At 68.9% G+C, this 57,671-nt stretch carries 49 protein-coding genes (1 of these 49 running past the window's edge); 26 read left to right on the plus strand and 23 right to left on the minus strand.

All coding sequences use genetic code 11. The features are described from left to right. The 11 genes from QMO14_RS15495 to QMO14_RS15545 form a co-directional block, all read right to left on the minus strand. Positions 1-273, minus strand: a 273-nt coding sequence (locus QMO14_RS15495; RefSeq protein WP_301508123.1) for a TadE/TadG family type IV pilus assembly protein, incomplete at its 3' end; no start/stop codon positions are given. Next, positions 270-731 (minus strand): TadE/TadG family type IV pilus assembly protein, encoded by a 462-nt coding sequence (locus QMO14_RS15500; protein ID WP_301508124.1) that lies wholly within the window; start codon positions 729-731, stop codon positions 270-272. The genes QMO14_RS15500 and QMO14_RS15495, both read right to left, overlap by 4 nt. Before the next feature lie 39 nt (positions 732-770). Beyond that, positions 771-2,042, minus strand: a complete 1,272-nt coding sequence (locus QMO14_RS15505) for a pilus assembly protein TadG-related protein (RefSeq protein ID WP_301508126.1) — start codon at positions 2,040-2,042, stop codon at positions 771-773. Between the two features lie 42 nt (positions 2,043-2,084). Further along, positions 2,085-2,261, minus strand: coding sequence for a Flp family type IVb pilin (locus tag QMO14_RS15510; protein WP_301508128.1), 177 nt, complete (start codon positions 2,259-2,261; stop codon positions 2,085-2,087). Between the two features lie 107 nt (positions 2,262-2,368). Beyond that, entirely contained in the window at positions 2,369-2,545 is a 177-nt protein-coding gene (locus tag QMO14_RS15515; protein ID WP_301508130.1) for a Flp family type IVb pilin, read from the minus strand. A gap of 91 nt (positions 2,546-2,636) precedes the next feature. Next, positions 2,637-2,843 carry a Flp family type IVb pilin gene (locus QMO14_RS15520; RefSeq protein ID WP_301508132.1) on the minus strand — a complete coding sequence of 69 codons (207 nt, stop codon included), beginning with the start codon at positions 2,841-2,843 and terminating at the stop codon, positions 2,637-2,639. A 147-nt stretch (positions 2,844-2,990) separates the two neighbouring features. Then, complete coding sequence (locus tag QMO14_RS15525; protein WP_301508134.1) at positions 2,991-3,290, minus strand: hypothetical protein; 300 nt, start codon at positions 3,288-3,290, stop codon at positions 2,991-2,993. Positions 3,291-3,301: 11 nt separating this feature from the next. After that, complete coding sequence (locus tag QMO14_RS15530; protein ID WP_301508135.1) at positions 3,302-4,852, minus strand: type II and III secretion system protein family protein; 1,551 nt, start codon at positions 4,850-4,852, stop codon at positions 3,302-3,304. A gap of 45 nt (positions 4,853-4,897) precedes the next feature. Beyond that, positions 4,898-5,740 carry a Flp pilus assembly protein CpaB gene (cpaB, locus tag QMO14_RS15535; protein WP_301508136.1) on the minus strand — a complete coding sequence of 281 codons (843 nt, stop codon included), beginning with the start codon at positions 5,738-5,740 and terminating at the stop codon, positions 4,898-4,900. A gap of 48 nt (positions 5,741-5,788) precedes the next feature. Further along, complete coding sequence (locus tag QMO14_RS15540) at positions 5,789-6,373, minus strand: prepilin peptidase (protein WP_301508137.1); 585 nt, start codon at positions 6,371-6,373, stop codon at positions 5,789-5,791. Between the two features lie 16 nt (positions 6,374-6,389). Next, on the minus strand, positions 6,390-6,536 hold the full coding sequence (locus QMO14_RS15545) for a hypothetical protein (protein ID WP_301508139.1): 147 nt from the start codon (positions 6,534-6,536) through the stop codon (positions 6,390-6,392). 620 nt (positions 6,537-7,156) lie between these two features. Here QMO14_RS15545 and QMO14_RS15550 point away from each other — a divergent pair. The 3 genes from QMO14_RS15550 (at position 7,157) to QMO14_RS15560 (ending at position 9,177) form a co-directional block, all read left to right on the plus strand. Further along, entirely contained in the window at positions 7,157-7,849 is a 693-nt protein-coding gene (locus tag QMO14_RS15550; protein WP_301508141.1) for a hypothetical protein, read from the plus strand. An 85-nt stretch (positions 7,850-7,934) separates the two neighbouring features. Next, a complete protein-coding gene (locus QMO14_RS15555) occupies positions 7,935-8,831 on the plus strand; it encodes a hypothetical protein (RefSeq protein ID WP_301508143.1) in 897 nt (298 codons plus the stop codon). 16 nt (positions 8,832-8,847) lie between these two features. Further along, positions 8,848-9,177, plus strand: coding sequence for a hypothetical protein (locus tag QMO14_RS15560; RefSeq protein ID WP_301508144.1), 330 nt, complete (start codon positions 8,848-8,850; stop codon positions 9,175-9,177). A 13-nt stretch (positions 9,178-9,190) separates the two neighbouring features. Here QMO14_RS15560 and QMO14_RS15565 read toward each other — a convergent pair whose 3' ends face one another. The 5 genes from QMO14_RS15565 to QMO14_RS15585 all read right to left on the minus strand — a co-directional run bounded on the left by QMO14_RS15565 (position 9,191) and on the right by QMO14_RS15585 (position 14,752). Further along, on the minus strand, positions 9,191-9,493 hold the full coding sequence (locus QMO14_RS15565; RefSeq protein WP_301508147.1) for a hypothetical protein: 303 nt from the start codon (positions 9,491-9,493) through the stop codon (positions 9,191-9,193). Positions 9,494-9,861: 368 nt separating this feature from the next. Continuing rightward, a complete protein-coding gene (locus tag QMO14_RS15570) occupies positions 9,862-12,489 on the minus strand; it encodes an AAA family ATPase (RefSeq protein WP_301508149.1) in 2,628 nt (875 codons plus the stop codon). Next, positions 12,486-13,604, minus strand: coding sequence for a DNA repair exonuclease (locus QMO14_RS15575; RefSeq protein WP_301508151.1), 1,119 nt, complete (start codon positions 13,602-13,604; stop codon positions 12,486-12,488). The genes QMO14_RS15570 and QMO14_RS15575 overlap by 4 nt, the downstream gene beginning before the upstream one ends. A gap of 115 nt (positions 13,605-13,719) precedes the next feature. Beyond that, on the minus strand, positions 13,720-13,902 hold the full coding sequence (locus QMO14_RS15580) for a hypothetical protein (RefSeq protein ID WP_301508153.1): 183 nt from the start codon (positions 13,900-13,902) through the stop codon (positions 13,720-13,722). Between the two features lie 118 nt (positions 13,903-14,020). Beyond that, complete coding sequence (locus QMO14_RS15585; RefSeq protein ID WP_301508155.1) at positions 14,021-14,752, minus strand: peptidoglycan DD-metalloendopeptidase family protein; 732 nt, start codon at positions 14,750-14,752, stop codon at positions 14,021-14,023. Between the two features lie 861 nt (positions 14,753-15,613). Between QMO14_RS15585 and QMO14_RS15590 the strand changes: the two genes are divergently transcribed. From QMO14_RS15590 to QMO14_RS15675, 18 genes are all read left to right on the plus strand, one after another. Then, positions 15,614-22,909 (plus strand): polyketide synthase, encoded by a 7,296-nt coding sequence (locus QMO14_RS15590; RefSeq protein ID WP_301508158.1) that lies wholly within the window; start codon positions 15,614-15,616, stop codon positions 22,907-22,909. Next, positions 22,906-27,921, plus strand: a complete 5,016-nt coding sequence (locus tag QMO14_RS15595; protein ID WP_301508160.1) for a non-ribosomal peptide synthetase — start codon at positions 22,906-22,908, stop codon at positions 27,919-27,921. Before QMO14_RS15590 ends, QMO14_RS15595 begins: the two co-directional genes overlap by 4 nt. A gap of 5 nt (positions 27,922-27,926) precedes the next feature. Further along, complete coding sequence (locus tag QMO14_RS15600) at positions 27,927-28,652, plus strand: 4'-phosphopantetheinyl transferase superfamily protein (protein ID WP_301508162.1); 726 nt, start codon at positions 27,927-27,929, stop codon at positions 28,650-28,652. Beyond that, positions 28,649-29,473 carry an alpha/beta hydrolase gene (locus QMO14_RS15605; protein WP_301508163.1) on the plus strand — a complete coding sequence of 275 codons (825 nt, stop codon included), beginning with the start codon at positions 28,649-28,651 and terminating at the stop codon, positions 29,471-29,473. Before QMO14_RS15600 ends, QMO14_RS15605 begins: the two co-directional genes overlap by 4 nt. Beyond that, on the plus strand, positions 29,466-30,419 hold the full coding sequence (locus QMO14_RS15610) for a hypothetical protein (RefSeq protein WP_301508166.1): 954 nt from the start codon (positions 29,466-29,468) through the stop codon (positions 30,417-30,419). Before QMO14_RS15605 ends, QMO14_RS15610 begins: the two co-directional genes overlap by 8 nt. 68 nt (positions 30,420-30,487) lie before the next feature. Next, positions 30,488-31,699 (plus strand): polysaccharide biosynthesis/export family protein, encoded by a 1,212-nt coding sequence (locus QMO14_RS15615; protein ID WP_301508168.1) that lies wholly within the window; start codon positions 30,488-30,490, stop codon positions 31,697-31,699. A gap of 48 nt (positions 31,700-31,747) precedes the next feature. Then, complete coding sequence (locus tag QMO14_RS15620; protein WP_301508170.1) at positions 31,748-34,090, plus strand: polysaccharide biosynthesis tyrosine autokinase; 2,343 nt, start codon at positions 31,748-31,750, stop codon at positions 34,088-34,090. After that, on the plus strand, positions 34,087-34,803 hold the full coding sequence (locus QMO14_RS15625) for a sugar transferase (RefSeq protein WP_301508172.1): 717 nt from the start codon (positions 34,087-34,089) through the stop codon (positions 34,801-34,803). The genes QMO14_RS15620 and QMO14_RS15625 overlap by 4 nt, the downstream gene beginning before the upstream one ends. A gap of 69 nt (positions 34,804-34,872) precedes the next feature. After that, positions 34,873-35,874 carry a GDP-L-fucose synthase gene (locus tag QMO14_RS15630; RefSeq protein WP_301508174.1) on the plus strand — a complete coding sequence of 334 codons (1,002 nt, stop codon included), beginning with the start codon at positions 34,873-34,875 and terminating at the stop codon, positions 35,872-35,874. Between the two features lie 29 nt (positions 35,875-35,903). Continuing rightward, positions 35,904-37,229 carry a hypothetical protein gene (locus QMO14_RS15635; protein WP_301508176.1) on the plus strand — a complete coding sequence of 442 codons (1,326 nt, stop codon included), beginning with the start codon at positions 35,904-35,906 and terminating at the stop codon, positions 37,227-37,229. An 18-nt stretch (positions 37,230-37,247) separates the two neighbouring features. Next, complete coding sequence (locus QMO14_RS15640) at positions 37,248-38,324, plus strand: glycosyltransferase (protein ID WP_301508178.1); 1,077 nt, start codon at positions 37,248-37,250, stop codon at positions 38,322-38,324. Beyond that, a complete protein-coding gene (locus tag QMO14_RS15645; RefSeq protein ID WP_301508180.1) occupies positions 38,321-39,271 on the plus strand; it encodes a hypothetical protein in 951 nt (316 codons plus the stop codon). Before QMO14_RS15640 ends, QMO14_RS15645 begins: the two co-directional genes overlap by 4 nt. A gap of 48 nt (positions 39,272-39,319) precedes the next feature. Beyond that, on the plus strand, positions 39,320-40,252 hold the full coding sequence (locus QMO14_RS15650) for a hypothetical protein (RefSeq protein ID WP_301508182.1): 933 nt from the start codon (positions 39,320-39,322) through the stop codon (positions 40,250-40,252). 20 nt (positions 40,253-40,272) lie between these two features. Continuing rightward, on the plus strand, positions 40,273-41,532 hold the full coding sequence (locus tag QMO14_RS15655) for a polysaccharide biosynthesis protein (RefSeq protein ID WP_301508184.1): 1,260 nt from the start codon (positions 40,273-40,275) through the stop codon (positions 41,530-41,532). Next, the gene (locus tag QMO14_RS15660; protein WP_301508185.1) at positions 41,529-42,776 is read left to right on the plus strand and encodes a glycosyltransferase WbuB; all 1,248 of its coding nucleotides are present in this window, start codon (positions 41,529-41,531) and stop codon (positions 42,774-42,776) included. Before QMO14_RS15655 ends, QMO14_RS15660 begins: the two co-directional genes overlap by 4 nt. Before the next feature lie 32 nt (positions 42,777-42,808). Continuing rightward, on the plus strand, positions 42,809-43,921 hold the full coding sequence (gene galE, locus QMO14_RS15665) for a UDP-glucose 4-epimerase GalE (RefSeq protein WP_301508186.1): 1,113 nt from the start codon (positions 42,809-42,811) through the stop codon (positions 43,919-43,921). Beyond that, positions 43,914-44,705, plus strand: a complete 792-nt coding sequence (locus QMO14_RS15670; protein WP_301508188.1) for a response regulator transcription factor — start codon at positions 43,914-43,916, stop codon at positions 44,703-44,705. Before galE ends, QMO14_RS15670 begins: the two co-directional genes overlap by 8 nt. A gap of 51 nt (positions 44,706-44,756) precedes the next feature. Next, a complete protein-coding gene (locus QMO14_RS15675) occupies positions 44,757-46,235 on the plus strand; it encodes a mannose-1-phosphate guanylyltransferase/mannose-6-phosphate isomerase (protein WP_301508190.1) in 1,479 nt (492 codons plus the stop codon). On the opposite strand, the gene QMO14_RS15680 is transcribed toward QMO14_RS15675, so the two are convergent. Continuing rightward, positions 46,213-46,815 carry a DJ-1/PfpI family protein gene (locus tag QMO14_RS15680; protein ID WP_301508192.1) on the minus strand — a complete coding sequence of 201 codons (603 nt, stop codon included), beginning with the start codon at positions 46,813-46,815 and terminating at the stop codon, positions 46,213-46,215. The two genes, QMO14_RS15675 and QMO14_RS15680, sit on opposite strands and share 23 nt — an antisense overlap. A gap of 92 nt (positions 46,816-46,907) precedes the next feature. On the opposite strand from QMO14_RS15680, the gene QMO14_RS15685 reads away from it, so the two are divergent. Then, positions 46,908-48,242, plus strand: coding sequence for a PLP-dependent aminotransferase family protein (locus QMO14_RS15685; protein WP_301508194.1), 1,335 nt, complete (start codon positions 46,908-46,910; stop codon positions 48,240-48,242). A gap of 139 nt (positions 48,243-48,381) precedes the next feature. Here the strand turns inward: QMO14_RS15685 and QMO14_RS15690 are convergent, their stop codons facing one another. From QMO14_RS15690 to QMO14_RS15710, 5 genes are all read right to left on the minus strand, one after another. Further along, positions 48,382-49,086: an SDR family oxidoreductase gene (locus QMO14_RS15690; RefSeq protein WP_301508196.1), complete on the minus strand. Its 705-nt coding sequence runs from the start codon at positions 49,084-49,086 to the stop codon at positions 48,382-48,384. 43 nt (positions 49,087-49,129) lie between these two features. Beyond that, on the minus strand, positions 49,130-50,131 hold the full coding sequence (locus QMO14_RS15695) for an NADP-dependent oxidoreductase (protein ID WP_301508198.1): 1,002 nt from the start codon (positions 50,129-50,131) through the stop codon (positions 49,130-49,132). Positions 50,132-50,228: 97 nt separating this feature from the next. Then, on the minus strand, positions 50,229-50,834 hold the full coding sequence (locus tag QMO14_RS15700; protein WP_301508200.1) for a TetR/AcrR family transcriptional regulator: 606 nt from the start codon (positions 50,832-50,834) through the stop codon (positions 50,229-50,231). Between the two features lie 75 nt (positions 50,835-50,909). Beyond that, entirely contained in the window at positions 50,910-52,058 is a 1,149-nt protein-coding gene (locus tag QMO14_RS15705; RefSeq protein WP_301508201.1) for a DSD1 family PLP-dependent enzyme, read from the minus strand. After that, on the minus strand, positions 52,055-52,702 hold the full coding sequence (locus QMO14_RS15710; RefSeq protein ID WP_301508202.1) for an HAD family hydrolase: 648 nt from the start codon (positions 52,700-52,702) through the stop codon (positions 52,055-52,057). The genes QMO14_RS15705 and QMO14_RS15710 overlap by 4 nt, the downstream gene beginning before the upstream one ends. A 72-nt stretch (positions 52,703-52,774) precedes the next feature. Here QMO14_RS15710 and QMO14_RS15715 point away from each other — a divergent pair, with 72 nt between their 5' ends. Further along, on the plus strand, positions 52,775-53,698 hold the full coding sequence (locus QMO14_RS15715) for a LysR family transcriptional regulator (protein ID WP_301508203.1): 924 nt from the start codon (positions 52,775-52,777) through the stop codon (positions 53,696-53,698). A gap of 151 nt (positions 53,699-53,849) precedes the next feature. Then, complete coding sequence (locus QMO14_RS15720; RefSeq protein ID WP_301508205.1) at positions 53,850-54,056, plus strand: dodecin; 207 nt, start codon at positions 53,850-53,852, stop codon at positions 54,054-54,056. Between the two features lie 28 nt (positions 54,057-54,084). Here the strand turns inward: QMO14_RS15720 and QMO14_RS15725 are convergent, their stop codons facing one another. Continuing rightward, the gene (locus QMO14_RS15725) at positions 54,085-54,579 is read right to left on the minus strand and encodes a low molecular weight phosphatase family protein (protein ID WP_301508206.1); all 495 of its coding nucleotides are present in this window, start codon (positions 54,577-54,579) and stop codon (positions 54,085-54,087) included. A 101-nt stretch (positions 54,580-54,680) separates the two neighbouring features. On the opposite strand from QMO14_RS15725, the gene QMO14_RS15730 reads away from it, so the two are divergent. Next, positions 54,681-57,389, plus strand: a complete 2,709-nt coding sequence (locus tag QMO14_RS15730) for a bifunctional acetate--CoA ligase family protein/GNAT family N-acetyltransferase (protein ID WP_301508208.1) — start codon at positions 54,681-54,683, stop codon at positions 57,387-57,389. A gap of 53 nt (positions 57,390-57,442) precedes the next feature. Beyond that, a protein-coding gene (locus tag QMO14_RS15735) for a DUF4105 domain-containing protein (RefSeq protein WP_301508209.1) crosses the window boundary here: on the plus strand, positions 57,443-57,671 show its 5' end (the start). 806 nt of this gene lie beyond the right edge of the window; 229 of the gene's 1,035 nt are visible here — the first part of the coding sequence; it begins with the start codon at positions 57,443-57,445; its stop codon lies off the right edge, out of view.

The following is a 57,671-nucleotide window of genomic DNA, read 5'->3' on the forward strand; positions in this document are numbered from 1 at the left end:
CGTGCAGCCCGAGGGCAGCCACGCCACCGACACGGTGCTGATTTGCGGCAGCAGCGTCTTCATGCGCGCGAGCACCTGCGCCTGCTGCGTGGTGTCGTCGCACACGACGGCGTAGCGGGCCCCGGCGCGCGTCGCCTCCTGCGCCGCGTTCCAGGTGAAGAGCATGCGCGCGAAGTCCACGATGCCCAGCGTGAACATGAGGAAGACGATCAGCCCCAGGGCGAACTCGACCGTTGTCGCGCCGCCGTTGCGGCGGGCTTGGCTTCTTCTCATGATGGCGCCCTCATGCTGGCGGTGATGTCGCTGAACGCGATGTTGCCGTTCGCGTCCGCGAAGACGACACCGATCACCGATGGGAACAGCGAATGGAAGGTGTAGCCGCTGACCCGCACCGTCACCGTGGTGATGATCGGGGCCGAGCCGGCCGCTTGCCAGGTGCAGCAGGTGCCCGCCGGCACGTTCGCCAGGCTTAGCCCCCGCGCCAGTGGCGAGCCGGTGCCGGCCGTGTTGCCGTACACCACCAGGTTGCGCGCCTGCGTGACGTTCGTGCCCGGCGTCTGCACCGACAGGTAGCGCACAGCGTCTCGCGTCGACTTGACGACCGCGTTGTACTCGTACATCGCGCGGCCGAACTCGGTGGTGATGAAGGTCAGCAACAGCAGCATCGGGATGATCAGCGCCAGCTCGACCAGCGCAACGCCTTGCTGAGTGCGACGGGATGGCTGCTTCATGGCATGCGCTCCTTTCTTCCGTTCTCTTTTCTTCTCTACTCATCTCACCAGCACCGGCACCAGCGGCCCCGCCGTTCCGCCCGCCAGCCCGCTGGTGGTGCAGGGGCTACCGGCGGCACCGGCGTTGCCGAGGAATTCCAGCTGCGTGTCGGTCATCGGAATGCTCAACGGCTGCAGCATCAGCATGCAGAGGTAGTCGATCACATGATTGCCGCCATCGATGACCGGCACCGTCACGAAGCGCCGGTCGAGGCCGTACTGCATGTGGCCTCCGGCGACATTGCCCGGCGCGGCCAGCTTCTGGAAGCTGTTGAGCGACAGCCCGGTGATCGACTCGCAGCTGTTCGCCCCCTTCACCTTGGTTCCCGTGTCGGCGCACGATGCGAAGGCGGCGCGCTTGGTCACGAAGTTCTGCGCGCTGGCGGGTGCCCCTGCGCCTGGTGCGCCGTTGTAGGCATTGAACTGCGCAGGCCAGTTGAGCGAGGTGTATGCGTAGCCGGTGTAGTCCGGCCGCGCCGTGCTCGGATCGCTGTTGTTCTTGTAGATGCCGAAGCGCTGATTCCACACATCGGCCACCGAGGTCTGCACGCCCGGCGTACCTACCGTGTCGCCCACCTTTGCGCCGCAGCGGCCGTTGAGCTCGGCCTCGGTTTCGGAGGCGCTGTTGCTGCCGTCCAGGTTGGCCCAGCCGATCTGCCCCCCCGTGGCGGCGTTCTGCGCCATGATGAGCGTCACCCACTCGCCGACGGCAAAGCCGTAGTTGGGCGCCGTGCCGCCGGTCTTGGGCTTCGCGGCCACGGGGATGGGACATGCGCTCTGCGCGCTGGCCCGGGTGGCCACCGCGCTCGCGGTGACGCTGCGGGTGGCGGGGTTGCCGGCGGCGTCGCCCGAGAAGGCGCCCAAGGCCTTCATGAGCCAGATGTTGACGTTGGGCTGGGTATGCATGCATTGCGCGTAGCGCGCAGCGGCGGGCGTGGTGGTCGCCGCGTAGGCCGAGTCGCGGAATGTGATGTCGGCAGCGACGATCTGGCCTTTGCCGCTCCAGGTGGGCGATTGCATGTTCACTCGGTTGGAATTGCCCGCGGACTGGCCGGCGCTTACCGCCCGCGTGATCGCGGTGCCCTGTCCGTCGAGTTCCCGCGCTGCGGCGAGGGCGCAGCTGTCAACGGCAGTCTGCAACTCGGTCTTGACGATGAACAGGTGACCGAAGTCGAGCGCGAGGCCCATGAAGCCAAGAAGGAACAGCAGGAACAGCGCGGCGGTAACGACCATCGCGCCGCGCTGACGACGATGGGAGCGGTCGGTTTTCATGGTCATTCTTCCTGCTCGACGGTGAAGAAGACGGCGCCCGCTTCAGACGCAGGCCGCTGCGCTCAGGCAGGTCGCGATGCGTGCGACGAGAGATCCGAAGCTCGTTGCGATCGACAATGGCTGCAGTGCGAGCACCAGCGCTATGGAAACGATGGCGATGATCAAGGCGTACTCGACGACTTGGGCGCCGCTGTCGTCTGCCAGGAATGACTTGAGCATGGTGATGACCCCGTTTCGTTGGTGAAGACAATCATGTGAAGCCGGCTCGAATTGCGGATGAAAGCTGATCCAGTCGGAACGGTCGGCTTTCCTCCGCAGAAGTCTCTTCAGATGCAGTTCGTCGTGGTCAGGCAGGTGTTGACGCGGGCGATGAAGTTCGTGAAGGTCGCTCCCGTGGTGAGCGCCCTCAACGCGATGATCAGTGCGATGGAGATGACCGCGATGATCAGTGCGTACTCGACGACCTGGGCGCCGCTCTCGTCTCGCAGGAATGACTTGAACATGGAGTTGCTCCTTTTTCCGTGTTGGAAAGAATGCGATGCAGCGGAGGACAGGCAACGAGCCGGGCACGGCCCAGCTCGCACCTCTCCTTCGTCAGGTGCAGTTCGCCGTGGTCAGGCAGGTGTTGACGCGGGCGATGAAGTCCGTGAAGGTCGCCCCCGTGGTGAGCGCCCTCAGCGCGACAACCAGCGCGATCGAGACGACCGCGATGATCAGCGCGTACTCGACGACCTGCGCGCCCTCTTCTTCGCGCAGGAAGCCGCGGGTCGATTGGCCGATGGCCTGGAGAAAGCTTTTCATGGTTCTTTCCTTTCAAGGTTGAACATTGGGAAAACAACGGGTTTGAAGAAATCGACTTGATGGGGAAGAAGGTTCATTGCAGGTCTGGGCGCTCTCCTTTCCATAAAAACTCGAGTGAAGCGGTTCGATGAATGCGCGGCTCGCGCATCACTTCGACGTACCAGCGCTCTGGCCGCCGATCTGCCCGCCGATGTTGATGACGTTCACCGCCGGCGGCGGCGTCTTGTACGACTCGTGGTACTGGTTCATCGCCTCGCGCGCCGCGCGGCCGTCCATGCCGGTGGCGGTGTCGCCGCTCTTGCCGGCGTCGGGGTTGATGGTCATCTTCCTTTTCGCGTCGCGCACCGCGTCGCCGAAGCGCGCGTCGTAGTTGGGCGTGACGTGCGAGCAGCTGGCGCCCAGCAGGCACACGAGCGCGACGGTGGTCGTTCTGGCGATGATGAACATGGCGGAGCTCCTCACTTGGTTTCGCTGTCGGGGGCGGCCGGGGCCGGGGTGGAGCTCTCGAGCGCTCCGTTGAAATAGACCTCGGCGCGGCTTGGAACGACGTGGTTGTCCGTCGGCACCTGGGGCGCTTCGGCCAGCGGACGCACCAGGCGCGGCGTGATGACGAACATCAGCTCGGTCTGCTCGTTCTGGAACTCGGTGCTTCGGAACAGCGCGCCCATCACCGGCACCTCGCCCAGCCCCGGAAAGCGCTTGATCGACTCCGTCACGTTGGCCTTGATGAGGCCGGCGATGACGAAGCTCTGCCCGTCGTTGAGCTGCACGGTGGTGTCGGCACGCCGCACCGTGAGCGAAGGCAGCACTGCCGTGACGCCGCCGACGGTGGTGAACGGAGAGCCGGTCTGCGACAGGTCCGAAACCTCGGACACCATCTTCAGGTTGACCCGGTTGCCGTTGAGCACCGTGGGCGTGAACTTGACCCCGATGCCGAACTCCTTCTCTTCCAGCGTGATGTTGGTGCCGCCGCCGCCGGCCGCGTTCTGCGCCACCGGAATGAAGATCTTGCCGCCCGACAGGAAGCTGGCTTGCTGCCCGCTGATGGCCATGATGTTCGGTTCCGCGAGGATGCGCACCAGGCCGTCGTCCTTCTGGCCGTCGATGGCCAACGTGCCGCGGCCGATGCGCAGCGCCTGCACCAGGCCGCCGCCGCCGCTGAGGAAATTCGAGATCAGCGAGGACGTGTTCAACCCGCCGCTGCTCGTGCGCGAGACGTTGATGCCCCCGCCCAGCCTGTCGAGCAGCGTCTTGCTCACCTCGGCGATCTTCACTTCGAGCATCACCTGCTGCGGCGTCGCCACGCGCAGCAGGTTCACCACCTTCTTGCCGTCGGCGCCGTAGGCCGAGGCCAGGCTCATCACGTCGTCGAGCTTGAGCGCGTCGCTGATCTCGCCGGTGAGCACGATCGACTTCTCGGCGCTGCGCACCTGGATGCGCCGCTCCTCGGGCATCAGCTCGGCCAGCTTGGCCTGCAGCGCCATCGGGTCGATGGTGACGACCACGTCCTTGATGTAGCAGGCGCCATCGGCGCTTTGCAGCACCACGTTCATCGAGCCCGCCTGGCGGCCGCGGAAGAACAGGTCGGTCGGGCTCAGCAGCGTGACGTCGACGTCGGCGATGCCGTCGCCGTTGTTGGCGTTGGCCGCCGGCGCCGCGACCGGCTGCATGCCCGCGGGCACGGCCGCCGCGGCAGCAGCGGGCACTGGCGCGCGGCCCGGCGGCTGGCCGCTGACCACGATGCGCACCACGCGCGCCTTCAGCGGAATGACGACCGACTTGCCCAGCACGGCCTGCGTCGGCTGGTCGTCGGGAATGATGGCGGTGCAGCGGCGGGTGCCGTTGGCAGTGCTGCCGGCGACCGCCGGCGGCACTGCGACGATGGCGGTCGCCGGCATGGCGGCCACGGTTGAAGCAGTTGCGGCGGCGGCCTCCGCGGCCGCGGCGGGAGCCGACACGGTCGCAAGGGTCGCCAGCAGGCTGGCGAGGGTGGTGGAGATATGGCGCACTTGGTGTTCCTCCTGTCGGTTCGTGTAGGAAGCAGTCAGAGGCAATCAGAAGCAGGTCAGCGAGCGGGCCGCGTTCTGGATCACTTCCACGCAATCTGAAGCGGGTGCCGCGGGCACCGCGCGCTGGACACGCGGACGGGCCGGAGCCGGCGCGGGTGCCGTCGCGGCGACCTGCACGAGCTCCTTCGCGCCGAAGAGCTGGCCCTTGGTGATGCCGTCGGTGGCCACCGTGGTCTTGTCCATCTGGTTGCGAAGCACCAGGGACAGCGTGCCCACGCTGCGGGCCAGGTCGAGCTTCTCGGAGTCCTCGAGCGAAAGCTCCAGCGTCACGGCGCTCACCACCTTCGGCTTGGTGTCGTCGCGGTTGGCTTCCTGCGCCACCGCCAGCACCAGCACCTTCTCGAGCACGGTCTTGCTGATCTGCAGGGCCTCTTCGCCGCGGCCCTTGTCCTGCTGGGCGTTGACCATCACGTCGACGTAGTTGCCAGGCAGCGCGAAGCCCGCCACGCCCACCACGTCGTTGACGCGCACCGTCATCGCCCGCTTGCCGCTGGCGATCACGGCGGAAAGGCCGCCCTGCGTGCCCACCGGGGCCAGCTTGCCCTCGATGACCGCCTCGCCGCGCAGCACGCCGACCTTCACCACGCGCTCGTCGAGCGCCTTGATGTCGCTGAACGCGCCGTTGGGCACCGAGCCGCTGGGCCAGTCGACCGTGGTGAGCATCTGCGGGTTGACGCGGCTGCCCAGCTCGATGTCGACGGCCGCGACCACGACCTTGTTCGACGCGATGCCGCCCTGTTTCGAGATCCACCCCGCCGCGTAGACAGCGGCCGCCAGCCCCGTCAGCAGGGCCAGAAGGATCAGCCCGATCGCCTTGATGTTCTTCATGTGAACCTCCGTCGCAGATGAGATGGAAAGAGAACCGACCTTGAAGGGCTAGACGTAGCCCAGCTGGTGCGCGAGAACTTCGAGCACGGTGCCCGCCGCGATGCAGATGCCGTAGGGCAGCTTTCCGATGGACAGGCTCGCGTCGATGCGTCCCGAGGGGCGCACGCCGGCCATGCCCGAGAGCATCACGCCCTGGGCGGCGTCCTTCACGTTGGCCAGCATGTGCCCCACGCGGCGCCGGTGGATCGCGAAGCCCATGGCCGCCACGCCGCCGGCAATGAAGGTGAAGAGCACCGCCATCAGCGTCTGCTCGGGCCCGATGAAGGCGCCGGCCATGGCCATCAGCTTCACGTCGCCGGCGCCCATGATCCCGATCACGTAGAACGGCACCATCGCCGCGAAACCGATGCCCAGCCCGCCGAATGCGCTGGCGGCCCCCACGGCCGGCGTGCGTGCGGCCAGGGTGCCGTACACCAGCGCGAAGAGCGCGCCGCCGAAGGTCAGCCAGTTGGGAATGCGGTAGGAACGCCAGTCGCTGACGGCAGCCACGACCAGCAGCGCGAACAGCGCGAGCATGCGAAGGTCGGTAGCCAGCATTGCCAGCAGTTCGAGGACGGCGTCGAATTCCTGCATTTCGGTCTCCCCGGGTTCAGGCGCCGCGCCGGATGGCCAGCAGAAGGAGCATCAGCACGACCATCACCAGCGCCCCGATGAGCGCGAACTCCATGAACGACATGCCCGCGTCTTCGCGCAGCAGGTTCATGAAGGTCGTCGGCAGCAGTGCGAGCAGTTCCATGCGTGTTCCCCGGTTGTGCGGTTCCGACTGCCTGCCGCCCCGCTTGGGCTTGGGCGTCGGACCATGGGGATGACTGTAGGAATCGGCCCGCATTCGCACATGAGCGCTGCGCCCTTTTGTTGGGGAGACAAATCCCCCGGGCGCGCAACCATGCGGGCAGGACAAAGCGCCCGGGCGCGGCGTGACAACGGACAGATGGCGGAACGGCCAGGTCAACGGGCCCGCGGCAGTGCCTTCGCGGGGTCGCTCAGCCCCGAAGGTAGCGTGCGGCGACGGTGTTTTTCGGACGGCGGGCCCCGGGCATGCCCGCTGTGCGCCCGCAGATTCCATTACCTCGCTTGCATCTGGTTGCCATGGTCCATGAAGGCCCCGCCAGAGCCTTCGTGGCGATGGCGGCCATCGTGTGGCGAGCGCGTTTTTCCGCACCGCGGAAAACGCCGTCGGCCACATCTTTCGCAATAGCCTCGCACTACCCAGCACAGGGCATTTTTCGTTGCTTCCCCGACGCGGAAACTGCACTCCGGTCGTCACGCAAGCCACTCCACAGAGCGTCACGGACCGCAGCTGATGGCCGGGTGGTCCGGCGATCGGGTTTGTTCCACATCACTCGAGGAAGCATCATGAAGAAGACTCTCATCGCCATTGCAGTCGTCCTGGTCGGCAGCGTCGCTTCGGCAACGGTCGGCAGCACCGCGGTCGCCGCAACGTCCACCACGACCGGCTCTTCCAGCGCCGCCGGATCGACGGCCGCCAGCTCCGGCACGGGCAGCGCGCTGAGCTACAACTCGGCCATGTCGGGCTCGTCGGCCAACGCCAACGCTTCGGGCAGTGCGTTCGCGGTTCCGGGCTTCGCCATCGGCGGTGCGACGGCGGGCGGCTCGGCCACCACCACCGGCCGCGTGACCAGCATGGCCGTGACGACCGGCAACGGCCTGGCCACGGGCGGCGCCAATGCTTCCGCCAATGCGACCTCGGCTGGCAACGCCAACTACGCCGCGGGCGGCGCCACGCACGTGAGCGGCAGCGCGGGCGGCTCCGCGGCTTCGATCACCAACAACACGGCCGCGACGGCAGCCGGCCCCGGCGGCGGCATCGCCGTGGTGACCCGCACCTCGACCACCACCTCGGGCTACAACGCATCGTCGGGCGCGGTCAACGGCCCGATCAACGGCACCAGCACCTCGGCCACGGCCGGCTCCACGGGCGGTTCCTTCGGCGTCACCAACTTCGCATGGGGCAATGCCGGCGGCTTCACCAACGGTGGCGGCACCGGCGGCACGGCCGGCGCGACCTCGACCGCGTCGGCTCCCTGAGCTTCGCGCAAACCGGTTGCTGAACCTGCCAATGGGGAGAGCGGCTGATGCCCTCTCCCCGGTGGTCCTCAAAGGAGTCGAAAAAATGAAGAAGCTGATTTTTCTCGCACTGCTGGGCTGTTCCGCGGCGGCCTTCGCCCAACAGACCAACACCAACACGGGCGCGAACAACGGGTCGTCCAGCTCGGCGACCACGTCGGCGCAGGGCAACAGCCAATCGGTGACGTTTTCGAGTCCGGCGAGCGTGACCTCGACGATGACCAGCAACCAGAACGTCAACAACACCGGCGCAACGACGAACACCGTCGACTACCAGGGCAGCTACACGATCAAGAACGTGCCGTCGGTCAACGGCCCCAACCTGACGACGAGCAACGACACCTGCATGGGCAGCAGCAGCGCCAGCGCGAACGGCCCGGGCGTCGGCCTGAGCTTCGGCACCACCTGGACCGACGAGCACTGCAAGCGCCTGAAGATGAGCCGCGAACTCTGGAACAAGGGGATGAAGGCGGCCTCGCTCGCCATGGACTGCATGGACCCGTCCGCCATGGCCGCGCTGGAGATGACCGGCACGAAATGCCCGCAGTCGATGACGGCGCAAGAGCGCGTCGCCGCCTACGGACCGCAGGCTTCGGCCAGCGGCGCGGCCGCTTCGCCGGTGCGCCCGGTGGCGGCGGCAGCGCCCGCACCTGTGCCGGCACCTGCCCCTGTGGCTCCGCAGCCCGTGGCCGTCGTTGCGCCGGCCACCCCGGCTCCGCTGCAACCAACTCGCGCACCCATCGCGGAAGCCGCCCCTGTCCCGCAGCAGCAGGCCGTGGCCACCGCCGAAGACACCGGCGTGGTCACGATGCCCGTCGTCAGCGGCACGGTGACGCCGATCGACCCGGCCGAAGCGGAATCCATCCGCGCGGCGTCGCGCATGCTCGAGCAGCGCTCCGACGACTTCGCGGCCGCGCCGCACCCGGCGCCCGCCGCGCAATGACCGCCCGGAGCGCCAGATGACCAAGTCCGTACTCATCCTCTGGCTGGCCGCCTGCTGCGCGGCCAGCACGGCGGCGGCCGCGGCCGTGCAGCAGCAGCCGCTGCGCGTCGAGCGCATGAACATGGGCAGCGGCCTGCAGAACGCGCGCGGCACCGAGAACGCGCTGCCGGTCGGCGCCCTTGGCGTGTGGCACGTGCCGCAGTACCTGCCGGGCTACCCCACGGCCGCGACCATCTGGCCGCGCGTGATCGTCATCCAGTGCACGGAAGACCTGTGCGCCGGCTACACGATCACGCCCGAGCTGGGGCGCGGCGAGTATCTTTTCTTCGTGCCGGCGAACAAGTAGCCGGCGAGCATGTTCACTGCGTGCCGGCTTTTCCAAGGCCGGCGCGCAGCGATTGCGCTGTGGCGTCCGCCGCGTCGATCCGCCGTTGCAGCTCCTCGTTGACCACACCCACCAGCGCCGCAAGTTCGGCCCGGCTCGGATAGACCTCCTGCGTGTCACCCACCCCTTGCTGGACGATGAGCTTTTCGAGGCACGCATACGCGCGCTGCATCGATTGAAGGCCGCCGATGTCGTCGCACAGCTGCAGTGCGAGCAGCTCGGCGCTCTGTGAGGCGGAAGATTTGGAAGTGGAAGAGACGCGTGCGGATACAGCCATGAGTGGGCTCCAAGGGTTTCGTGTTTCTGAAACCGACGCACCGAGGCCAATCGGGGCGGCAGCTCGACGGGTTGGCCTACCGGGAAACCACTTGCGTGAAACCGGCCGGGCTCGCGCCCGCCCATCGAGCCGCCAAAACCGGAAGCTCAAATGAAGAAGCCGCAGACCCTGCGGGAAAACTGCGGCTTGCGTCGCAGCGGTTTCAGTGGGAGGCCAATCCCGATCACGTCTTTTTTGACGCGACCGGCGCAGTATAGCCACGCCAAAACGGGGCGGCGGCTCGACGAGTTGGACTACCGGGAAACCACTTGCATGAAACCGGCCGGGCTTGCGCCCGCACGTCGAGCCGCCAAAACTGGAAGACAGCTTCAGGGAATGCTTCGAGCCACCACACCCAGGTCGCGCCATGCCTCGGGGTGGCAGCTGAAGATCAGGATCTGGTGCCGCTGCGCCGCGTCGTACAGCACCCGCTTCATCTGCCGCAGGCGCTCCTCGTCGGTGTTCACCAGCGCGTCGTCGAGGATCAGCAGCGTCGGCTTGTTCGCTTCCTTCAGCAGGTCCGCGTAGGCCAGCCGGGCGACCACGCCCATCTGCTCGCGCGCGCCCACRCTGAGCTCGTCGAACTCGCCGCTCTGGGCGCCGCGCAGGCCCTGGCGCGTGATGCGGCCGGGCGAGAGATCGTCGCCGACCTCGATCTGCGCGCCGGGGAAAAGAATCTGCAGATAGTGGTCGAGATGCTTCTGCAGCGGCGCGCGCAGGCGCCGCGCCAGGGCGGAGCGCTTCTCGCGCAGCAGCTTCAGCAGATGGTCGAGCGCCCTCGCCCGCCGTTCGAGTTCGGCACAACGGCGCGTGGCGTGTTCGAGTTCGCGCTGCTTCTCCGAGGCGGCTTCTTCCTGGCCGAGCGCGCCCTTGGTTTCCAGCTCGACTTCGAGCCGGGTGATTTCGGTTGCCCGCTGGCTGTGCGCGGCCTCGGATTGCCTTGCGCTGCGCTCCAGCCGCTCCACGTCCTGCGCGAGCACCGGCAGGTTGACGGTCTGAAGGCGCTGGGCCAGTTCCGCGAGCTTGTCCTGCATCGCCGACTGCTGCGCCAGCGCATCGGTCAACGCGCCGCCGGCTTCGGTCTTCCTGCCGGCGCGTGCGGGGTCGTTGAGAGTGGCCTTGACGGCGGCGAGTTCGTCTTCGGCGGCTTTCACCTGTTCGCGTGCGTTGCCGGCCGCCACCCTGGCGTCGTTGAGGGCAGCGGAGGCAGCCTCCAGCGCTGCGCGAGCGGCGGCCTCTTCCGACTCGGCCGAAGGCACGGCAGCGCCTGCAGCCTGCACGGATGGCATCGCCTGCAGCACCTGCCGGGCTTCCGCGAGACGGGCTTCGCGCGTCGCCACGTCGGCGGCGAGCGTGCCGAGGCCCTTGGGAGCCAGCGCGGCCAGCACGGCTTCCGCGGCGCCGGCTTCGCCCTTGCGCAGCACTTGTTGCCGCGCTCGCTCCTCGACCGCCGCCACGCTTTCCGCGCGCAGGCCCTGCAGCAGCGCCGCGAGTTCGTCACGCGCGCGGTCGCGCTCGATGGCGAGGCTTTCGAGGTCCGCGCCGCCCGGCAGCACGCTGATTCGGCCCACACCTTCGATCTCGATGTCGGTGCGGGCGATGACGGTCTGGCGCTGCGAGCCCGACAGCTCCGCGCCCGCGACGCGGACCTTGGCGCCGGGCTGCAGTTCGAACTCCAGGGCCGTGGCCACCGCGTCGAGCTTCGCCTGCGCCGTGCGAAGCGCGTCCGCCCAGTGGCGCAGCCGCTTGAGTTCGCCATCCGGCACCGCGAGCGCCTGGGCCTCGGCCTGCAGGCGGGTGACTTTTTCCTGCTCGGCCTTCGCTTTCTCGTGACTCTGCGAGAGCGCGGCGAGCTGCTCGGCCAGGCTTTCGACCGTTTTCTCCTGCGCGATGCGCGAGGCAGCCTGCCGCGCCAGACGGAGGTTTTCACGCGCCTCGGCATCGGCCTTCGTCGCGGCCGCATGGCGAGGCTCCCAGGCCTGCAGTTCGCCGAGGGCCTTGGCCAGGCCGTCCTGTTTTGCCAGCAGGTTCTTCTCCCGCAGGGCGAGCGAGCCTTCTTCGCGCTCCATCGCCTGCAGCTGGGTGCGCCACGAGTTCACCTGCGCGGCGATCTGCCTCAGCGCGGCTTCCTGCGCGGTCTTCTTCTCGTCCAGGCCCCGGGCTTCGTCGAGCCGCTGCTGCGCGACGACGAGTTGCTCACGCAATGCGGCCCWCGGCCGCGCGGCATCGTCGCGTTGATGGTCGCGCCGCAGATTGGAGAGGCGGTCGACGCCTGATTGATACGACTCGATGTCGGCGTGCAGCCGCTCGAGTTCGGCTTCGAGTTCGGTGCGCAGCTTGAGAGCATCGGCGTAGGCGCCGCGCGGCGTGCCGGCTGCGGGTGTCAGCAGTTCGTTGCGCTCGGTCTCCACCGCCTTGAGCACCGCGTCGCCGTTGCTGGAGGCCAGTTCGCCCAGCGATTCGCCGAGCGCGTTGCGCAGATGATCGCTGGCGAAGCCCACCGCGCTGGCGATGTCGTGCGAGGTGCCCTGCTTGATCCACAGCAGCCCCGGAATGCCCATGTGCTCGGGCGTGCTGGCGCCCTTGCCCGGAAAGCGGAAGCCCAGCAGGGCCGCCAGGTGGTCTTCGGCCACCGCGCCGTCCATGGCGCGGCCGTCGATCACGAGCTCGCAGCGCTTCTTGCCGAGGAAGGCCTTGGTGAGCCGGTAGCGCTTGCCGTCGAGTTCGAAATCGACCTCGACCATCGGCGTCGCCGAGCTTTCGCCCCAGGGCCGCAGATGCTCGACCGCACTGGAGCGATGGCGCTCGAAGAACGCGGCGCGTATCGCCTCTGCGACGGTCGATTTGCCTGACTCGTTCGGCGCGGCGAAAAGATTGAGCCCGTCCGTCAGCCCGTCGATTTCGAGCGGCGCGCGGAAAAGCTTGAAGTTCTCGATGCGAAGGCGCTGCAGCTTCATGCGGCGGCTCCCGGCTGCGTACCGAGGATTCGCGCGAGCGTGAGCAGTGCGTTGCGCGCCAGTTCGGCATCGGCGCCGCCCTGCTGCTCGCGCAATGCCTGGAGCGCCTCGCCGACGAAGCCGTCGGCATGCAGCGCCTGGATGTCGTCTTCGGTCGGCTCCAGCCGCAGCGCTTCGCCTTCCCACACCAGCGCGCGGGCGCGGGCCCGGGCGGCATCGAGGGCTGCGTTCAGCCGGTTGTGCCCGGCGAGGTCGCAACTGCCCTGGGCGCGCAACAGCAGCACGTCGCCGCTGCCGATCTGCTCGAGCTTGCGCACCAGCTCGTCGATGTCGGAAGGCACGGCCAGCCGTGGCTCCCATTGCTGCCAGTCGAACTGGCCCGTGCGCACTGGCTCGACCGCCGGCAGCGCGCCGCGGCCGTCGATGCGCACCAGCAGGGCCTGGCCGGAGTCGTTGGCGCGGAACCGGTCGGTCTCGGGCGTGCCGGCGTACCAGGTGCGCTCGTCGATCTGCCGCGTGCCGTGCCAGTCGCCGAGCGCGAGGTAGTCGAGGCCGGCCTGCACGGCGCGGCCGGCGGCGATGGGGTTGGTCGAGTCGATGTCTTCCGAGAGGATGCCCTGCACGCTGCCGTGCGCGAGGCCGACGCGGGGCAGGCTTTCATCCTCCAGCTCGGCGGCGGCGAACCACTCCGTGAGGTCGCCATAGGTGTGGCGCTGCGTGAGCGGCGCGGGCAGCAGCGTGAACTTGCCGGCCACGGTGTGCGGACTGGGCTCCAGGCAGCAGACGACGTTCGGCGCGACGGCGCCCAGCCGCTGGGCCCTGCTCCAGACGGATTCGCTCAGCGCGGAATCGTGGTTGCCCGGAATCAGCAGCCAAGGTCCGGTGAAGCCCTGCATGGCGTTGAACATGCGGCGGATGGTCTTGTCCGAGACGGTCTGCAGGTCGAACACGTCGCCCGCGACCAGCACGGCGTCGACCTTGCGCTCGGTGGCGATGGCGGCGAGCCGCTCGACCACCTTGAAGCGCGCCTCGAACAGCGCCGAGGCATCGTCGGGCTCGAATTGCGAGAACACGCGGCCGATCTGCCAGTCCGCGGTGTGGAGCAAAGAAATCATGCGTCGTGGCCCTCCTCTTTGCCTACCGCGTCTGCATCACTCACGTCATTTCTGAACAGCGAGCATCTTAGAGGGCGCGCGGACTCGTACGGCCCCCGCGTGGGGCGCGAGCGTGTCAGGTCTGGGAATCGCCGGCGGCCGAGCACTCCTGCAGCAAAGCGGCCGACTGGGTGACCTGCTCGGCGATCTGTTCGCGCAGCGGCCGCCATTCGAGGCTGAACGGGGCAAGCAGAACCCACTGCATGGTCAGCGCCAGCGCGATGCCGAGAATGACGAACACCCAATGCACGAGTTCCATTGCCGCCCCTTTTTTGAAGAATCAGGGCCGGAGTCTGAGCACTTCGCGGGCGCCGCGATATCGCCAATTCGGGGGATGCCATTCGCAAGAGGCGGTGCGCCCCCTGCGGCCGTACGGCTCACTTCGCCGGCAGGTACCGGCGCGGGTCGACGGCGTTGCCGCGGTAGCGGATCTCGAAGTGCAACCGTGCGCGCGCGCCGTCGGCGCTGCCGATCTCGGCGAGCTTCTGGCCCTGCTTCACCTGCTGGCCCTGCTTGACCTGCACAGCGCGCAGGTTGGTGTAGACCGACATATATGAACCGCCGTGGTCGACCATTACCACGCTGCCGTAGCCGCGCAGCGTCTCGGTTACAGCCACCTTGCCGGCGCCGATGGACGCCACCGGGTCGCCCGGGCTTCCGGCGATGTCGATGCCCTTGCTGCTGGTGCCGTTGAAGCCGGTGACGACCTGGCCCGGCGCTGGCCAGGCCCAGTCGCTGCGCCGCGACGCGGGCGGGGCGGCCGGCTCCGGTGCCAGGTCGCGCGGTGGCCTGGGGCGCTCCGCGCGTTCGGAGCGCTCGGGTCGTTCGCGGCCCGGCGACGGCTCCGCCGAAGCGGCGCCGCCCGGGGGGACCACGCGCAGCACCTGGCCGGCTTCGAGCTTGTCGGGGTCCTGCAGGTTGTTCCAGCGCGCGATGTCGCCGAGCGAACGGCCGTACTTCGACGCGATGCGATAGAGCGTGTCTCCCGGCTGGACGACGTACTCGCCCGGCCCCGCCACCGGCGCCTTGGGAGACGTGGAGCACGCCGCCACCATCAATGCCGCTGCAAGCACAACGCCCGCGCGCCAGTTCCTTCCTGTCAAAACCACCACCGGATTCCTTCCTGACAACCTGAATCTCGCGCTCCCGGGTGCCTCGGGGTCGCGCTCGAAGAATCCGGGAAGGCTAACAGCAGTCGCGGGGCGTTCCTCCGGTTTCAAGGCTTTTCGCCTCGCGCGGCGCCTGCGGGCCGGCCCGGGAAATGCGGCCGAATTGCCCGGAGGAATTCACCGGAAGACGGCGCCCACGGTGAATTGGGACTACATCGGGTAATAGGATGTCGCCGACTTCATGGATGCCCTTGAAAATTCGCATTCAACAGCGTTGCGCATCTTTTTTGAAATTCCGGATTTTCAGATTTTGTTTGAATATCCCTTATATGGTTACAGGTCCTGCCAATTAATAACAGTCGAGCGCGGAAGGATGTTTCTTTTTTCGACGTCTTTCCCGGAGCGATTTCCGCATGGCTCGCAGGCGGGCCGGGAGCTGCAGCCCGGGCACCCTCCGAAACAGCCGCAGAGGCTCTTGCCCTCCTGTTTTCCTCTGGGTCTCCCCTTGAGTACCCCGCTTCTACCCGGCGCGGACGGTGCCTTGACGGGGTCGTCCGGCTCACTTTTCACCGCGCGCGGCGCATCAGTTACCTCGTCCGGGACGGTTCGGGTAGTACGTTTCAGAAATAACTTTATCTAGTTGTAACTTAGGCCTTAAGTCCACACAACACCAGTTGCAAACACCCTAGGATGAAGACACGAAAAGAACGCATGTCATCTCCGGTTCTTTGAATCAGGCGAATGGATTTTCCATTCTCCCGGCCGCTTTCGTCCTATTTCTTTTGGGATATTTACGTGGAAATTCAAACTGTTTCGCAGGCAGGACAAGGTGCTCCGGGGCTTTCCCTGGAAGACTTGTTCGTGTCGCGATCCAATTCGAACGGCCCCTGCGGCCGCCACGCTGGATCGGCGACGCTCTCCCCCGACTTCGCGCTGGACTGGACACGCTCCCTCGCCACCAGCGGCCAGCTGCCCGACACGCTTTTCGCCGCCGCATGGCTGCTGCTGCAATCGCGCTGGCTCGGGAACCCGCAGCCCGTGCTGCGCGAAGCGGGCCGCGGCCCCCTGAGCATCGCACTCGACGCGACCACGGCCGTGAGCGCCTGGCTCGCCGTGCTGGACTTCACTCGCCGAGCCCCTTCGCGAGCAGCGCCCGGCGCGGCCGCACCCGATTCGCTCTGGCTGCGCGAGGAAACGGAAGAGGCCGACGCCCCGTTGCGCCTGCGTTTCGATGCCGCTTGCGCATGCCTTCACGTCGATGCGGTCGCGAGCCTGATGGATTCGGCGGCGATCGGCCAACTGCTCGCCGCCCTCGCGGCAACCGCCCAGGACCTTCTCGGGCGTCCCGATGCCGCCCTCGGCGACATCCGCACGCTGCCGCACACCGACCGCGCCGACCAGCTCGACGCCTGGAACACCACCCTCCCCCCGGTAGACCTGGCCCTCACTGTGCCCGCGATGTTCGCCTGCCAGGTAGCAACGGCCCCAGAAGCCGTCGCCCTCGCGCAGGGCGACACGACGATGAGCTACGGCGAACTCGATCGCCGCTCCAGCGACCTCGCGCATCACCTCCAGAGCCTGGGCGTGCGAACCGGCGACGGGGTGGGCATGCTGCTCGATCGTTCGATGGCAGCCGTCGTCGCCCAGCTAGGCATCCTCAAGGCCGGTGGTGCCTACGTTCCCGTGCCCACGGACTACCCGGGCGAACGCATCGCCTACATGCTGGCTGAGGCCGGTGCGCACCACGTACTCACTACGAAGGAGCACCGCCATCTCGTGCCCCCGGGCAGCGCTGTTTTCCTGATCGACGAGTGCGAGGACAAGCAGAACCGGAGTTCATGGAATCCACCGGCCATCGACGCCGGATCGGTGGCCTACGTCATGTACACCTCGGGCTCCACGGGCACGCCCAAGGGCATCGAGATCTGCCATCGCTCGATCCTGCGGCTGGTCGTCGGCGTGGACTACGTCGACCTTGCCCCGGGCCTTGCCATGCTGCATGCGGCGCCGCTGGGTTTCGACGCGGCCACGCTCGAGATCTGGGGGCCGCTGCTCAACGGCGGCTGCTGCGTCATCCACGACGAGCGCGTGCCCACCGGTGCAGGCCTTGCCCGCACCATCGAGSGCCACGGCGTGCACACCGCCTGGCTCACGGCCGCGCTCTTCAACGCGGTGATCGACGACGACCCGGCGCATCTCGCCGGCCTGCGCCATCTGTTCACCGGCGGCGAAGCGCTCTCGGTGCCGCATGTGCGGCGCGCGCTCGCAGCCCTGCCCGGGCTTGCGCTGAGCAACGGCTACGGCCCGACCGAATGCACCACCTTCGCGGCCACGCACCGCATCGCCGCGCCGCTGTCCGACGACCTGCGCTCGATTCCGCTCGGCCGCCCCATCAAGAGCACCGTGCTGCGCGTGCTGAGCCCGTCGATGGCGCTGCTGCCGACCGGCTTCGTGGGCGAGCTGTGCATCGGCGGCCACGGCCTGGCGCGCGGCTACCTGCGCCAGCCCGAACTCAGCGCCGGGCGCTTCGTGCCCGATCCCTTCGGCGCCCCGGGCGATCGCCTCTACCGCACCGGCGACCTCGCGCGCTGGCTGCCCGACGGCACCATCGAATTCATCGGCCGCCGCGACGGGCAGGTGAAGATCCACGGGCACCGCATCGAGACCGGCGAAGTCGAGGCCGCAATCCTCGCGCATCCGGCCATCCAGTCCTGCGCAGTGGTCGCGCGGCCCGATGAAAACGGGCAGCTGCGCCTTGTCGCCTATCTGGTTTCGCGCTCTGCGGAAGAGCAGCTTTCGTGGGAGGCCCTGCGCGCCCATCTCGCCGGGCGCCTGCCCGCCGCGATGCTGCCATCCGCCCAGGTGTGGCTCGCACAGTTGCCCGTCACGCCCAACGGCAAGCTCGACCGCAAGGCGCTGCCCGAGCCGGCCGGCGAGCGCCCGGATCTTGCGCAGCCTTTCGAGGAAGCGCGCAACGCCACCGAGCAGCGCGTGTGCGATGCCTTCGCGCGCGCGCTGCGCATCGCGAAGGTCGGGCGCAACGACAACTTCTTCGACCTCGGCGGCGACTCGCTGCTGGTGCTGCAGGTGCTGGCCGACCTGCGGCAGGACTCGGCGGTGCCGCTGTCGGCCAATCTTTTCTTCCGCAATCCCACGCCAAAAGCGATGGGTGCGCGGATGCAGCCGGCGGACGAACAGTCCGCCACGGCCGCTGCGCCCGGTTTCAAGGATCGACCGGACGCAGCGGCCACCCATCTTGAAGACGCCGTCGCGCTGATCGCCACCGCCGGGCGCTTCCCCGGCGCGGCCGACGTGGAGCAGTTCTGGGACAACCTCGTCGCCGGGCGCGACACCATCAGCTTCTTCGACGACGCCACGCTCGACGCGGGCGTCTCGCAAGCCCTGCGCCGCGACCCGGCCTATGTGCGCGCACGCGGCGTGATCGACGGCATCGAGGACTTCGACGCCGCTTTCTTCGGCATAAGCCCGAAGGAAGCGCAACTCATGGACCCGCAGCAGCGCGTGTTCCTCGAAATCTGCTGGGAGGCCCTGGAACGCGCCGGCTACGTGCCCGACGCGGCACCCGGCCCGGTCGGGGTGTACGCCGGCATGTACAACGCCACCTACTTACAGCGCCACGTGAGCACGCGGCCCGACCTGGTGGAGCCGGTGGGCGAGTTCCAGGTGATGCTGGCCAACGAGAAGGACTACATCACCACGCGGGTGGCGAACCGGCTCAACCTCACGGGCCCGGCCGTCAGCGTGCATACCGCCTGCTCGACCTCGCTGGTGGCGGTGGCCCAGGCCTTCCATGCGCTGCGCACGGGCCAGTGCTACATGGCGCTGGCCGGCGGCGCCTCGGTCACCTGCCCGCCGCGCAGCGGCTATCTCTACAACGAGGGCTCGATGCTCTCGCCCGACGGCCACACGCGCAGCTTCGACGCGCAGGCCCGGGGCACCGTCTTCAGCGACGGCGCGGCGGTGGTGCTGCTCAAGCGGCTGGCCGACGCGCAGGCCGACGGCGACACCATCTACGCCGTGCTGCGCAGCGCCTGCGTGAACAACGACGGCGGCGCCAAGGCCAGTTTCACCGCGCCCAGCGTCGATGGCCAGGCGGCCGTCATCCGCGCCGCGCTGGCGGCAGCCGAGGTGGATGCACGCAGCATCTCCTATGTCGAGGCGCATGGCACGGCCACGCCGATGGGCGACCCGGTGGAAGTCGAGGCGCTGGCCTGCGCCTATGCCGAACACACCGACGCGCTCGGCTACTGCACACTCGGCTCGCTCAAGAGCAACGTCGGCCACATGGTCACGGCGGCGGGCGCGGCGGGCCTCATCAAGACGGCGCTGGCGCTGCACCACGAGCAGATCCCGCCGACCGTCCACTTCAGCGCGCCGAACCCGGCGATCGACTTCGCGCGCACGCCCTTCCACGTCACGGCAAGCCTGCAGGCGTGGCCGCGCGACGGGCAGCCGCGCCGCGCGGGCGTCAGCGCCTTCGGCGTGGGCGGCACCAACGCGCACGTCATCGTCGAGGAAGCGCCGCTGCGCCCGGCCTCGCCGCCGGCCGTGGGCGACCAGGTGCTGCTGCTGTCGGCGCGCTCGGAGGCCGCGCTCGCCGTGGCCGCCGGCCAGCTCGCAGCGCACCTGGAAAGCCGGCCCGGACTGCCGCTGGCCGACGTGGCCCATACCCTCGCAGTCGGCCGCAAGGCCCATGCCTTCCGCCGCGCCGTGGTGGCCGGCAGCACGGCTGAGGCCATTGCCGCGCTGCGCGATGGCGCCTCTCCGAGCGGCACCAGCGGCCGCGCCGCCTCGCGCGCGCAGCAGCTCGTGCTGATGTTCCCCGGACAGGGCGCGCAGTACGCCGCCATGGGCCGCAACCTGCATGCGAACGACCCTGTCTTCGCTGCTGCCTTCGACGACTGCATGGCCGCCTTCGCCGGCGCGACGGATTTCGACCTGCGCGAACGCATGTTCAGCGACGACCCGCAGGCGCTCGCGCCCACCGCCGCCACACAGCCCGCGATCTTCACGCTGGAATACGCGCTGGCCCGGAAGCTGCTGGCGCTTGATGCGCGTCCGCATGCGCTGATCGGCCACAGCGTCGGCGAGTTCGTCGCGGCCGTCATCGCCGGCGTGATGCGGCTCGAAGATGCCGCCCGGCTGGTGGCCCGCCGTGGCGCGCTCATGCAGGCGCAACCGCCAGGCGCAATGCTTTCGGTGCGCCTGGGCGGGGCCGATCTCGCCGAGCGGCTCGGCCCGAATCTCTCCCTCGCCGCCGACAACGGCCCCACCGCCTGCGTGGCCGCCGGCCCCTTCGAGGACATCGCCGCGCTGCAGGCCGCACTGGAAGCCGACGGCATTCCCAGCCGGCTGCTGCAGACCTCGCACGCCTTCCACTCGGCCATGATGGACGCGGCCGTCGCGCCCTTCGAGGTTCTGGTGGGCCAAGTGACGCTGCGCGCGCCGCAGATTCCGATCTTCTCGACCCTCACCGGCCTGCCGCTCGAAGACGCCGACGCCACGAGCCCGGCCTACTGGGCCCGGCATCTGCGAGGCACCGTGCGCTTCTCGCCGGCCGTGCGCAGTGCGATGGCGCAGGTGCAGAACCCGCTCTTCGTCGAGGCGGGCCCGCGCAACATGCTCGCCACGCTGGTGCGCCAGCACGGCGCTAACGCGGGCAGCGTCTTTCCGCTGCTGCATGTGGAGCCCGGCGGCAGTGCCGACGAGGCCCGCACCCTGCGCCTGGCGCTCGCGCGGCTGTGGACCTGCGGCGCCGAGGTCGAACTCTCGCGCCTGAGCGCCCGTGCCGGCGCGCAACGCGTGCGCCTGCCCACCACGCCTTTCGAGCGCAAGCGCTGCTGGGTCGACATCGCCCCGGCCGACGCATCGCCCAACACCCCATCCGTCGCGGCTGCGCCCGTCGCCGCCGTCCCAGTCCCACCCATTTCCCTGGAGCCGATCGTGACTGCTGCTTCGCCCTCGCCTCTTCATCCCCCCGCCGCGTCGCCGTCGCCCATCGACTCGCGCCTGCGCACCCTGTTCGAGGACATCTCCGGCCTCGACATGGCGCAGGCCGAGGGACAGGCGCCCTTCGGCGAGCTGGGCCTCGACTCGCTCACGCTCACGCAGGCGGCCACGCAGATCAAGAAACACTTCAAGGTCGCCGTCAGCTTCCGCCAGCTGATGGAGAACTACCGCAGCTTCGACGCGCTCTCGGCTTTCCTGCGCGAGAGCCTGCCGCCCGAAGCCTCCCCGGCCCCGGCCGCCGCGATGGCCCCCGCGGCAGGCGCGCCAGTCCAGAACGCGGTCTCCGTCGTGCAGGCGGCCGCGCAGCAGCCGGTGCCGATGCCGGTCTACATGCCTGTGCAAGGCAGCGCGGTGATGGGCGATGCCCATCTGCCGCAGCTGATTTCGCAGCAGATGGAATTGATGCGCCAGCAGCTCGCGCTGCTGTCGGGGGCGGTTCCTTCGGCGCCTCCGGTGACGCTGCAGGCCGTGGCGCCGGCGCCGGCCGCTTCCAACCCAATGGCGGTTGCGCCGGCTGCCGCGCCCGCCCCCGCGGTTGCCGCCGTCGCCGAAGAACCTGCCCAGCCCGTGCGCTACGACGTGAGCAAGGCCTTCGGTGCTATCGCCCGCATCCACACCCAGCGCACCGCCGAGCCCAGCGGCCGGCAGAAGGCGCGGCTGGCGGCCTTCATCCGCCGCTACGTGGAGCGCACGCGCAAGAGCAAGGAATTCACCGAGGCCAACCGGGCGCACATGGCCGATCCGCGCGTGGTCAACGGCTTCAGGCCGATCACGAAGGAGATCACCTACCAGATCGTCATCGAGCGCTCCAAGGGCTCGAAGATGTGGGACCTCGACGGCAACGAGTACGTCGATGCGCTCAACGGCTTCGGCATGAACATGTTCGGCTGGCAGCCCGACTTCGTGCAGGAAGCCGTACGCCGCCAGCTCGACGCCGGCTACGAGATCGGCCCGCAGCACCCGCTGGCCGCCGAGGTGACGGCGCTGGTGTGCGAGCTCACCGGCAACGACCGCGCAGGGCTGTGCAACACCGGTTCCGAGGCCGTGATGGCGGCGCTGCGCATCGCGCGCACCGTCACCGGCCGCAGCACGGTGGTGGTGTTCACCGGCTCCTACCACGGCACCTTCGACGAGGTGCTGGTGCGCGCCGGCAAGGGCGGCAAGGGCCTCTCGGCCGCGCCGGGCGTGATGAGCGGCATGTTCGGCGACATCCGCGTGCTCGACTACGGCACGCCCGAGGCGCTGGAGTTCATCCGCGAGAACGCGGGCGATCTCGCCGCCGTGCTGGCCGAGCCGGTGCAGAGCCGCCGGCCCGACTTCCAGCCGCGCGAGTTCCTGCATCAGCTGCGCGACATCACCTCGCAGAACGGCTGCTGCCTGATCTTTGACGAGGTCATCACGGGTTTCCGCACCGCGCTGGGCGGCGCGCAGGAGTTCTTCGGCGTGCGCGCCGACCTGGCCACCTACGGCAAGGTGATCGGCGGCGGCTTCCCGGTGGGCGTGATCGCGGGCAAGCGCGAGTTCATGGACGCGCTCGACGGCGGCGCATGGCAATACGGCGACGACTCCATTCCCGGGGTGGGCGTGACCTACTTCGCCGGCACCTTCGTGCGCCATCCGCTCGCGCTCGCGGCGGCGAAGGCCTCGCTCGTGCACCTGAAGGAAGCCGGGCCCTCGCTGCAATCCGGGCTCAACGCCAGCACCACCGCCATGGCCGCCGAGCTATCGGGCTGGTGCAAGGAGGTCGGCGCGCCGATCGAGATCCGCCACTTCGCATCGCTGTGGCGCGTGAGCTGGCTCGAAGACCATCCGCTGCAGGACCTGCTGTTCGCCATGATGCGCAGCCGCGGGGTCCACATCCTGGACAACTTCCCGTGCTTCCTCACGAGCGCGCACAGCGCCGAGGACATCGCCTTCATCCAGCGCGCCTTCAAGGAATCGGTCGGCGAGATGCAGGAATCCGGGTTCCTGCCGCGCCGCGCCGTACCGGTCACCGCCTTCGACCTGCACAAGCCGGCCGAGGAAGGCTCCGTGCTGGCCCGCGACATCGACGGCCAGCCCTTCTGGTATGTGCCCGACGCGGCTTCCGACAGCCACCAACACGTCAACGGAAAGGTTGCAGCATGAATGCCGTTCTCAAGCCCACCACGAGCGGTGGCGCCGTGGAGTGCATCATCCCGACCACGGAATCGCAGCGCGAAGTCTGGCTCGGCGCGACGCTGAGCCCCGAGGCCTCGATGGCCTACAACGAATCGGTGGTGCTGCGCCTGCGCGGCGAACTCGATCGCCCGGCCCTCGCGCGCGCCATGGTCCGGCTGCTGGAGCGCCATCAGGCCCTGCGCTCCACCATTTCCCCCGACGGCACCTGCATGCTGGTCAGCCACGCGGGCGGCAACCCGATGGACGAGCACGATCTGGCCGGTCTGGCGCCCGAGGCCCGCGCGCTGGCGCTGCGCGACGCGCACGACGACGCCGTGTGCACGCGCTTCGCACTGGAGCACGGCCCGCTGTTCCGCGCCGCGCTCTACCGCCTCGGCGAAACCGAGCACGAACTGGTGATGTCGGCGCACCACGTGGTGTGCGACGGCTGGTCGTGGGCCGTCATCACCGAGCAGCTGGGCCATCTCTATGCGGAGGAAACCGGCACCAGCCTCAAGCTCAAGGCCGCGCCGCTCTTCTCCGACTTCGCCGCCGAGGAGGCCGCGGCCGCCGCGCATCCGGACATGCAGGCGCACATCGACTACTGGCTGGGCCGCTTCCCGGGCAGTCCGCTGCCGGTGCTCGACCTGCCGCTGGACCGCCCGCGCCCGGCCGCGCGCACCTTCAATTCGCGCCGCGCCGAGCGGCTGCTCGACAAGCGTCTGGTCGCGGCCGTCCGCTCGGCCAGCACCAAGGCCGGCGTCAGCCTGTTCACCGGCCTGTTCAGCGGCTTCGTGGCGACGCTGCACCGCCTTTCGGGGCAGGACGACATCGTGGTCGGCATCCCGGCATCGGGCCAGCTCGCGCACGACATGCCGGGCCTGGTCGGCCATTGCGTGAACCTGCTGCCGCTGCGCATCGCCGCACATGCCGACATGCGCTTCGACGCGCTGATGGACGAGTGCAACACCGCGGTGCTCGACGCATTCGACCACCAGGCGCTCACCTATGGGGCGCTGCTGGGTCAGCTCTCGCTGGAGCGCGACCCGAGCCGGCTGCCGCTGGTGAGCGTGGCCTTCAACGTCGACCCCGACGTTGCCAGCAGCGCGCAGGCCTTCACCACCCTCGACGTGGTGCAGGACACCATCGCCCGCCGCTACGAGAACTTCGAACTCTTCGCCAACCTGCGCCCTCATGAAGGCGGCCTGATGGTGGAGGCCCAGTACAACACCGACCTGTTCGACGAGGTGAGCATCAAGCGCTGGCTCGACATGTTCGAGTGCGTGCTGCAGTCGGCCTCGCACCAGCCCGACGAAACCGTCGGCCGGCTGGAGGTGCTGTCGGCCGAGGCCTCGCGCGAGCTGATCGCGCTGCAGCCGGCGCGCGTTCCGCTGGTCGGTGCGCCGCTGGCGCATGCGGGTTTCCTGGCGCGCGTGCCGATGCAGCCCGATCGTCCGGCCGTGCGCGACGGTGCCAGGAGCTGCAGCTACGGCGAGCTGGATGCGCTCTCCAACCGCCTCGCACGCGCCCTGCGCGCACGCGGCGTCGGCCGTGGGCAGCGGGTGGGCCTGTGCCTGGAGCGCAGCCTGGAGATGGTGGTCGCGATGCTGGGCGTGCTGAAGGCGGGCGCTTCCTACGTGCCGCTGGACACCGCCTTTCCTCAGGCCCGGCTGGACCACTACGCCACCGACGCCAGCCTGAGCCTGATGCTGACTTCGTCGGACATCGCGGTCGCGCCGCGCGACTGGCGCGCAGATGCTGGCGCGCGCATCTTCGAGATCGACCGCGACAACTGGCGCCAGCTCTCCGGCGAGCCGCTGCCGCCGAGCGAGGACGACCCCGGCCCCGACGACGCCTCCTACATCATCTACACCTCGGGCTCGACCGGGCTGCCCAAGGGCGTGATCGCCCATCACCGGGGCGTGGCGCACCTGCTGCAGTGGATGCAGCGCGAATCCAAGGTCGGGCCGCACGACCGCATCGCGGCCGTCACCACCCTGTCCTTCGACATGGCCGTGCCCGACCTGTTGCTGCCACTGGCGGCGGGCGCGGAGCTGGTGATGGTGAAGCGCGAGGTCGCGATGGACGGCACGCGGCTGTCGCGCGCGCTCGACGAGGAACAGATCACCCTGCTGCAGGCCACGCCCGGCATGTGGCAGCTGCTGCTGGATGCCCAATGGGCCGGCGGCGCGCCCGGCTTCCGTGGCTGGACCGGTGGCGAGGCGCTGCGCCCGAGCATGGCACTGGCGCTCTGCGAGCGCATGGAAGGCCTGTGGAACGGCTACGGCCCGACCGAGACCACGGTGTATTCCACCGCCTGGCACGTGCGCCCCGAAGAAATCGCCTCCCGCGGCGTCTCCATCGGCAGGCCGGTGGACAACACCGAGATCTGGATCCTCGATGCCGACCTGCAGCCCTGCCCCATCGGCGTGCCGGGCGAGATCTGCATCGCGGGCGAAGGTGTTTCGCTGGGCTACCTCGACCGCCCCGAGCTCACCGCCGAGCGCTTCGTCACGGTGCGCATCTTCGGCACGCCCAAGAAGGTGTATCGCTCCGGCGACCGCGGCCGCTGGCGCAACGACGGCCTGCTCGACCACCTCGGGCGGCTCGACTTCCAGGTGAAGGTGCGCGGCTACCGCATCGAGCCCGGCGAGATCGAGGTGCGCTGCTGCGAAGTCGAGGGCGTCTCGCGAGCGGTGGTGATCGCCCGCGAGGACAACCCGGGCGACGTGCGCCTGGTGGCCTACCTCGCGCTCAAGCAGGGCGCGGGCTTCGACCTCGAGACGCTGATGGTGCACCTGCGCAAGCACCTGCCGGCCTTCATGCTGCCGCAGCACGTGGTGACGATGGACGTGCTGCCCAAGCTGGCCAACGGCAAGATCGACCGCGTCGCGCTGCCGCCTCCGCAGGCAGTGGCGCGCGACGAGGTGCGCCGCGGCGCGGTCCCGCGCAACGAGCACGAGCGCAAAGTGCTCGCGCTGATGGAGAAGGTGCTGAGCCTGCCCGGGCTGGACATGCACGACGACTTCTTCACCATGGGAGGCCACTCGCTGCTGGCCGCGCGCCTGACCACGCTGCTGAGCCGAGAGTTCCAGGTGACGGTGCCATTGCGCACGCTGTTCGAGTCGCCCACGGCCGCGAAGCTGGCGGCGTCGATCCAGGCGCTGCAGGGCTCGGGCGTGGGGCTGCAGGCGCCCATCGGCCGCAGCATCGGGCGCACCACCGCGCCGCTGACGATGGCGCAGGAGCGCATCCGCTTCATGGAGCAGCTGCATCCGGGCCGCTCGGTCTACAACGCACCCTCGGCGCAACGGCTCACCGGCCGGCTCGACGCCGCGCGCTTCGAAAACGTGTGGCGCGAGATCATCCGCCGCCAGCCCTCGCTGCGCACCCACATCGGCATCGATGCGGAAAGCGGCAAGCCGGTGCAGGTGATTTCGGAATCGGCGGAATTCACGCTGCCGCTGGTGGACCTGCGCGGCCTGCCCGCCGACCAGCGCGAGGCCGAGCTGGCCGAGCGCATGCAGGAGCTGGCGGACCGGCCCATCGACATCCACAGCGCGCCGATGATGCACGCGGCGCTGTTCCAGCTGGACGAAGACGAGCACGTGTTCCTTTTCGTTCCGCACCATCTGATCTGGGATGGCTGGTCTTTCGACCTGATGCAGCGCGAGATGTCCGCGCTGTACGACGCCGCCGAGCGTGGCCGCCCGCACAACCTGACCGCGCTCTCCACCACCCAGGGCGACTACGCCGAATGGCTTGAGAAATGGCTCGCCGGGCCGGCCTGCGAGGAACAGCTCGCCTTCTGGCGCGGCCGCCTCGAAGGCGCGAAGGCCGTGCGCCCGCCGGTCACCGACATGCCCCGGCGCGCCGGCAAGAGCGGCCAGGGCGGCGCGCACTGGATCCACATCGACCTGCAGAGCACGCAGCGGCTGCGCGAGATCGCGCGCGACATGGACGTGACGCTGAGCATGCTGACCTTCGGCGTGTACGCGCTGACCATGGCGCAGGTGACCGGCAACGACGCCATCGTCATCGCCAACCCGGTGCGCGGGCGCCAACAGGCCGAGACGGAAGACGTGATGGGCTTCTTCAACAACGTGCTGCCAGTCTCGCTCGCCATCGACCGCTCGCTCGCGCTGCCGGCCTTCATGCGCTACGTGAAGCAGGAACTGCTGTCGATGATGAACAACCAGCAGGTGCCCTTCGAGCGCCTGATGGAAGAACCGGGCTACGCCGGGCAGATCAGGACCTCCGGGCCCTACCAGTCGATGTTCTCGTTCCAGGATGCCCGCGAGCGCGCCCGCTCGGTCGGCAGCCTGCAGACCCGCCAGGTGCACGTGATGCAGCACGGCGCCACCGACGACATCGGCGTATGGCTGATGGACAAGCCGCACGGCCTGGAAGGCGCACTGATCTACAACGCCGACGTCTACCTGCGCGAGACCGGCGCCCAACTGCGCGAGCGCTATCTCGAAGTACTGCGCCGCGTGGCCGAGGAACCCGGCGCGACGCTGGAGCGGATCACCGACCCCGAGACCTCCACCGCCGCCGCGTACCTGCGCAAGATGGCGGCGAGCGACACGGCGACGGCGGCAGCCGCCAGCGGCGTGCTCGATGGCAACGGCGGCGCGGCCAGGGCGAAGCAGAACCAGCTCGAGCCCGAGCAGGCGCAACTCGCCCGCATCTGGGCCGAGGTGATCGGCATCGACGTGGCCGAGATCCGCGCCGGCGACAACTTCTTCGATCTCGGCGGCGACTCGCTGCTGGTGCTGCGCGCCGTTCAGCAGGCGGCGCAGACGCTGGGACATCGCGTGGAGCCGCGCCGCTACCTGTTCGAGAACCTCGGGCAGATCGCCGCGTCGCCGCGCGTCGCTGGCGAGGGAGTGCCCTCCGACCTCGCCGAACTCGCCGCCGGCACGGCCGCGCACGCGCAGAAGCATCAGCAGCGCGGCGGCCTGCTCGGCGCCTTGGGCGGCTGGCTGCGCAAGGGGTGATGTACATGACCGGCCATTCCCCCCAGMCGCTTTCCATCGACGTGCCGCTGTGCCTGTACGTCGACCTGGACAGGTTCGCCAGCCTTCCCTCCGAGCAGGTGCTCTCGGACGAGGAGCGCGAGCGCGCCGGGAGCTTTCGCGCTCCGCTGGACCGTCAGCGCTACGTGGCCTCGCACCTCGCGCTGCGGCAGGCGCTGAGCGAGTACACCGGCCTGCAGCACGCCGAGCTGCACCTGTCCAAGGGCTCCTTCGGAAAGCCGTCTCTCACGGGCCATGCGCGCACGCAGTTCTCGCTGAGCCACAGCCAGGGGCTGGCGCTGATCGCCATCGGCGGGCGTGGTCCGCTGGGGGCCGACATCGAACTGCTGCGCCCGGTGCCGGACGCGGCGGTGCTCGCGGCCGAACACTTCACGCGCCACGAACAGGAGGCGCTGGCGGCCCTGCCCGCGCACGAGCGCGACCGCGCCTTCCTGACCTGCTGGACGCGCAAGGAAGCCTGCCTCAAGGCCATCGGCGTGGGCCTGCTGGTGTCGTCGCAGAGTTTCGAGGTGGGGCTGGAGCCCGATTGCCGCAGCGTGGAGCTTTCGGTGGCGGGCCGCATCCTGTGGCTGCTGCTTGCGCCGGCGCCAGAGCGGATGGACTGCGTGGGCTCCATCGCCGAATGGCGCCAGACCGAAGCCCGCGCCGGACAGGCCAGCCACTCGGGGCGGCTGCTGGAGGCGCACGCATGAGCCGCTTGCAGCCTCTCATGTTCGGGCCGGCCTCGCGGCAGGTCTTCGGCGTGTTCCATCCCGCCGAGGAAGGCCGTGCCGGCGGCGGCACCGCCGTGCTGCTGTGCCCGCCCTTCGGGCAGGAGGGCCTGCGCACCCATCGCTTCTTCAAGGTGTTGGCCGAGCGTCTCTCGCGCTCGGGCGTTGCCGCGCTGCGCTTCGACTTCTACGGCTCGGGCGATTCGCCGGGCGAGGAAATCGAAGGCGAGCTCGACGGCTGGCGCCGCGACCTGTGCTCGGCGCACGAAGAACTGCGGCGGCGCGCGCCCGGCGCCTCCATCGTGTGGATCGGCGCGCGGCTCGGCGCCACGGTGGCGGTGCTGGCCGCGCGCGGCGGGCGCTGCGACCCGGTGCGGCTGGTGCTGTGGGAACCGGTGATCGACGGGCGCAGCTATGCGCGGCTCCTGCGCGAGCAGCACGTGGCGGCCATCGACACGACCTTCTGCATTCCCGACCTGGCCTGGCGCCGCAGCCTGCTTCGGCAACCCGAGGCGATGCCCGAGGAGGCGCTGGGCACCCTGCTCTCGCCCGCGCTGCGCGCGCAGCTGGCGGCGCTGGTGCCCGAATCCCTGCCGCTCACCGCGCTGCACGACACGCTGGTTTTGACCGAGCCCGACGACGAGCGCACCGCCCAGTGGGCCGCGGACCAGCAGTCGCGCCACATGCCGGTACGCCTCGCTTACTTCAGCCACCAGCTCGACTGGACCTCCGACCCCTATCCCAACAGCGCGATGGTCCCGGCCGATGCGCTCAACCGTCTCCAGGGAGCCCTTCATGAATGAAGCCACGACGACGACCGCGGGCGTGATGACGCAAGCTCCCGTGCTGTTCGGCCCAGGCGACGCGCTGATGGGCATGCTCACGCGCCCCGCGCAGCCGGCGCCGGGAGACACCGCCTGCCTCATGTTCAACATGGGCGCCAACCACCGTGTGGGGCCGCGCCGCATCAACGTGAAGCTCGCGCACCTGCTGGCCGCGCGCGGCGTGGGCAGCCTGCGCTTCGACCTGGGCGGCATCGGCGACAGCGAGGCGCTGGCCACATCGTCCGACCTGCACGTCCGCGCGGTGCACAGCCTGAAGGCGGCCATGGACACCGCCGAACGCGCGCTGGGGGCCCGGCAGTTCGTGATCGTTGGCATGTGCTCGGGTGTGGAGCACGCCATGTCGGCCGCGCTGGCCGACCGGCGCGTGGTGGCGCTGTCGTTGTTCGACGGCTTCGCCTTTCCGGAACTGCGCGCGCGGCTGGAGCGCAACCTGCGCCGCGCGCTGGCCGCGCCCGCGCACCCGTCCTTTCCGGGCAAGGCCAGGCGCTGGCTGCAGCGCCACTTCCTGCGCAGCCACTCGACCACGCCCATGCCGGGCTTCTTCGCGGAGAGGCGCGCGCCCGAGGCGAACGAGATCTGGTTCGGCGCCGCGCTGCAGCGTCTTGCCGAACGCAATGTGGCGATGCAGCTGCTCTATTCGGGATCGCTGCACGTGTGCGATCGCGGCCGCGACCAACTCGGTGCCTTCGCCCGCAAGCCCTTCGCACAGGAGCTGCGGTACGAGTTCCTCGCAGAGGTCGACCACACCGTCTGCACCGCGAGAGGACAGCAGCTCTTCCTGCGCAGCGTGGGCGACTGGGTCGCCGAGCGCTGCCTGGTCGGCAGCACCGGGCGGCGCAGCCAGGGCAGCAGCCGCGCACCGGCCAACGCGGAACCGGCCATGACCACCTGGGCCGCGCTCTGACACACAGGGCGGCGCCTCTTCATTCACGCCTTGCACCACCGTCACAACCAGCCGTCAAGGAGATCATCATGCAACGCTACGATCCAGCGACACAAGCACGCGGAACGCAAACGTCCGCGGTCCTGGCCCGGACGCCAGCGCAGGCCCGGCTGCGATGGCTGGGCCTGGCCATGCTGGTGTCCATCGGGCTCGCGGCGCTCGCGGGCTGCGCGCCGGGCTTCGGCAAGGTGGCACCGCTGGGCTTCACCAGCACCACGGGCGACAGCACGGCCTCGGCCGACAGCGGAAAGATCATCCCGATCACGCCCGACCTGATCCGCTCGCAGATCGCGCAGCGGCCGACGGCGGTGCCCGAGAACATCAAGCGCCTGTTCACCGCGGCGCCGGTCTACACCATCGGGCCCGGGGACGTGGTCGGCATCATCGTGTACGACCACCCCGAGCTGCTGCCGAACGCCGGCGCGGTGATCGCGCAGCAGTCGGACCCGACCGGCGTGACGGTGGCGCCCGGCTTCATCGTCGACGCCAAGGGCGAGATCTTCTTTCCCTACATCGGGCGCACCAAGGTGCAGGGCCTGACGGAGAGCGGTGCGTCGGAACTGATCGCGCAGCGCATCAAGACCTTCATCAAGGACCCGCAGGTGACGGTGCGCATCCAGTCCTTCCGCAGCCAGCGCGCCTATGTGCAGGGCGAAGTGCGCACGCCGGGCCTGCAGATCTTCACCGACGTGCCGATGACGCTGTCGGAGGCCATCAGCCGCGCCGGCAGCTTCACCCAGGCCGGCGACCGCGCGCACGTCACGCTCACGCGCGGCGGCGTCTCCACGGTCATCAACCTGCCGCTGCTGCAGGCGCTGGGCGCCGACGGCAACAGCATTCCGCTGCGCAACGGCGACATCGTCAACGTCGGCACGCGCGAGGACAGCCGGGTCTACGTGATGGGCGAAGTGCGCGCGCCGTCGGCGCTGCAGATGCGCAACAACGGCCGGCTGAGCCTGAACGAGGCGCTCGGCGACGCGGGCGGCCCAGACCTGGCGACCTCCGATCCGGGCCAGATCTATGTCGTGCGCAACTCGCCCGACAACCTCGACGTGCAGCAGGTCTTCAACCTGAACGCAAAGAACCCGGTGGCGCTTGCGCTGGCCGACCGCTTCGAGCTGCAGCCGCGCGACGTGGTGTACGTGGACCGCGTGCCGCTGGTGAGCTGGAGCCGCGTGTTCAGCCTGATCCTCCCGGCCGCACAGGTCGTCAACCTCGCCCGCGACACCGCCCGCCGCTAGGCGCCGCGCCCGTCCGTACGGCAGAGCCGAAGCAAGAAGGTGACCCTCATGAATGCGCAATGGCAAGCCTCGCTCCACGCACCGGCGGGCGCTCCCGTGACGGTGCTCGAAACCACCGCCTGGCCCCGGGAGTCCCGGTTCCACGAGTACCTCGACGTGCTGATCGACAACCGCTGGCTGATCGCCGGCATCGCGACGCTGGCGCTGCTCGCGGGCGTGGGCTATGCGCTCTTCGGCACCCGCGTGTACGAGGCCAACATCCTGATCCAGGTGGAAGACCCGGAAGGCTCGGCCGGCAACTTTCCGGGCGATGCGAACGGCGCCGGCAGCATCGCCGCGAAAACGCCGACCGCGGGCGAGACGGAGATCCTGCGCTCGCGCATGGTGCTGGGCCAGGCGATGGAGAACACCCGGCTCTTCATCGATGCGAGGCCGCGCTACATACCGGTGGTGGGCGAGTTCCTGGCACGGCATTCGAGCCAGCTTTCCAGTCCGGGCCTGCTCGGGTGGGGCAACTACGTCTCGGGTACCGAGCGCATCACCGTGGCGCAGATGGACGTGCCGCCCGCCTTCGAGGGCAAGAAGTTCACGCTGGTCGCGGGCGCCGACGGCAACTACACGCTGACCAATCCCGGTCTCGAGTCGCCGCTGCACGGCATCGTCGGCACGCCCCTGGACGCCACCGTACCCGGCGGCAGCCTGCATCTGCTGGTGGGCTCCTTCGATGCCCGACCCGGCGGCGCCTTCGAGCTGGTGCGCCAATCGAAGCAGCTGACGCTGCTGGGCCTGCAGCGCGACCTTCGCGTGGTGGAGAAAGGCAAGCAGTCCGGCGTGATGGACGTCAGCCTGCAGGCCGAGAACCGCAACCAGCTCGCCGACGTGCTCAACGAGATCGCCGGCCTGTACGTGCGGCAGAACATCGAGCAGAAGACGGTGCAGGCCGAACGCGCCCTGACCTTCCTGGGCACCGAGTTGCCCAAGCTCAAGCAGCAGCTGGAGCAGTCCGAGGACGCCTACAACCGCTACCGCAACCAGAACGGCACCATCAACCTGGACGACGAGGCGCGCAACGCCCTGTCGCAGAACGTCGAACTGCAGGCCAAGCTGTTCGACGCAAGGCAGAAGCGTCTGGACCTGGTGGGCCGCTTCACCGCCGAGCACCCGATGGTGCAGACGCTGGACGCCCAGATCGCTTCGCTCAAGAAGGAGCTGGGTTCGGTCGACGGCCGCATCCGCCGCATGCCCATGCTGCAGCAGAACACGGTGCGCATGCAGCGCGACATCAAGGTCAACACCGAGCTCTACGCGACGCTGCTCAACAGCTCGCTGCAGATGCGCCTGGCCAAGGAAGGCAAGGTGGCCAACGTGCGCGTGCTCGACCAGGCCCTGGTGGCCGAGAAGCCGGTGCGGCCCAAGTCCCTGATCGTGATCGCGCTGGCGCTGGCCGGCGGACTGTTCGCGGGCGGCGCCGCGGCGCTGGCGCGCAAGAACCTGAAGCGCTCCATCGAAAGCCCGGACCACATCGAAGCCATCACCGGCCTGAACGTGTACAGCAGCATCCCGTTGAGCATGCAGCAGCGCGTGCTCGACCGCGCGGTTCGCAAGGGCAAGCCCGGCGTCAAGGTACTGGCGGCACTGCACGTCGAAGACCCGGCCCTCGAAGGCCTGCGCAGGCTGCGCACCGCGCTCAAGTTCGTGATGGTGGGCGCGCCCAACAACCGGATACTGATTTCCAGCGCCACGCCTGGCGCGGGCAAGACCTTCGTGTCGTCGAATTTCGCCACGCTGCTGGCCGTCTCCGGCAAGCGGGTGCTGCTGATCGACGGCGACCTGCGCCGCGGCACCCTGAGCGAGGACTTCGGCCTGCAGCGCAAGGACGGCCTGGCCGACGTCATCACCGGGGAGGTGGCGCTGGAGCATGCCATCCACCACCAGGTGCTGCCCTGCCTGGACGTGATATCCGCCGGCACGCCGCACCCCGATCCGGCCGGCCTGATGACCAGCGACACCTTCGCGCATGCGCTGGCGCTGCTGTCGGCGCGCTACGACGTGGTGGTGATCGACGCGCCCCCCACCCTGCTGGCCTCCGAGACGGCCGCCATGGCCCCCAGCATGGGCACCGTGCTGCTGGTGGCACGCGCCGACAACAGCGAGATCGGCGAGCTGCTGGAAAGCAGCAAGCGCCTGGCCCACGTGGGCGCGGCCTTCCACGGCGTGGTGTTCAACGCGGTGGACACGTCGCAACGCCGCAACCGCAGCTACGGCTACGGCTACGGCTACTACGGCTACGCCTCCTCCGTCCCGATGACCCGCCGCGCTCCCTCCTACGAACTGGACGCGGCCGACACCGTGATGCCCAGGCGCATCGAACCGGAGCACGCCGGATCATGAACACGCTGAGATCCAACTCCTCCACGGACCGCGGGCCCGGCAGCGCCGGCATCGGCTCCGCCGCCAACACGGCCCCCTACATGCCGCTGGGCGGCACGCCCTGGCAGCGCCGCGCCAAGCGCGCGGCCGACATCCTGATGGCCGGCTCGTTCTTTCTCTTCTTCGGATGGGCCTACGCGCTCATCTGGCTCGGCGTGCTCTACACCTCGGGCGGCCCCGCCATCTACATGCAGCCACGCTACGGCAAGGACGGGCGCGTGTTCAAGTTCTACAAGTTCCGCTCGATGGTGGCCGACGCCGACGCGGTGCTCGCGCGCCACCTGCGCGAGAACGAGGCCGCGCGGCGCGAGTGGGCCGTCTACCAGAAGCTGCAGCAAGACCCGCGCATCACCCGCTTCGGCGCCTTCCTGCGCAAGTACAGCATCGACGAGTTCCCGCAGTTCTGGAACGTGCTCAAGGGCGACATGAGCATGGTCGGCCCGCGCCCCTGCATGTTCACGCAGAAGGACCTGTACGGCGACTACTGGCCCCACTACTGCGCCGTGCGCCCGGGCATCACCGGCCTGTGGCAGATCAGCGGGCGCAACGAGATCAGCTACCGCCGCCGCGCCGCGATGGACGCGGAGTACGTCGCCCGCCTGTCGCTGTGGCGGGACTTCGTGATCCTGCTGAAGACCTTTGGCGTGGTGACGGGGGCGCGCGGGTCGCGATAGCAAATCGACGGCATCCGCCCCCGAACACCCGACTCGCTTTTTCCATTCAACCACTTCACGAAAGCTCATATGCGAATCTTTGTTGCAGGTCATCGCGGCATGGTGGGTCAGGCGACGGCACGGCGCCTGCGCGAACTGGGCCACGAGGTGGTGACGCGAACCCACTCGGAACTCGACCTCCTCGACCAGGCAGCCGTGGCCCGCTTCTTCGCCACGGAACACATCGACGAGGTCTACCTGGCGGCGGCCAGGGTCGGCGGCATTCACGCCAACATGACCTATCCGGCGCAGTTCATCTATGAGAACCTGGCCATCGCCACCAACGTGACGCATCAGGCCTTCGTCTCGGGCGTGAAGCGGCTTCTGTTCCTGGGTTCCAGCTGCATCTACCCGCGCATGGCCGAGCAGCCGATCCGCGAGGAATACCTGCTCAACGGCAAGCTCGAGCCCACCAACGAGCCCTACGCCATCGCCAAGATCGCCGGGCTCAAGCTGTGCGAGAGCTACAACCGCCAGTACGGTGCCACGCACGGCATCGACTACCGCAGTGTGATGCCGACCAACCTGTACGGTCCGGGCGACAACTACCACATCGAGAACAGCCATGTGGTGCCGGCGCTCATTCAGCGCTTCCACCTGGCCAAGATAGGCAATTCGCCCAGCGTGCTGATCTGGGGCAGCGGCCGTGCGCGACGCGAGTTCCTGTACGTCGACGACATGGTCGAAGGCTGCCTCGCGGTGATGAACCTGTCGCGCGCCGAGTACGACCTGCAGACCGACGCGATGCGCGGCCACATCAATCTCGGCACCGGAGAGGACGTGTCCATCGCCGAACTCTCGGAGCTGATCCGCGAGGCGGTGGGCTACACCGGCAGCGTCCGCTACGACCTGGCGCAGCCCGATGGCGCGCCCCGCAAGCTGCTGGACGTGTCGCGCGCCAACAGCCTCGGCTGGCACGCGACCGTGCCGCTGGCCGAGGGTCTTCGCCGCACCTACGCCGACTACCTGCGGGCAATCCGGCCCGTCGATGAAATCGATGCGGCCCAGGCGCTGGCGCAGGCCCACGCCTGAACCGCTCTTCGTCCACCTGCAGCCCCCCCATGCGCCCCCTCGCCTTCTGGTCCGGCATCGTCTGCGCCGCCCTGTGCGGCCTGGTCGACCCGGCCTGGGGATACGCCGCGGTGGCCGTGCTGGCGCTGGTGCAGCTCGCGATGCTTGGGCGAGCCGGCGGCAGCGTGTTCCTGCTGATCCACTACGCGACGATCCTCACCTACTTCTCGATCGCGCCGGCGATGCAGATTTCACACGACGTGGAGTTCTGGGATGCTGGCCTGATGCGCGCCGAGTCGTACACGCAGGCGCTGATGCTGCTGCTGCTTTACATGGCCGGCGTGGAGGCGGCGCGGCTGGGAGAGCGCGATGCGCCCGCCGATGCGATGGTCCGGCGCGACAGCCGCCTGGTCGAGCTCGCCAATGCGCAGTTGCTGCTGTTGGGCTGCGTGGTGCTCGCCTTCGCCGCGCTGCTGGTGAAGCCGGACCTCAACTTCGTGGCGCGCGGCGTCGTGGGCCTGGGCAGCGAGGACAACAACCTCGCCGTCGACTTCATCTTCTATTCCACGCTGCCCAAGCTGGTGGTGCTGGTGTGCTTCGTGGCGCTGGCCATCCATGCGATGCGCCGCCGCACGCTGTGGTCATGGGGTGCGGCGGGCATCGCGTTCGGGCTGGCGGCGATCGCGGCCAACCCGGTGAACACGGCGCGCCAGATCCTTTTGATCGGGCTGCTGCCGCTGCTCATCCACATGCTGGCGCGCAGGCGGCGCTGGCTGCTTGCGGGCCTGCTCTTCGGCGCGATCGCGGGGCTGGGGCCGGTGCTGAATCTGATCTCTCGCGGCAGCATCTGGGGCGAGGAACTGCGGACCTTTCCGTTCAGCCAGGACTTCGACGCGATGTTCGTGGTCGCGGGCATCCTGGAGCGCGCGCCGATCCCCGATCTGGGCTGGGGCCGCTACCTGCTCTCGGCCTTCTCGTTCTTCCTGCCGCGCAGCCTGAAGATGTTCCCGGACTTCGACCCGCTGGGCTGGACCGCGATCCTGGGCAACTTCTCGCAGAGCAACCTTTCGCTGCCTCCTTTCACCACCGCGTACTTCGATTTCGGCATGGCGGGGCCGGCGCTCTTCGGCTTCGCGATCTCGGCGATGTTCCGCGCGGTGGATCGGGCGGTGCAGGCCGGCCGCCCGGTGTCGGGCTCGTACCTCTCGGCGCTCGTGCTGCTGGCCGCCTACGTGCCGTTCATGCGCGGCCCGATCCTGGGCTGGGGGCCGTTCGCGGCCTCGGGGCTGATCGCCGCCTTCATCGCAGGCTCGCTGAGCTCCCGCAACCGCCGCGCAATGACGCGCGTGCTGCGCCATCGCCTTCCGAGCGCCTGAGAAGACGGAGAGGAAACCATGGCCACCTATCTCTACTACGACACCGTGCGCCTCAACAAGGCAGCCGGAGGCGTACTCAACGTGTCGGAGTTGCTGCTGCGCCACCTGCGGCTCGCGCCCGACGACCGGGTGGTGCCCGTGAGCGAGCGGCATCCGCGCCTCTTCGCGCTGGCACAGCGGCTGAAGATCAGCCGCTTCGTGCTCGAAACCCTGCTCTACAACGCGCACCGGCTGCGCGCGCTGATCACCGGCGAGCAGCTCTTCTCGGTGTTCCCCAACTACTTCCTGCCGCCCACGCCGCTGGGGCGGCATCGCGACTCGGTGGTCGTCGTGCACGACCTGCAGTACAAGACCTATCCGCAGTATTTCGGGCGCGGCAAGCGTCTCTTCCTGGACTGGAGCCTGTGGCGCACGGCGCGCAGCGCGGCGGACGTGGTCTTCATCAGCCACAGCAGCCAGCGCGACTTCGAGCGCCATTTCGGCCGATGCGCCCATTCCAGCGTCATCTTCAACCCCGTGGATGCGCCTCGTGTCGCACCGGCAGCCGTCGCGGTGCCGGGCGAACGCTACCTGATCGCGGCCTACCACTACTACCCGCACAAGAACTTCGCCGGCATCCTCGCGCAGTTCGAACGCATGAAGGCGGCCGGGCTGGTCGACTGCCTCGACATCACCGGCAACGGCGCGGCCGACGTGCAGCGCATGGTGTCGGCAATGGCCCCCGAGGCACGCGAATGCGTGCGGCACCGCGGGCTGGTGCCGCGCGACGCGCTGCTGCGGCTGTACCAGGGCGCCACGGCCTTCATCTCGCTTTCCACCTTCGAGGGCTTCAACCTCTCGGCGGCCGAGGCGGCGACGCTGGGCGTACCGCTGCTGCTGTCGGACATTCCGGTGCACCGCGAGCTGTTCGCGGACTATGCCTTCTTCGTGGGCAGCGACGGCGACGACCCGGAGCAGCTCGCCCGATACCTCGCGCACCACGAGCACGCGCGCCCGGCATGGGTGCATGCCGGCACCTGCGCGCCGGCGAACGTCGCCAGGCGCTATCTGATGCTCAAGCGCGGCACGCTGTCGCTCGCGGGGGCCCTGCCATGAGCGGATGCTTTGCCTGTCTACCGCGCTTCTTCGCGAAGCTGCTGCTGGCGGTCGCCCTGCCGATCGCTGCCCTTGCCCAGCCCGCGCCCACCCCGCAGCCCGGCTTCGGTGTGATGGTGCACTACCTGCCCGACAAGCAATCGATCGGCGAGATCAAACGTTTCGACGTCGATGCCTTCGCAGCCACGCTGGTTCAGATGCGTGTTTCGCATCTCATCCTGACGCTCGGGCAGAACAGCGGCCAGTACATCGCGCCCAACGCCGCGCTCGAAGTGCTCTGCCCGTCCAGCGCCGCCAACCGCCCGCCGCGCGACCTGCCGCTGGAGATCGGCCGGGCGCTGCGCAGCCGGGGCATCGCGCTGATCCTGTACCTGCCGTTCCGCGCGCCGCAGGCCGACCGCGGATTGATGGAATGCCTGGGCGACGTGTCGGAGCAGGAACCGCCGCCCGCGCGTTTCATCGCGGCATGGTCCAGCGTGATACGCGACTGGTCGGAGCGCTACGGCGCGCTGGCCAGCGGCTGGTGGTTCGACGGCACCTACAACACCAAGGGCATCACGCCCGCCGGCTGGGAAATGCTGTGCGGCGCGGCCCGTGCGGGCGCTGCCAACCGCTGGCTGGCCTTCAACGCGGGCGAAGGCGCGGAGCGCTTCAGCGCCAAGTCCGCCCCCTGCCAGAACCTGATGGCCGGCGAATACATGCAGCCCCCGCCGCACTTGACCGGCCCGCCCTCGGAGCTGGTGCTGCACGTGCTGACGCCGCTCACCGCCTCGTGGGGCCGCGACGCACCGGCGCGCTTCACCGCCGCGCAGCTTCGCACCTGGATCGCCGATGCGGCCGCCGCGCGGGGCCTTTTCACGCTGGACATGCCCATCGACGCGGCCGGCCGCTTCGTTCCCGCGCACGTCGCGCTCATCCAGAGCGTCACGGCCGCCACCAAGCCCTGAATACCGGAAAAACCGCTGTCACACCCCCTCAACCTCAACCCGAACGCCATGAACCCGCCCCTGCCTTTCATCGTCGTGGAAGACCGCCAGAACAAGACCCTCGCGCTGTGCCGCGAATCGGCCGAACTCGCCGGTGAGCCGCTGCTGGTGCTCTCGGACACCGACGCGGGTCCGGCCTACGAGCGCTTTTGCCGCTCCTACGTCCACCTGTCGAGCAACACACCGGAGTTCGAGAAGATCTGTTTTCGCCGCTACTTTCTGCTTGCGCGATTTCTGGAATCCAACCCCGAAGTACGCGATTTCGTGCTGATCGACAGCGACGTGCTGCTTTTCCAGGGCGCGGGGCAGCACATCAGGCGACTGGCAGGCAAGGCCGACTTCTCGGGCTCCAGCATGCAGTCGGCCGATGGCTGGAACCCCTGCCAGATCTCGCCGCATGTGAGCTACTGGACGTCGAACGGCCTGCGCCGCTTCGTGGCCTGCGTGCTCGACACCTACGCCACGCCCTCGGGCCGCAGGAAGCTGCGTGAGATCTCGGCGCGCTTCGCCGCGCGCGGCGTGCGCGGCGGCGTTTCCGACATGACGCTCCTCTACCTCTGGGCGCACGCCACGGGCAACGACGAACCCATCAACCGGGTGCTCGAGGGCACGGTGGTCGACCACAACATCAACGGCATGCACAACCTGCATCGCGGGGAGTTCAAGGTGCGCGGCGGCGCCAAGCGCATCGCCTACCGCGAGGGCAAGGCCTGGCTGACCAGCACCTCGGGCGAGCTCACCCGCGTGGTGGCGCTGCACTTCCAGGGGAGCGCCAAGATGGCCATGCCCTATGCGCTGCGCGGCCACATGCTGACCGTGGCGGCCGTGACCTACGCGCTGCAGATGGCACGGCGCGCGAAGAACAACGCCTTTCGCGCGGGCGCGTTCGCGCGCCGGCTGTTCGATACGCGCCGCGTCCATCGCGTGCCGGCCGGCAAGTGAACTCGCAGCGAGTCGACGCCATGAAGCACTTCAGCCTGCCACTCCCGCTGCCCGGTGCGCGAACGGCATGGCTGTCGGGGCTGGGCGCGCTCGCATCGCGGCTCTATGTGTACCTGTCGGGCTTCCTCGCCATCTTCCTGATGGCGGCAAGCGTTCCGCCCGCCCGCTTCGGCGAGTACTCGGTCTACCAGTCGGTGCTGGAAGTGGCGCTGGTGGTGGCCACGCTGGGCAGCTCGCTGCTGTTCTCGCGCAACGCGGCCTCGGTGCCGCCGGGCGTGACGCGCGGCGACGTGGTGCGCACGCTGGCCATCGGCATGCCGCTGGCGACGATGCTGGCCATCGTGATCCTCACGCTGCAGCGCCTGCCCGTGGGCGACGCGCCCTTCGCCATCCTCGCGGCCACGCTGGCGGTGTTCGCCTTCAACAGCCTGCGGCTTTCCTTCAGCCGGGGCCTGGGCCGCGCGGGGCTGCTGAACCTGGAGGCCGGCATCCGCTCGACCGTGCTGGTCGCGGGCGTGGGCATCTGCGCGGCCGTGCATTTCGACCTGGGCGTGGCGCATCTGCTGCTCATCAACCTGATCGCGGTCGTGGTGGTGTGCCTGGCCGTTGGCCTGCCGGCCAACGGTGCGGCGCCGCCGGCGGGACGCGCGGCGCTGGGGCTGGCCTCGCAGGCCGGGGCGACGGTGTATTCGCTGCTCATGTTCCTGCTGCGCAAGTCGGACCTGCTCATCGTGGCGTACTTCATGCCCCTGAGCTACGTGGGCGCCTTCAAGATCGCCTTCCTGCTGGCCGAGGCGCCCTCGCAGTTCGTGCAGGCCTTCCTGGTCACGAAGACGCCCGCCATGCTGGAGACCGACGCCGGCAACTTCACGGCGGCCAAGCTGCGGCTCGCGCGGCATTCCTTCCTGCTGGGCTGCCTGCTCTTCGTCGGGCTGGCCGTGCTCATCTCGGTCGCGGCGCCGCTTTTGAAGCTGGGCAACGAGGCGCGCTCCATCTTCCAGTGCATCGCGCCCTACTTCCTGCTGCGCACCTACACGATCCACCACGAGATGGTGCTTTCGCTGAAAACCTCGATGGGCTCGCTCGGCCGCTGGGCGCTGCTGGAGGTGGCGCTGCGGCTGGCGTCGTACGCGGCGGTGGTGGCGCTCTTTCCGGACAAGCCGCACTACGTGTTCTTCCTCGCCTGCCTGAGCGATCTCGCGCTGTACGAGACGCGCATGCGCCTGCACTTCGGCTTCTTTCCCATCGTGCGCCTGCTGGCGCGGAGGCGGGCCTCGTGAAGATCCTCGTCTACTCGATGAACTTCGCGCCCGAGCTGGCCGGCATCGGCAAGTACTCGGGCGAGATGGCCGAGTGGCTGCAGGCGCGCGGGCACGAGGTGCGGGTGATCGCGTCGCCACCCTTCTTTCCGCAATGGTCGGTGTTCGAGGGCTACTCGGCCTGGATGTACCGCAAGTCGGTGTGGAACGGCGTGACGGTCTGGCGCGCGCCCACCTGGGTGCCGAAGCAGCCACGGGCGCTCGGGCGCATCGGGCACCTGCTGTCGTTCACGCTGTCGAGCATTCCGCTGCTGCTGGCGCAACTGTTCTGGCGGCCCGACGTCGTGTTCGTGGTGGAGCCGCCCGTGTCCTGCGCGCCGGCCGCGCTGTGCCTGGCCAAGCTGCTGGGCGCCCGGTCGTGGCTGCACATCCAGGACTACGAGGTCGACGCCGCCTTCGGCCTGGGCTGGCTGCGCGGCGAGCGTGTGAAGCGCTTCGCGCTCGCGGCCGAGCGCTGGCTGATGCGCAGGTTCGACCGGGTCTCGACCATTTCCACCGCTATGCGCTCCAGGGCCATGGAGAAAGGCGTGGACGAATCCCGGCTGGTGCTGTTTCCGAACTGGGTCGACGTGGAAGCCATCCGGCCCGTCGAGCGGCCCTCGCTGGCCTCGGGGGCCTCGCCGCTGGGCTACCGCGCCGAGCTGGGCATTCCGGCCGACGCCGTGGTGGTGCTCTATGCCGGCAGCCTCGGCAGCAAGCAGGGCATCGAGCTGCTGGCCGAGGCTGCGCGGCTGCTGGTGTGCTCGCACAACATCCATTTCGTGTTCTGCGGCAACGGACCCAGCCGCTCGTCGCTGATGGACGCCTGCGTGCGGCTGGTCAACGTGCACTTTCTGGACCTGCAACCCACCGAGCGCTTCAACGAGCTGCTGGGCATGGCTGATCTCCACGTGCTGCCCCAGCGCGCCGACGCCGCCGACCTGGTCATGCCTTCGAAGCTGGGCGGCATGCTCGCCAGCGGCCGCGCGGTGATCGTGACCGCGCACGCCGGCACCGCGCTCAGCGAAGCGGTGTGGGGCCGCGGCGTCGTGGTCGAGCCCGGCGATGCCGCCGCGCTGGCCGACGCCATCGAGCAGCTTTCGATGTCGCCCGCCACGCGCGAGCTGATGGGGTCGATCGGCCGGCGCTTCGCCGAGGCGGAGCTCGACCGCAACGTGATCCTGCAGCGCCTCGAAGAGGAACTGCAGCGCTGCGTCACCGCCTGACGCGACGACCGGCCGACCCAAGGAGCACGACCATGCCCGCACCCAGGATCCTCGTGACAGGCGGCGCGGGCTTCATCGGCAGCCACACCTGCGTGGCGCTGATCGAAGCGGGCTTCCAGCCGGTGGTGCTGGACACGCTGGTCAACAGCGACGCTCGCTCGCTGAAACGGGTGGCGTGCATCACCGGCGTCGAGCCCGTGCTGGTGCGCGCCGACGTGCGCGATGCGGCTGCACTGGACCGCACCTTCGCGGCGCACGACGTTCGCGCCGTGGTGCACCTGGCGGGCCTGAAGGCGGTCGGCGAATCGATGGCCGATCCGCTGGGCTACTACGACGTCAACCTGGCCGGCAGCCTCGCGCTGGCGCGGGCCATGGCCCGTGCGGGGGTGCGCACGCTGGTGTTCTCGTCCTCCGCCACGGTGTACGGCGACTCGCAGCCCTCGCCCATCGCCGAGGCCGCCCCGCACGGCCCCCTCAATCCCTATGGCCGCACCAAATCGATGGTGGAAAGCATGCTGGCCGACCTCTCGCGAGCCGACCCGCACTGGGGCATCGTCTGCCTGCGCTACTTCAACCCCGTGGGCGCGCACGAGAGCGGCCTGCTCGGCGAACTTCCCAACGGCCCGCCCAACAACCTGATGCCATACATCGCGCAGGTCGCGGCTGGCGAGCGCGACTGCCTGATGGTGCATGGCGCCGACTACGGCACCGCCGACGGCACCGGCGTGCGCGACTACGTGCACGTGATGGACGTGGCAGAGGGCCACGTGGCGGCCCTGCACCGCGCGTCGCGCAGGCCGGGCATGCTGATGACCAACCTCGGCACCGGCCACGGCGCTTCGGTGCTGGAGGTGGTCTCGGCCTTCGAGCGCGCCAGCGGCCGGCGCATCGCGCTGCGCATCGGGCCGCGCCGTCCCGGCGATGCACCGGCCTACTGGGCCGACGCGCGCGGCGCCTGGCGCACGCTCGGCTGGCGCGCGCGCCGCGATCTCGACCAGATGTGCGCCGACAGCTGGCGCTGGCAGTGCGCCAACCCGCACGGCTTCGACGACCCGGTGCCGGCCCTGCTCCCCGGCGCCATGCTTTTCCAGAACAACAACACAGGCACCGACATCCACTCCAACCGGGGGCATACCCATGTCTGAAAACGCTTCACCCCCAGCCGCCGAACAGGCTATCGAATCGGGCGCCGGTCGATCGGGCTACCCAACGGGAATCTGCACGCCCGCAACGCCGCTGTGGCCCGGCTTCCTGACCGGGCAGGAAGACTCGCCCGTGCGCGTGCTGCTCGTGGACGACGACGAGTTCATGCGCCGCGTGATCGCGCAGGAACTGCTGTCGGACCTGCGCATACAGCTCGAAGGCCAGGCCGGCAGCCTGCGCGACGKCAGGCGGCTGGTGGCCACGCACGAGTTCGACGTGCTGATGGTCGACCTGCGCCTGGGCGACGGTTCCGGCTTCGACCTGATCCAGGAGGCGCGCGCGCTTCGCCGCACCGCCGAGATCATCGTGATCACCGTGCTGGAGGACGAGGCGCACGTGCTGCACGCCTTCGAGCTTGGCGCCACCGGCTACCTGCTGAAAGACGCCTGGCTGCAGAGCTTCGCCCAGGCGGTGCTGCAAGTGGTCAACGGCGGCGCGGCGATCACGCCGCGGCTGGCACGCAGGTTGCTCTCCCGCTTGAGCCAGCGGCCGATGGGCGCGCTGCCGCCGGCTGCGCAGCCCCTGCCCCGCGAGACGACGCTGACGGCGCGCGAGTGCGAGGTTCTGCGCTTCGTCGCGCGCGGACACGTCACGGAGGAGATCGGGAACAGGCTGGGCATCTCGGGGCAGACCGTCAACGCCCACATCAAGAACATCTACAAGAAGCTGCACGTCCATTCGCGCGCGCAGGCCGTGAGCTACGCGGCGTATTCCGGGCTGATCTGAGCCGGACGGCCCTCCATCCACCAACCATATCCTTCACGCTGGCGACCGATCATGAATACCGCTCTTCCCATCCATCCCGTGGTCCTGTGCGGCGGCAGCGGCACCCGGCTGTGGCCGCTGTCGCGCAAGGCCTTGCCCAAGCAGTTCGCGCCGCTGGTCGGCGGCAAGAGCCTGCTGCAGCTCACGCTGGAGCGGCTGGCGCTGCTGAACCCGGACATCACCTGCGTGACGTCGGAAGACCACCGCTTCCTGGTGAAGGAAACGGTGGAGAACGCCCGGGTCACGGGACGGCAGATCCTGGAGCCGGTGGCGCGCAACACCGCGGCCGCGATGGCTGCCGCCGCTTTGATGGCCGAGCCCGGCGACCTGCTGCTGTTCGCCCCCTCCGACCATCACATCCCCGACATCGCGCTGTTCGAGCGCACCGTGCGCACGGGCATCGATGCCGCGCTGGCCGGCAACATCGTCACCTTCGGCGTGGTGCCCAGCTTCCCGAGCACGGCCTACGGCTACATCGAGGCGGGCGAGGCGTTGCCCGACGGGCACAGCCAGGCCGTGGCGCGCTTCGTCGAGAAGCCGAGCGCGGCGGTGGCCGAGATGCTGATCCTGCAGGGCGGCTACAGCTGGAACGCGGGCATCTTCCTCGTGCAGGCGCGCACGCTGATCGCCGCGCTTCGCGAGCATGCGGGCGACATCCTGCAGGCCTGCGCGAACGCTGCCTCCAACGCGGCACGCGACGGCAGCTTCCTGCGGCTGGACCGCGCCGCCTTCGAGCAATGCCGCGCCGAAAGCATCGACTACGCGGTGCTCGAGAAGCATCGGCAGATCGCGGTCGTGAAGTTCGAGGGCCTGTGGAGCGACGTGGGCAGCTGGAACGCCGTCGCCAGCCTGCACCCCGCCGACGATGCCGGCAACCGTCTCAGCGGCAAGGCCAGCGCGCTGAACTCGCGCAACACCTTCGTGCACGCGCCGCACCGGCCGGTGGTGGCGCTGGGCACGCAGGACCTCATCATCGTGGACACGCCCGATGCCGTGCTCGTGGCCAGCGCGGGCTGCGCCGAGCAGGTGGCGGACGTGGTGCGCAAGCTCTCGCTGGAAGGCTGCGCCGAGGCCACCGAGCACCGCCGCGTGGTGCGTCCATGGGGCGCCTACGACAGCATCGACCTGGGCGAACGCTTCCAGGTCAAGCGCCTGACGGTGAAGCCCGGCGCCCGGCTGTCGCTGCAGATGCACCACCACCGATCGGAACACTGGGTTGTGGTGAAGGGTACGGCGCGCGCCACCTGCGACGGCAAGGTCAGGCTGGTGCACGAGAACGAGTCGATCTACCTGCCTTCGGGCGCGGTCCACCGGCTGGAGAACCCCGGCAAGACGGTGCTCGAAGTGATCGAGGTACAGACCGGCGGCTACCTCGGCGAAGACGACATCGTGCGCTTCGATGACACCTACGGGCGCTGCGCACCGCAGCCAGAAGCCGCTGCGGCGACAGCTTCTGCGCCGGCGGACCTCATCGCGGCAGATACGGCGTGATGTTCGTCAGCGCGTTGGCGACGTAGGCTTCCTTCTCGCCCACGGGCGCCACGTAGTGCAGCGCCGCCGCCGCGGCCTCGATGCCCTCGGTGCGCGCGATGACCCAGCCGGCCAGATACGGCGAGGCGAAGCAACCGCCCGCAGTGGCAACGTTGCCGCGCGCGAAGAAGGGCTGGTTCAGCACTTCCACGCCCGCTTCCTGCACCCAGGGTTTGGTCGTCAGGTCGGTGCAGGCCGGAACGCCCTCGACGAGGCCGAGCCTGGCCAGGACGAGCGTGCCGGAGCATTGCGCCGCGATCAGCTGCCGTGCCGGGTCGAGCGACAGGCGACCCATCAGTTCCGGGCTGGCAACCACCTCCCGCGTCTTCACTCCGCTGCCGACGACCACCGCGTCGGCCGAGCGAGCGTCTTCCAGCAGCGACTGCGCGCGGATCGTCACGCCGTTCATCGACGTGACTTCCGGTGTGGGGCAGCAGATGCTCACGCGCCAGTCGGGCTTCTTGATGCGGTTGAGCACGCCCAGCGCGATGAGCGAGTCGAGTTCGTTGAAGCCGTCGAAGGTGAGGATGGCGATGTGCATGGCGTTGCGCTCGTGGGGGGATGGGACAAGGTCCATCGTAGGAGAGACGATCAATACAATCAAAGAATTGTCATGGATACATCGAGCCGACGATGGCAGAAGCCCGCTACAAGCAACTGGTCGACGAACTCGCCGCCGAGATCCGCGTCGGCAGCCTGCCACCCGGCACCCGCCTGCCCACGCACCGCAAGCTGGCCGAACGCCACGGGCTGGCGCTGGTCACCGCATCGCGCGTCTACGCCGAGCTGGAGGCCATGGGCCTCGTCAGTGGCGAGGTCGGCCGTGGCACCTTCGTGCGCGAAGCATCGTTGCGCGTGGGCCCCGGCGCCGAGCAACGCGCGCTGCCGGCAGACCTTGTCGACCTGAACTTCAACTACCCCGCGCTGCCCGGTCAGGCCGAGCTGCTGCGCGGCGCGCTGCGCCAGCTCGCGGCCGGCGGCGAACTCGACGCGATGCTGCGCTACGCACCCCACGGTGGACGGATGCACGAGCGCGCATGCTTCGCCCGGCATCTCGCGTCGCGGGGGCTGGAGGTAGAGCCATCGAACGTGCTGATCGTCGACGGCGCGCAGCACGGACTGGCCGTGACCGCAATGGCCCTGCTGCAACCCGGCGACGTGGTCGCGGTGGACGCCCTCACCTACCCCGGCTTCAAGGTGCTGGCCGAGGCGCACAGGCTGGAGCTCGCGCCCCTGACCGCCTCCGGCCAGGGCCCCGACCTCGACGCGCTGGAGCGCCTGTGCGCGCGGCGCCGGGTAAGGGCCATCTACGTGATGCCGACCATGCACAACCCGCTGGGCTGGGTGATGAGCGCGAGCCGGCGCAAGCGCCTCGTGGCCGTCGCGCGGCGGCATGGGCTGCTCGTCATCGAGGACGCGGCCTATGCCTTTCTGGCCGGCGATCCGCCACCGCCGCTGGCCGCGCTCGCGCCGGAGACGACGGTGTATGTCTCGGGCCTCTCGAAGAACGTCGCGACGGGGCTGCGCGTGGGGTTCGTCGCCGCGCCCGATGCATGGGTGCCGAAGCTGGAACGCGCGATCCGGGCCACGACCTGGTGCACGCCGGGCGTGACGACCGCTATCGCCTGTGCGTGGCTGGAGGACGGCACGGTCGGGCGGCTCGAAGCCGAGAAACGGCAGGACGCGGCGGCGCGCCAGGCCATCGTCGGCGAAGTGCTGGACGGGTTGCGGTGCGTGCGGCATCCGTCGTCGTACTTCGCGTGGCTGCCGTTGCCGGAGGAAACCCGCGCCGATCTGGTCGCTGCGGCGCTGATGCGTGAAGGGGTTTCGGTGTCCACGGCAGAGCCTTTCGCCACTTCGAAGCATGTACCGCATGCGCTGCGGCTGGCGCTTGGTTCGGTCGGACTGGATGGTTTGCGCAGCGCGTTGCAGACGGTGCGGCGGGTGGTTGGCGAGCAGTCGTTCTGAGCAGTCAGTCCCCCCGGTTGACGATCAGGCCGGCCGCCGCCGCTGGCCGCAGTACTCGGCCATCAGGGCATTGGGTGTGCCGGCATTCCTGGACGAGGCTGGTTGGCGAACGGATGGTCCGGCGGTCGGGCAGTCCGGGTCAGGACAACTGCGGCAGGTAGCCCGGCCTGGCCGCCGTCATTGCGCTCTTGACCTGCAGGGTGAGGTCGTCGGCCAGCACCTCGTCGAGGCCCGATTCGAGTCCGTCGAGTGCGCGCCGGACGATCTCCTCGGGACTGGACTTCGGCACCTCGAACCCGCGGGTCAGGTCGGTATCTACATAGGCCATGTGCAGCCCAAGCACCTGCGTCTTCTGCGCCAGCAGTTCGCTGCGCAGGGCGTTGGTGAGCGACCAGGCGGCAGACTTGCTGGCCGAATAGGCCGCGAGTTCTCCGCCGTTCACCCAGGAGGCGACCGACAGCACGTTGAGCAATGCGCCGCCGCCGTTCGCCTTCAGGATCGGCGCGAAAGCCTTGCTCATGCGCAGCACGGCGAAGAAGTTGGTCTCGAAGATGCGTCGAGCGACCTCTTCGCTGTCCGGTGCGAGAAAGCCTCCTGGCTGGGCAATACCGGCGTTGTTGATCACGAGCGTGACATCCGACGCCAGCGCGGCCGCGGCCGCAACGTCTTCCGGCTTGTTGACGTCGAGCTGCAGCGGCTCGACGCCGGCTTGCGTGACGGTGACGGGGTTGCGCGCACCGGCGTAGACCTTGCGGGCTCCGCGGGCGAGCAACTCGCGTGCGAAAGCCAGGCCTATGCCGCGATTGGCCCCCGTGACGAGGGCGACAGCGTTTTCGATCTTCATATGGAGCTCCAGAAAAGAACAGTCTGTTGGTTGGGATCAGGATTCACTTGACCTTGATGACGACCTTGCCCTTCGCGCGGCCTGCCTCGACATAGGCCAGGGCCTCGTTGGTGGCTTCGAATGGAAAGACCCGGTCGATCACGGGACGGATGGCCTCGGCGTCGACGAGCCGCGTGATCTCGCGCAGTTGGCCTCCATTCGCCCTCATGAAGAGGAATGAATAGCCGATGCCTCGGCCGCGCGCCTTTCGCCTGACGCCTGCGCTCAGCAGCCGCACGACCAGTCTCACGAACCCGGGGGCCGCGATTTCCTTGCCGAACTCCGGGTCCGGCGGCCCGGAAATGGAGATGAGCTTGCCGCCGCGCTTGAGCACGCGAAGAGACTTGTCGAGGGTCTTGCCGTCCTGGCTGTTGAGCACCACGTCGTAGTCGTGCAGGAGCTCCTCGAAGTCCTGCGATTTGTAGTCGATGACCACATCCGCGCCGAGGCTCTTCACAAGTGCGACGTTGGCTGTGCTCGTCGTCGTGGCGACGGTCGCGCCCAGGCGCTTGGCCAGCTGGATGGCGAAGGTGCCGACGCCGCCGGAGCCAGCCTGGATGAAGACCTTCTGCCCCTTCTTCAGCTTCGCCTTCTCGACCAGGGCCTGCCACGCCGTCAGCCCCACGAGGGGAAGCGAAGCCGCCTCGACCATCGAGACCCCCTTGGGCTTTAGCGCAAGCGATGCTTCCTTGACCGCGACGAATTCGGCGAAGGTGCCGATGCGGAAATCATCCGGCCGCGCGTAGACCTCGTCGCCCGGCCTGAATTGCTGCACGCGCCGCCCTACCCTGACGACGACACCGGCCACGTCGTGGCCCAGGACCAGAGGCAAGCGGTAAGGCAGGATGAGCTTGAATTCCCCGTCCCTGATCTTGGTGTCCAGCAGGTTCACGCCGGCGGCATGGACCTCGACCAGTACCTCGTCGTCGCGCAGTTCCGGCTCCGGCATTTCCGTCGACTTCAGCTCGCGCTTCTTTCCGTAGCGCTCCAGCACAAATGCTTTCATGACTGTTCCTTTCCTCCGCTGGTGGATTTCCTATTTGGCATGATGATCGTCATATGTAAAGGCAAAAAAAAGCAGCATCCAACCCTTTTTGAAGGACTCAGCTGCCGGGAGAGGTCAGGTGCCTGAGCGCGGCCTCGCGCAAGCCGTCCGACAGCGCCGGGTCATCGACTGCCCGCGCCAGCAGCAAGGCTCCCACCATCGTCGAGATCGTCACGAGCGCCCGCTCGTGAGCGCCGGGTTGTCCCCAGTCGGGCAACTGCCGGGCGACGAGATCGATCATTTCCTTGACGTGCCGGGTAGCCACCCGCCGCACTTCTGGAACCTGGCGCGAGGTTTCAGAGCCCAGCGCGGCCAGAGGGCACCCGATGTCGACGCTTTCGAGATGCTCCTTGGAGAGGTAGGCGCCCAGCATGGATTCGAGCGTCTTTTCCGGCGGGGTGTTGGCCACGACCTCGGCCGCGGCGGCAGCGGATTCCGCACAGGCTCTTCCCGCCGCTTCGGCCAGCATGGCCTCCCGCGACGCGAAATGGGCATAGAAAGCGCCATGCGTCAGGCCCGCCTCTTTCATGATGTCCGCGACGCCCGTGCCGTCGTAGCCGCTGCGACGGATCGCACGCGCGGCCACGGACACGATGCGCTCGTGGGTGGCATCCTTGGCTGCAGCTCTTGCACCGGCTTTCATGTTTCGCATGACGATCATCATACAACCATTCCGAGTTGAGCGCATCGCCACACCCGGGAGAAGGTCAATCACCGGGCTGCACCTGCTCAGCCGGGTTCACCAGCCGTGGAACCGCCCCCAGGTCTGCAGCGAACCGTCTTTCGACAGCGCGTGGTACTCCGGAAACTGCGCCCCGGTCGCACACGCATGATTCGGCAGGATTCGCAGCCGTGTCCCGATGGGAAATCGCGCCACGATATCCATGTCCGGCTCGCCCTCCCGCGAAAGAATGCCGTGCTCCTGGTTCGCTCCGCCGAGCACATAGCTGCCCAACACCCGACCTTCGAGATCGCAGACCTGCCCGTACCCGAAGTCCCGCTTCTGCTTCTGCGTACCCCGGTCGCGGCTCATCGCCATCCAGCCTGCGTCGACGATGGCCCAGCCCTTGTCGGCCTGATGGCCGATCACGGTGGTGAGCACGCTCAAGGCGATATCCGCCTTCGTGCACACGCCAACGTTGCGCATCACGAGATCGAAGAACACGTACACGCCGGCTCGCACTTCGGTCACGCCGTCGAGCGCGTCCGCAGCCAACGCCGTGGGTGTCGAGCCCACGCTGACCACCGGGCACGGCAGGCCAGCCTCACGCAACCGCCGCGCCGCGCGCACGCAGCCTGAGCGCTCCTGCTCGGCCATCGCCTTCAGCGCCTCGGGCGTATCGAGTTCGTAGCTGGAGCCCGCATGGGTCATCACACCGCCCAGACGCATGCCGCCTTCATGAAGCACGCGGCCCACTTCGATCAGCGCGTCTTCCCCGGGCTTGATGCCGCTGCGATGGCCATCGGTATCGACTTCGATCAGCACATCGAAAGCCTCGCCATTCTCGCGGCCGAACTCGGCGATCGCCTTGGCCGAAGCCACGCTGTCGGTCAGGATGCCCAGCGCGCAGCCGCGCCGGCGCAGCTCCAGCGCATGCGGCAGCCGGTGCTGCGCCATTCCGACGGCGTAGAGGATGTCGGTGAACCCTTCGGCGAAGAACTGCCCGGCTTCCTTCAGCGTGGAGACGGTGATGCCCTGCGCACCCGCCTCGCGCTGCGCCTTCGCGACTTCGATGCACTTGCTGGTCTTCACATGCGGGCGGAAGCGCACGCCCAGCTCGTTCATGTGCTGCTGCATGCGTTCGATGTTGCGTTGCATGCGCGTGCGCTCGATGAGGGCTGCGGGCGTGTCGATGGTGGCGAGGGTGTTCATTCTGGAACTCGTCATTTCATTTCGAAGGATTGCAGCCAGGGCAGCGCCGGTGCGAGCGTTGGCGCCTGAAGCTCGGGCGACGGCGCTCCTTGCGGCAGTGCAAGGCCGACGCGGTTGTGCCAGTAGGTACGCAGGCCCACCGCCGAGGTGCCGAACATGTCGTAGCCCGAGCCGGCGACGAAGGCGGCCTCTTCCGCCTTCACGCCCAGCCGGTCGAGCGCCATGCGGTACGGGCGCGGATCGGGCTTGTAGAAACCGGCCTCCTCGGATGTGACAACCACGTCCCAGTCGATGCCCAGCCTCGCCGCCGCGCGATGGCCCAGCCGCCTGGAGCAGTTGGTGACCACGGCGAGGCGGCAGTGCGGCTTCAGCGCCAGCAGAAGCTCGCGCGCGCCGTCCCATGCGGGCAGCGTGTCCCATTGCGCTTCGAGGGCGTCGGGGGCGGAGTCGGCCATGCCGGTGTTGCGGGCGGCCTCCTTCACGAGCTGTTCGTAGGGCACGTAGGCGCCGCAGCCGTAGGTGAGCCGCAGGTACTCGGCGCGCCAAGCACGGCCTTTTTCTTCGGAGCCGGCGGCGGCGTTCCAGACGGTCCAGGAGTCGAGCAGCGCGGTTAGCAGGTCGAAGAGCACGGCGCGCGGATAGGCGTTGGAGGGTTGCATGGCCTGCGACTGTACGTTTCGAGGCCATGCTTGTGCTTCAATGCTGAGTCATCAATCGTTAAGCACAAGTTAATGACGACGATCCAGATCGAGGACATGCAGCTCGCCGCCGCCCTGCTGCGCGAGCCGTCGCTGAGCGCGGCGGCGCGGGCGCTGGACGTCACGCCGCCGGCCCTCTCGATGCGGCTGCGCAAGCTGGAGGCCGCGCTGGGCCTGTCGCTGGCCACCCGCACCGCGCGCAAGCTGAGCCTCACGCCCGAGGGCGAGCGCTTCGCGCGCGAGGCGGCCGCGCTGCTCGGGCAGATCGAGGGGCTGCGCGAATCGATGCGGCGCGACGACCAGCGCCTCACCGGCACGCTACGCATCGCCGCGCCCTTCGGCTACGGCCGCCAATATATCGCGCCGATGCTCGCCCGCTTCGCCAGGCTGCACCCGGGGCTGGGCGTGCAGCTGGACCTGCGCGAAACCCCGTGGCCCGACCGGCACGACGCCGACGCGGTGATTCACATCGGCACGGTGCGCGATTCGTCCTGGGTGGCCCGCACGCTGAGCGCCAACGAGCGCTGGCTGTGCGCCAGCCCCGGCTACCTGCGCCAGCGCGGCATGCCCCGCGCGCCGCGCGACATTTCGGCGCACGACTGCATCTGCATCCGCGAGAACGACGAGGACGTGACGCTGTGGCATTTGCGCCCCGCCGGCCGAAAGGCGCAGGCGGCCAAGGGCAAGCGCGAGACGCTGCGCATCTCTCCCGCTTACGTCACCAACGACGGCGGCGTGGCCCGCCAGTGGGCCGAACAGGGGCTGGGCCTGGTTCTGCGCTCCGAATGGGACGCGGCCGATGCCGTGGCGCGCGGCACGCTGGTGCGCGTGCTGGCCGACTGGCAGTTCGACAGCGCGCCGGTCACGCTGCTGGTGCCCACGCGCAAGGGGCGCACGGCGCGCGTGCAGGCGGTCGTCGAGTTCCTGGCGGAGAGCTTCGGTGCCGCACAGGGGTAGCGAGCCATCGAAGGCATGGGAGCACGGCCCGTGCGATCCGCTCGTGGGCGGGTACGCCCACTGACACGGGTGCCCGCAACGGGACTACGATGTTTTTCCGGGCCTCTTGCCAACAATCGATCCAGCCCATCAACCCAGAAGGAGACAGCCCATGTCCAGCCACGTCTACAAAACGCTAGAACTCACCGGCTCCTCGCCGGCCGGCATCGAGGACGCGGTGCAGACCGCCATCGCCAAGGCGCACGAGACGGTGCGCAACATCCAGTGGTTCAACGTCACCGAAACACGCGGGCACGTGGTCGACGGCAAGGTGGCGCACTGGCAGGTGACGTTGAAGATCGGGTTCACGCTGGAGTGAGCCCTTCGGCCCGGCGCAATCGCTGGAGCTAGCGCAGGTAGCCCAGGTCCCGCACATCCGAGCGCACCGCCGAGCGGTCCACCCCCTGCATCGGCAGGCTCACCAGCAGCTCCAGCCGGCGGCGCAGCGAGAAGAGCATCTGCACCGCGTCGTGCGCGCTCCTGTCGGGGTCGCGGCCATCGAGCACGTCGGGGTAGGCCCACAGCGCCGCATCGGGCTGGCCGGGCCATGAGGGCTGCCGCGGCTCGGTGGATTCGTCGAGAGTGATGACGAAATCCGCGGGCTGGCCGTTGGCACGCGCGAGTTCATCCCAGCTGCGCGGCGAATGGTTGGGCAAGGGAATGCTCGCGCTCTTCAGCGCGGCGATGGCGGCAGGATGGAGTTCGCGGGCGACCTGCCCGGGTTGACCGCAGGAAGAGGCCGAGAACCGCTTCGGGTCCAGGTGCGCGAGGCACGCTTCGGCAAGGATGCTGCGCAATGAGTTCCGTCGCGAGACGAAGATCACGCCGATACGTTTTTGCATGGAACCCCAAATATAGCCAAGCGCTCTGAACCCGTCCTGACCATCGCACGCCGTTGCCGCCATGCTGCACAGCAGCGTCCGAACGGTGCAGACTCGGGGGCATGGACAAGCATTTCCTGACACCGCTTTTCGCGCCCGCCTCCATCGTCGCCTTCGTCGGCAATGCCGACGGACCGGGCGGACAGACGCCTGCCGGCCACACGCTGCGCGAGGCCTTCCGCGCCCAGCGCTTCGACGGCACGCTGCGCTTTCTCGACGTGCGCACCAAGGGCACGCTCGAAGAACTGGCGCAGACCCACGCCGACCTCGCGCTCATCGCGCTGGCGCCGGGCGACGTGGCGGCCGCACTGGAGATCGCGGGGCGCATCGGCTGCAAGGCTGCGGTGGTTCTTTCGAGCGGCATCGGCGCCGAGCAGGCAACGCAGTGGCGCAAGATCGCGCGTCGCGAGGGCGTGCACCTGCTGGGGCCGAACTCGCTGGGCTTCCAGCGTCCGCTGCTGCATCTCAATGCCAGCGTGGCCGGCCCGCTGGCCGCCAGCGGGCCGCTCGCGCTGGTGGCGCAGTCGGGTGCGCTCACAGCCTCGATGCTCGACTGGGCACGGCAGAACGGTGTGGGCTTTTCCAGCGTGGTGTCGCTGGGCCCGCACACCTCGGTCGACATTCCGCAGGTGCTCGACTTCCTGGCCAACGACCAGGCCACGCACAGCATCATCGTGTACCTCGAAGGCATTGCCGACGCGCGCCGGTTCATGAGCGCGCTGCGCTCGGCCTCGCATGCCAAGCCGGTGGTGGTGCTCAAGGCCGGGCGCAAGCCGGCGGGCAACGAGGCCGCGCAGACGCACAGCGCGGCCATCGTGGGCAGCGACGACGTGTTCGACGCCGCGCTGCGCCGCGCGGGCGCGGTGCGCGTGCGCTCGTTCGTCGAGCTGTTCTCGGCCGCCAAGTGCCTGGCCTCGCGCTACCGCCCCGTCGGCAAGCGCCTGGCCGTGGTCACCAACGGCGGCGGGCCCGGCGTGCTGGCGGCCGACTGGATCAACGAGATCGGGCTTGACCTCGGCAAGCTCTCGGCCCCCGCGCAGAAGCTGCTGCAGCCCGCCCTGCCCCCGCTCGCCTCGCTGGCCGACCTGATCGACTTGTCGGAAGAGGCGCAGCCCGCGCACTACCGCGCCGCCATCGACGCGGCCTCCGCCGACAGCCAGGTCGACGGCGTGCTCGCCATCTTCTCTCCGAAGGCCGGCATCGACGCGGCCGCCACCGCGAAGGCGCTGGCCGACATTCCGCGGCCGATGAACAAGCCGCTGCTGGCCTGCTGGATGGGCGACTCGTCGGTGGGCAAGGCGCGCGCGGCGCTGGCCGACGCGACCATCCCCAGCTTCCGCACGCCCGAGGCGGCCGTGGGCGCCTTCGGCAACATCGCGGCCTTCTACCAGAACCAGCAGTTGCTGCAGCAGACGCCGCCGCCGCTGTCGGCACTGGCAAAGCCCGACATCGAGGGCGCGCGCCTCCTCATCGAGAGCGTGCTGGCCGAGCGGCGCCATGTGCTGACGGAGATGGAATCGAAGTCGCTGCTGTCGTCCTTCCACATCCCGATCACGCGCACGCTGCTCGCGCGCAGCCCCAGCGAGGCGATGATGATCGCGACGCAGCTGGGTTTTCCGGTGGCGCTGAAGATCGATTCGCCCGACATCCCGCACAAGTCCGACGTGGAAGGCGTGGCGCTCAACGTGCTCAACGGCACCGGCGCGCGCGACACCTACATCGAGATGATGGAGCGCGTGGCCCGCCTCGCGCCCGAGGCGCGCATCAACGGCGTGACGGTGCAGAAGATGGTGCGCGCGCGGCGCGGGCGCGAGATCTACGTGGGCATGGTCACAGACGAGCCCTTCGGCCCCGTCATCGTGTTCGGCGCGGGCGGCACCATGATCGAACTCCTGAACGACCGCGCGATGGAGCTGCCGCCGCTCAACCAGTTTCTTGCGCGCCGGCTCATCGAGCGCTCGCGCGTGGCCGAGACGCTGGGCGAATGGCGCGGCGCCCATGCGGTGGACATGGAAGCGCTCGAAGACCTGTTGCTGCGCGTCTCGGAAATGGTGTGCGAGCTGCCCGAGCTGCGCGAGATGGACATCAACCCGATCATCGTGGACGAGAACGGCGCCATCTCGGTCGATGCGCGCATCGTGGTCGGCAGCAGTTCGCAGGCGGTGGCGGCCCATGTGGGCAACGCGGTCAACGGCTACCAGCACCTGGCCATCATGCCGTACCCCGCGCGCTACCGGCGCGAATGGCCGCTGGCGGGCTCGGGCGGCGGCACCTACATCGTGCGGCCGGTGCATCCCAACGACGCGCAGATGCTGCAGACGCTGGTGCAGGGCCTGTCGCCCGAAAGCCGCTGGTTCCGCTTCGTCTCGCGCTTCCACGAGCTGCCGCCGACGATGCTGTCGCGCTTCACGCTGATCGACTACGACCGCGAAATGGCGCTGGTGGCGGTGATCCTGGAGCGCAGCGTGTCGCCCGAAGGCTCCGTGCTCGAGAGCGAGCGCATCGTGGGCGTGTCGCGCTACGTGACCAACCCCGACCAGACCAGCTGCGAGTTCTCGCTGGTGGTCGCCGACGAGTTCAGCGGCAAGGGCATCGGCTCGCGGCTGATGGAAAGCATCATCGACGTGGCCCGCGACAAGGGCCTCGCCGAGATGGACGGGCTGGTGCTGGCCAACAACCCCGACATGCTGAAGCTGGTGCGCCGGCTGGGCTTCACGGTGAAGCCCTTCCCGGAGGACCCGGACTTCAAGCTCGTGACCTACATGCTGTAGCCACAGGTGGCCGTCGTAAGCTCGGCGGTTCCGCTTTTCCGGTTTTGCCTTTCATGATCCGAACGCTCCTGCGTCTCATCGGCCGCATCCTGCTGTCGCTCACCGTGCTTTCGACCTCGCTGTGGGCCTGCCTCGCGCTCTGGTACCAGGTCCCCGGGCCGGCCGCCGTGAAGATCGGCGCGGGCGTGCTGTGGGCCGCCTTCGGCCTCGCGGCCATCGCGCTGACGTGGCGCAGGCGCGCGGCGCGCGCCCTGCTCTCCTATGCAGTCGGCTTTGCGTTGC

Origin of the sequence: Variovorax sp. CAN15 (assembly GCF_030462475.1) — a bacterium.
Lineage (GTDB): Bacteria > Pseudomonadota > Gammaproteobacteria > Burkholderiales > Burkholderiaceae_C > Variovorax.

Coding starts and splice junctions, on each gene's coding strand:
- QMO14_RS15500 (WP_301508124.1), bottom strand. CDS start 731: ATGAAGCAGCCATCCCGTCGCACTCAGCAAGGCGTTGCGCTGGTCGAG.
- QMO14_RS15505 (WP_301508126.1), bottom strand. CDS start 2,042: ATGAAAACCGACCGCTCCCATCGTCGTCAGCGCGGCGCGATGGTCGTT.
- QMO14_RS15510 (WP_301508128.1), bottom strand. CDS start 2,261: ATGCTCAAGTCATTCCTGGCAGACGACAGCGGCGCCCAAGTCGTCGAG.
- QMO14_RS15515 (WP_301508130.1), bottom strand. CDS start 2,545: ATGTTCAAGTCATTCCTGCGAGACGAGAGCGGCGCCCAGGTCGTCGAG.
- QMO14_RS15520 (WP_301508132.1), bottom strand. CDS start 2,843: ATGAAAAGCTTTCTCCAGGCCATCGGCCAATCGACCCGCGGCTTCCTG.
- QMO14_RS15525 (WP_301508134.1), bottom strand. CDS start 3,290: ATGTTCATCATCGCCAGAACGACCACCGTCGCGCTCGTGTGCCTGCTG.
- cpaB (WP_301508136.1), bottom strand. CDS start 5,740: ATGAAGAACATCAAGGCGATCGGGCTGATCCTTCTGGCCCTGCTGACG.
- QMO14_RS15540 (WP_301508137.1), bottom strand. CDS start 6,373: ATGCAGGAATTCGACGCCGTCCTCGAACTGCTGGCAATGCTGGCTACC.
- QMO14_RS15545 (WP_301508139.1), bottom strand. CDS start 6,536: ATGGAACTGCTCGCACTGCTGCCGACGACCTTCATGAACCTGCTGCGC.
- QMO14_RS15550 (WP_301508141.1), top strand. CDS start 7,157: ATGAAGAAGACTCTCATCGCCATTGCAGTCGTCCTGGTCGGCAGCGTC.
- QMO14_RS15555 (WP_301508143.1), top strand. CDS start 7,935: ATGAAGAAGCTGATTTTTCTCGCACTGCTGGGCTGTTCCGCGGCGGCC.
- QMO14_RS15560 (WP_301508144.1), top strand. CDS start 8,848: ATGACCAAGTCCGTACTCATCCTCTGGCTGGCCGCCTGCTGCGCGGCC.
- QMO14_RS15565 (WP_301508147.1), bottom strand. CDS start 9,493: ATGGCTGTATCCGCACGCGTCTCTTCCACTTCCAAATCTTCCGCCTCA.
- QMO14_RS15575 (WP_301508151.1), bottom strand. CDS start 13,604: ATGATTTCTTTGCTCCACACCGCGGACTGGCAGATCGGCCGCGTGTTC.
- QMO14_RS15580 (WP_301508153.1), bottom strand. CDS start 13,902: ATGGAACTCGTGCATTGGGTGTTCGTCATTCTCGGCATCGCGCTGGCG.
- QMO14_RS15595 (WP_301508160.1), top strand. CDS start 22,906: ATGAATGCCGTTCTCAAGCCCACCACGAGCGGTGGCGCCGTGGAGTGC.
- QMO14_RS15605 (WP_301508163.1), top strand. CDS start 28,649: ATGAGCCGCTTGCAGCCTCTCATGTTCGGGCCGGCCTCGCGGCAGGTC.
- QMO14_RS15610 (WP_301508166.1), top strand. CDS start 29,466: ATGAATGAAGCCACGACGACGACCGCGGGCGTGATGACGCAAGCTCCC.
- QMO14_RS15615 (WP_301508168.1), top strand. CDS start 30,488: ATGCAACGCTACGATCCAGCGACACAAGCACGCGGAACGCAAACGTCC.
- QMO14_RS15620 (WP_301508170.1), top strand. CDS start 31,748: ATGAATGCGCAATGGCAAGCCTCGCTCCACGCACCGGCGGGCGCTCCC.
- QMO14_RS15625 (WP_301508172.1), top strand. CDS start 34,087: ATGAACACGCTGAGATCCAACTCCTCCACGGACCGCGGGCCCGGCAGC.
- QMO14_RS15630 (WP_301508174.1), top strand. CDS start 34,873: ATGCGAATCTTTGTTGCAGGTCATCGCGGCATGGTGGGTCAGGCGACG.
- QMO14_RS15635 (WP_301508176.1), top strand. CDS start 35,904: ATGCGCCCCCTCGCCTTCTGGTCCGGCATCGTCTGCGCCGCCCTGTGC.
- QMO14_RS15640 (WP_301508178.1), top strand. CDS start 37,248: ATGGCCACCTATCTCTACTACGACACCGTGCGCCTCAACAAGGCAGCC.
- QMO14_RS15645 (WP_301508180.1), top strand. CDS start 38,321: ATGAGCGGATGCTTTGCCTGTCTACCGCGCTTCTTCGCGAAGCTGCTG.
- QMO14_RS15650 (WP_301508182.1), top strand. CDS start 39,320: ATGAACCCGCCCCTGCCTTTCATCGTCGTGGAAGACCGCCAGAACAAG.
- QMO14_RS15655 (WP_301508184.1), top strand. CDS start 40,273: ATGAAGCACTTCAGCCTGCCACTCCCGCTGCCCGGTGCGCGAACGGCA.
- galE (WP_301508186.1), top strand. CDS start 42,809: ATGCCCGCACCCAGGATCCTCGTGACAGGCGGCGCGGGCTTCATCGGC.
- QMO14_RS15675 (WP_301508190.1), top strand. CDS start 44,757: ATGAATACCGCTCTTCCCATCCATCCCGTGGTCCTGTGCGGCGGCAGC.
- QMO14_RS15680 (WP_301508192.1), bottom strand. CDS start 46,815: ATGCACATCGCCATCCTCACCTTCGACGGCTTCAACGAACTCGACTCG.
- QMO14_RS15685 (WP_301508194.1), top strand. CDS start 46,908: ATGGCAGAAGCCCGCTACAAGCAACTGGTCGACGAACTCGCCGCCGAG.
- QMO14_RS15690 (WP_301508196.1), bottom strand. CDS start 49,086: ATGAAGATCGAAAACGCTGTCGCCCTCGTCACGGGGGCCAATCGCGGC.
- QMO14_RS15695 (WP_301508198.1), bottom strand. CDS start 50,131: ATGAAAGCATTTGTGCTGGAGCGCTACGGAAAGAAGCGCGAGCTGAAG.
- QMO14_RS15700 (WP_301508200.1), bottom strand. CDS start 50,834: ATGATGATCGTCATGCGAAACATGAAAGCCGGTGCAAGAGCTGCAGCC.
- QMO14_RS15705 (WP_301508201.1), bottom strand. CDS start 52,058: ATGACGAGTTCCAGAATGAACACCCTCGCCACCATCGACACGCCCGCA.
- QMO14_RS15710 (WP_301508202.1), bottom strand. CDS start 52,702: ATGCAACCCTCCAACGCCTATCCGCGCGCCGTGCTCTTCGACCTGCTA.
- QMO14_RS15715 (WP_301508203.1), top strand. CDS start 52,775: ATGACGACGATCCAGATCGAGGACATGCAGCTCGCCGCCGCCCTGCTG.
- QMO14_RS15720 (WP_301508205.1), top strand. CDS start 53,850: ATGTCCAGCCACGTCTACAAAACGCTAGAACTCACCGGCTCCTCGCCG.
- QMO14_RS15725 (WP_301508206.1), bottom strand. CDS start 54,579: ATGCAAAAACGTATCGGCGTGATCTTCGTCTCGCGACGGAACTCATTG.
- QMO14_RS15730 (WP_301508208.1), top strand. CDS start 54,681: ATGGACAAGCATTTCCTGACACCGCTTTTCGCGCCCGCCTCCATCGTC.